This is a genomic window from Nitratireductor rhodophyticola (genome assembly GCF_019891355.1).
GTDB lineage: Bacteria > Pseudomonadota > Alphaproteobacteria > Rhizobiales > Rhizobiaceae > Nitratireductor > Nitratireductor rhodophyticola.
This window is the reverse complement of record NZ_JAHSSF010000004.1, coordinates 277238-331827: the sequence shown is the minus strand read 5'-3', so window position 1 is coordinate 331827 and position 54590 is coordinate 277238. Positions and strand designations below refer to the sequence as shown.

Below are 54590 nucleotides of genomic sequence, written 5' to 3'. Positions count from 1 at the left end.
TCTGGCTTGCCGGTTACATGGCCTATGAGGCCGGTTATCTGCTGGAGCCGAAGCTCAGACCGCTCCTGCCGGAGGGACGGCGTGGCCCACTCCTTTGCTTCGGCGTCTTCGATCCTCCGGAGGATCGCCCGGTTTCCAGACCGGCGGTGGCGGATGCTGCGCTCGTCGATGCGAAACCGGCATGGAACAGCTCCGACTATGAACGCCGTTTTGAACGTCTGCACGGGCATCTGCGGGCAGGCGACTGCTACCAGGCGAATTTGACCTTCCCCATCCAGGCCAGGTGGCACGGGGAGCCTGCGGGGCTGTTCGATGCGCTCGGCGCACGCCAGCCCGTGCGGTATGGGGCGCTGGTCGAGCTCGGCTGGCCGGTGATCGTTTCCCGTTCGCCGGAACTGTTTTTCCAGGTTTCGCGGGACGGCTGGATCGAGACCCTGCCGATGAAAGGTACGGTGCCGCGCGGTGCGACGCCCGAAGAGGATGCGGCACAGAAGGCGTTTTTGCGCAACGATCCGAAGAACCAGGCGGAAAACCGCATGATCGTCGATCTCCTGCGCAACGACATTTCCCGCATCAGCGAGGTGGGAACGCTGGAGGTGCCCGAGCTTTTCCATGTGGAAACCTATCCGACGGTTCATCAGATGGTGAGCCGGGTCCGCGCGAGGATCAGACCAGCGACGGGTCTGCGTGAAATCTTCGCGGCGCTCTTTCCCTGCGGTTCGGTGACGGGGGCACCGAAAATCCGCGCCATGGAGATCCTGCGGGAACTGGAGACTGGCCCCCGCGAAGCCTATTGCGGTGCGATCGGCTGGGCGGCGCCCGACGGTACGATGCGGTTCAACGTGGCGATCCGTACGGTTTCGCTCTTTGCCGACGGGGAAGCAATCTACAATGTGGGTGGTGGCGTGGTGTTCGATTCCACAGCCGATGGCGAATATGAGGAAGCGCTGCTCAAGGCGCGCTTTGCGATGACCTAAAAGGGGGACCGGTGATGTTTATCGTTTCGTTGCGCTATGTGGTGCCGATCGAGGATGTCGAGCCGCATATGGAAGGGCATATGGCCTGGCTCGAGAAATACTACGCGAGTGGGACATTCATTGCTTCAGGGCGCAAGGTGCCGAGGACGGGCGGTGTCATTCTCGCGCGCGGCGACCGCGAAGCCCTCGAAGCCTGTTTGTCGGAAGACCCTTTTGCAGTGCATGGCATCGCCGAAGTCGAGATCACCGAATGTGCCATTTCACGCACGATGGAAGGGCTTGGCGCGCTTAAGGAATAGCCAGGGACAGGACCGGAACCGCATTTGCGCTTTATTGTGACACGCTTCTGTGTTTTGGAGGCTCAATCGTTCTGTTTTGGAGAGGCGTGTAATGGCTGACAGGAAATGGCCCATCCATGGTGAAATCACCGGCCCGGTCGTGATGATCGGCTTCGGCTCAATCGGGCGCGGAACGCTGCCGTTGATCGAGCGCCATTTCAGGTTCGACAAATCGCGCATGGTCGTGGTGGATCCGAACGATGCGGATCGCAAGCTGCTCGACGAACGGGGCATCCGTTATGTGCAGGCGCATGTCACGAAGGACAATTACAAGGACCTGCTCAAGCCACTCCTGACAGAAGGTGAAGGGCAGGGCTTTTGCGTAAACCTTTCGGTCGACACGTCATCGCTCGACCTGATGAAACTGTGCCGCAAGCTTGGCGTGCTCTATATCGACACGGTGGTGGAGCCCTGGCTCGGCTTCTATTTCGATGACAAGGCCGACAATGCCTCGCGCACCAATTATGCGCTGCGCGAGACGGTGCGTCGGGAAAAGGCCAAGAATCCGGGCGGCACCACAGCCGTTTCCACCTGCGGCGCCAACCCCGGCATGGTGTCCTGGTTCGTCAAGCAGGCGCTGGTGAACCTGGCGACCGACCTGGGGCTCGACTTCGATGAGCCGGGTGTCGAGGACCGCGAAGGCTGGGCAAAGCTGATGAAGAAGTGCGGTGTGAAGGGCATTCACATTGCCGAACGCGATACGCAGCGGACCAAGAAGCCGAAGCCCATGAACGTGTTCTGGAACACCTGGTCGGTGGAAGGTTTTATCGCCGAGGGGTTACAGCCGGCCGAACTCGGCTGGGGCACGCATGAGACATGGAAGCCCCGGAACGCGCGCAAGCAGAAGAAGGGCAACAAGGCGGCGATCTTTCTGGAGCAGCCGGGTGCCAACACGCGGGTGCGAAGCTGGTGCCCGACGCCGGGGCCGCAGTATGGCTTCCTTGTCACCCACAATGAGTCGATCTCCATCGCAGATTTCTTCACTGTGCGTGACGGGAAGGGCAAGGTCGTCTACCGGCCGACCTGTCACTACGCCTATCATCCCTGCAACGATGCAGTGCTTTCGCTGCACGAAATGTTCGGCGCCGAAGGCAAGGCGCAGCCCGAGCAGCACGTTCTTGACGAGAACGAGCTGGTGGACGGGATGGATGAACTCGGCGTGCTGCTCTACGGGCACAGGAAGAATGCTTACTGGTTCGGTTCGCAGCTCACGCTGGAAGAAGCGCGCGAACTGGCGCCTTATCAGAACGCTACGGGTCTTCAGGTGACCTCCGCCGTGCTTGCGGGAATGGTTTGGGCGCTGGAGAATCCCGAAGCGGGTATCGTCGAGGCCGATGAGGTGGACTATCGCCGCTGTCTTGATATCCAGTTGCCTTATCTGGGACCTGTAAAAGGCTACTATACGGACTGGACGCCACTTGAGGGCAGGCCGGGGCTTTTCCCCGAGGACATTGACGAATCCGATCCGTGGCAGTTCCGCAACATTCTCGTGCGTTGAGCGGGGATGCGCGCGCTGCGCTTGCAATGATGTCAAAATCGGGCAATTGAAATGGGTATCGCCCGGCCCTGAAGGGGGCGGGCCGTTTCCAAGGCGGTGCGCTGTCGGTGCAGTACCGTAGGCGCAACAGGAGGCCAGAACCATGAAGACAGGCAAAATTCTGACGCTCGCAACGCTCGTTTCGGCACTCGCAGTGGCCGGCTGCCAGACGGGTATGCCCGAACCAATTGTTGCTTCCGCCCCTGCGGGTGTTGAAGGAAATTGGATTGGTGCGGAGGGATTGGTTTCATCGTTCAACAACGGAGCCTTTCAAACGAAGGCGACCGACACAGGGGAAGTGATAGCTACCGGCAGCTACACGGAAAAAGCCGGTAATTTGGTTGAAATCAATGTGCAGTCGCGCGTGCGCGCCCCACAACTGGTGAACTGCTTGAAAGCCACATATCAGGGCAATGCGGTCGTGCAACTGAACTGCTCGTCCGAAACTGGTTCCCAGTTCGTCCTACGTCGGGGCTGAATACCGCAATTTCTCTAGACATGACCTTGGTCGGTCTTGCTCCCTGGGTGTGATTGTTGCGATAACATGCTCAAAACCCTTTGGGAGGAGCCATGTCACCGCATTTCGACGCGCTGGAAATTCGTGATCCGGCGGAGCGTGAGCGTGACCTGTTTTCGGTCCTGCCGCATTTTTTGAGCGGCGCCGTGGCCAAGGCGGAGGGGCTGGCGGCATGGCTTTCCGGGTACGATCTCTCCAAAATTGTTGATCGTGCGGCGCTTGAGCGGCTGCCGGTCCTGCGCAAACCGGAGCTCCTGGAACTGCAGCAGGCGAAGCCGCCCTTCGGCGGTTTTGTTGATCCAGACGCGCTCGAGGGAGCGCGTGTTTTCATGTCACCGGGACCGATCTGGGAAATTCAGGGGGCGGGCGCCGATCCCTGGCAGGCGGCACGCGCCTTTTTTGCTGCCGGCGTGCGGCCCGGGGCGCGTGTTCACAACGCGTTTGCCTATCATATGACGCCGGGCGGTTTCGTGCTCGACACGGGCGCGCGGGCGCTCGGATGCAGCGTGTTTCCTGCAGGCACCGGCAATACGGACATGCAGGTGGAGGCGGCTGAAGCATTTCGGCCGGATGTCTATGCCGGAACGCCGGATTTTCTGAAGATCATGCTCGAACGGGCGGATCGCGATGGCAGGGATCTGTCATCAATCCGGATCGGTCTGGTTTCGGGAGGGGCGCTGTTTCCCTCACTGCGTGAGGAATACCGCGCACGGGGCATAAACGTGCTGCAGTGTTACGCCACCGCCGAGTTTGGCGTGATCGCTTATGAATCGACCGGGCCTGACGGTGCACCGCTGCCGGGCATGGTGGTCAACGAAAACCTGATCGTCGAGATCGTGCGACCGGGCACCGACGATCCGGTGCCGGAGGGAGAGGTGGGTGAGGTTGTGGTGACCTCGCTTAACCCGGCTTATCCGCTGGTGCGGCTTGGAACCGGAGATTTATCCGCAGTGCTGCCGGAAAAGAGCCCGTGCGGCCGTACCAATATGCGTATCAGGGGCTGGATGGGACGTGCCGACCAGCGAACCAAGGTCAAGGGCATGTTTGTCGATCCCAAACAGATCGCGGAGTTGACGCGCAGACACGGCGAAATCGAACGCGCCCGGCTTGTGGTGACCCGCGATGGCGCAAGCGACGCCATGGCCCTGCATGTCGAGACAATCACCGGTACCGCTCCGGACACGACCGCGATCGAGACAACGCTGCGCGAAGTCACGAGGGTCGGCGGGCGCGTGGTGCTGGCTGAGCCGGGCAGCCTGCCGCGCGACGGCAAGGTGATCGCCGACGAGCGGGAATATTCAGACTAAAGCATAAGGGAGAAAAGCGGGCCGCAATTCGCGTCTCGCTTGATTTCACGTCACCCGTATCACAGGATATGGTTGCAATGTCGCTGGACGCTGGTGATCGTCCGCGCCGTGCCAGAAAAGAAACAGGCGGTGACAGGCCGCGATTGTTCGTCCGCAGCGTGATGCGGGCTGTGCAGAGTGGAGGAGACCCCATGCGACTTTTGATCGGTGCCGTCTCGGCGCTTTCCCTGACCGTGCTTGCAGGTCAGGCCCAAGCCCAATGCGACGATGGCGAAATGGTTATCAAGTTCAGCCACGTGGTTGCCGAAAAAGGCCATCCCAAGGGCGATGCGGCAACGCTTCTGGCGGAACGGGTGAATGACGAGATGAACGGAACCGCCTGTATGGAGGTGTTTCCGAACTCGACGCTTTATGACGACGACAAGGTGATGGAGGCCCTGCTTCTGGGCGACGTGCAGCTTGCCGCACCCTCGCTGGCGAAATTTGAGGCCTATACGCTCAAATATCGCCTGTTCGACCTTCCGTTCCTCTTTCCCACACTTGATGCGGTGAACAAGTTCACCACGTCGGATGATGGTCAGGGCCTGCTGACAGTGATGGAAGACGAAGGCTATACCGGCCTTGGTTTCTGGTCGTCGGGTCTCAAGCAGTTTTCTGCCGGCAAGCCTCTTATGGAGCCGCAGGATGCGGCGGGGCTGAAGTTCCGCGTGCAGACCTCTGACGTCGCCGTGGCCATGATCGAGGCAATGGGCGCATCGGCGCAGAAACTTGCTTTCAAGGAAGTTTACGGTGCACTGCAGACCGGTGTCGTGGATGGCCAGGAAAACAGCTGGTGCAACATCTACACCCAGAAATTCTTTGAGGTGCAGGACGGGATCACGGAGACCAACCACCAGCTTCTCGCCTATCTTCTCGTGACCTCGACAGAATGGCTGGAAGGTCTTGATCCGGCAGTGCGGGACCAGTTCGTCTCCATTGTTCAGGAAGTGACGGAGACAGCCAACGCCAATGTTGCCGACCAGGAAGGAACCTGCCGACAGAACATACTCGACGCCGGTGGCACGATCCGTGAACTGAGCGCCGAGCAGCGCGCGACCTGGGTCGAAACCATGAAGCCCGTCTGGGCGAAGTTCGAAGGTGATATCGGCAAGGAACTGATCGATTCAGCTGCCGCAAGCGGCTCCTGAAGTTTCAGTCTTTCCCGACGCGGCGTCTCCCCTCGTCGCGTCATGCAGGGCCGTCCGCTGCGTGCGGGCGGTCTTGTGGCAGGTGATCTTCGGGAGGGAAATCATGGTTCTGATATGGCCGGCGCTCGGGCTTGTGGCAATCGTGGCCGTCATGTTCCTCCTGGAACGGCGTTTTCCCGATGCGGTCGGGCGGTTTGAAGAAAACGTTCTTGCCATTCTTCTGGCAGCCATCACGTTCGTCTCTTTCACGCAGGTTGTCGCCCGATACGGTTTCAACAGCGGTTGGGGCGGTGCGCTGGAGTTTACGCGCATCCTGTTTGCCTGGATGATCCTGTTCGGGATGAGTTATGGCGTGAAGAACGGGATTCATCTGGGGGTCGATGCCTTTATCAGGCTGCTTCCTTCGCGGCTCTTCAAAGCGGTGGCGATCTTCGGTGCCGTCTGTGTTTTCCTCTACGCTTTCATTCTTCTCTATGCGGGCTGGATGACGCTGGTGGGCGCCGATGTGTCCACCAACTGGCGCCAGACCGGCGCCATCGGCTACTGGACGTTCATGTTTGATCGGGGCACCGGGCTCGACGACCTGCGGTATCCGCTGTGGATGCAGGAGGCGTTCGGTCTGCAGGATCGTGTGCAGCGCTGGGTGGCCTATCTCATGCTGCCCGTCGGCCTGGCACTCCTCGCGTTTCGCGCCCTGCAGGGTGTGGTGGGGATCGCCAGGGGTGAGCGCGACCTGATCATTGCCGGCCACGAGGCGGAGGACCTCGTTGCTGAAAACAAAGATGCCCTGAAGGAGTAGCGGCGATGGAACCAGCCATTCTCTTCGTCCTTGTTCTGCTCCTGCTGTTTCTTGGGGTGCCGGTGGCGGTGGCTCTCGGGCTCTCGTCGCTGATCATCATCGCCTTCTTCTCCAGCGATTCCATCTCTTCCGTCGCGCTGCAGCTCTTCACTGCCTCGCAGAACTACACGCTTCTGGCGATCCCGTTCTTCATTCTGGCTTCGGCCTTCATGTCGACGGGCGGCGTGGCGCGGCGCATCATCCGCTTCGCCATTGCTTCGGTGGGCCATTTTCGCGGCGGTCTGGCAATGGCGTCTGTGCTGGCCTGCATGATGTTTGCGGCCCTTTCCGGCTCATCGCCGGCAACGGTGGTTGCCATCGGCACCATCGCCATCGCGGGTATGCGGCAGGTGGGCTACTCCAAGGAATTCGCGGCCGGCATCATCGCCAATGCGGGCACCCTTGGCATTCTGATACCGCCATCCATCGTGATGGTTGTTTATTCGGCGGCGACGGACGTCTCGGTCGGGCGTATGTTTCTGGCCGGTGTGGTGCCCGGGATCGTCGCCGGACTGATGCTGATGGTTGCCATCTATGTGATGGCACGGGTGCGCAACCTGCCGGCGGAAGAGTGGAAAGGGTTTCACGAGATCGTCGCGGGTGGCAAGGAGGCCGGCTGGGGTCTGTTTCTGATCATCATCATTCTTGGCGGGATCTATGGCGGGGTGTTCACGCCCACGGAGGCGGCGGCCGTTGCCGCTGTCTACTCCTTCGCGGTGGCGCTGTTCGTCTACCGCGACATGGGGCCGATGAAGGATGAGCGGTGGGTGAAGGAGGACGACGGCAGGCGCGCGCGGGTGGGGTTTTCCGCCACAGTCTATGCGCTCGCGCTTTTCTTTGTCTGGATGATCCTCAGCTTCTTTCTGACCGCCGACTGGGAAGGGGTCACCTTTGAAGGGCGCACGCTTACGGGGCTCGCCCTGTCTCTGGTTGCCATGGTGGCTTACGCGCTGTGGCGCGGCGGGGACGGGCTGGCGGCGCTGCCGGGGCTGCTGGCTGCAAGCCTTCCGATCTGGCGGCGCAATCTGAGCCTGATGGGCCGGAATTTCCTGCGCGCCTTCTTCAATGAAGAAACGCGCAAGGTGACCGTGGATGCCGCACGCACCACGGTGATGCTGATGTTCATCATCGTCAACGCGCTGCTTTTCGCGCATGTGCTCACGGCCGAGCGCATTCCACAGGCGATCACCGGTCTGATGGTCGATGCGGGGTTCACCTGGTTTACCTTCCTGATTGCGGTGAACCTGCTTCTGCTCCTGGGCGGGCAGTTCATGGAGCCCTCGGGCCTGCTGCTGATCGTTGCGCCGGTGGTGTTTCCCATCGCCATGGAACTGGGCGTCGACCCGGTCCATCTTGGCATCATCATGGTGGTGAACATGGAAATCGGCATGATCACGCCGCCGATCGGGCTCAATCTGTTCGTGACGAGCGGCATAACCGGCATGAGCCTGATCCAGGTGGTGCGCGCGGCGGCGCCGTTCGTACTGGTTCTGTTTATCTTCCTGATACTGGTTACCTATATGCCGATTATGTCAACATGGCTGCCATACAGCCTTATGGGGCCTGAGATCGTGACGAGATAGATGCCTTTTGAGGCTTTTCGTTAAGTAAACGTTAACGATTTGGTGGTTAGGCTTTCGATTGTCGGATCGGCTTTCCTCCTCCCAAGCACGGTTCGAAACGGGGCGGCCGACCAGTGGCCGCCTCGTCCGTTTCTGGCATCCTTCTCCAATCATTTCTCTGGCGCAGGTCTGCATGCGGTGCTGGGCCTTTTTGGGCATGTGCGGCCGTGCTTTGCAGAGCGGTAGACAAGGCTGGAGAACACCCCTATGCAGACCGACCTCAAAAACTGGACAGCCCGACCGCGCCCGGTGCGCCAGGTTCTGGAGGGGCGCACAGTTCTGCTTGAGCCACTCGATCCTGCGCGCCACGGCGATGGTCTTTATGCCGTTTCCAGCGTTGCCGACGCGGGAGAGCGGTTTCGCTGGCTGGCCGAATATCCGCCGGAAAGCAGGCAGGCGTTCACAGCGTGGCTTGAGAAGGCGGCCACAAGTGCGGACCCGTTCTTCTATGCCGTGATCGACAGGGAGACGGGGCAGGTTGGCGGCCGGCAGGCGCTGATGCGCATCGACCCCGCAAATGGTGTTATCGAGGCGGGAAGCATCTATTGGGGGCCGGGGATTTCGCGCACCGTACGGGCAACCGAGGCGCTTTATCTCTTCGCCTGCCACATTTTCGACGATCTGGGTTATCGGCGCTTCGAGTGGAAGTGCAACAATGCCAACCTGCCATCGCGCAGGGCAGCAGAGCGGTTCGGCTTCACGTATGAAGGTGTTTTTCGCCAGCATATGGTGGTGAAGGGAGAGAGCCGTGACACTGCCTGGTTCTCGATACTCGACAGCGAATGGCCTGCGGTAAAAAGTGCATTTGACGCATGGCTTGATCTAGCCAATTTCGATAAGGAAGGCCATCAAAAGAAACGGCTGGAAGCTTTCAGGGAGTAACCCTGAAGTGCGGCGAACGGACAGGCAGGATCACTTGTCGGAAAATCGCAAGGCGGCGATCGCAGCCGCGCTCATCCTCATCGGCTTTGGTCTTGTGGCCTATCTGATGCCACGCATCATGCTGGCAATCGGCGCGTACTCGCCCTGGGTCGCCGGTGGGTTCGCGGTTTTGTTCGTGCTGGCGTTCTTCATGGTCTTCTGGTTGCGCGCCCGCGCTCAGCGGAAGCGCAACTGATACGGCCTTCCCGGGTCAGGCCGCAAGGCTTGCGGCAAGGAGGGTGAGGCCCAGAACCATGACAAGGGCAGCGCCGCCAATCTCTATCGCGTTGTGAAGCCGGTTGCTCGCGCGGTTGCCGCCTGACAGCGCCACCGCCCAGTTCTTTGCCGTAACCGCAAGGGTTGCCAGAACCGAAACGGTGATCGCCGTTCCGATCGACATGGCGACCACCGACAGAATGCCGCCCAGCCAGAGGCTGTTGAGAAACGCAAAGGTGAGCACGATCAGTGCGCCGGAGCAGGGACGTATGCCCACGGCGGCGATGGCAGAGCCTGCGGTTTTCCAGTCAAAACGCTCACCCGTCAGCAGGGCGGGATCCGGCGCATGTGCGTGACCGCAGCTGGGGCAGACCTCGCCGGGACCGTGATCATGCGAATGCTCGTGCGCGTGCCCGTGATGATGGTCATGTCCACATGCGTGTTCATCCGGGTGGTGATGGTCGTGATCGCAGGTGGAATGGTCGTGATGATCGCCACAATGCGCATGCCTGTGATGATGTGTGTGGTCATGGACATGCGCTGCCGAAAGGCTGTGCATGGGTTGCGGTGCGGGGGCGCTGGTGCGGATAAGGCCCGAGGTTTTGCGCCACAGGAGCCAGGCGCCGAAAGCGGCGATCAGGCCGAAGCTGACGGTTTCCAGAAACCAGGCGGCGTCGGTCATGGAGATCGAGGTGCCACGTAGCGCAAGGAACACGACACTCATAAGGACGATGGCGGTCAGCCCCTGCAGAAGAGCGGAAGCGAAGGAAAGGATGACGCCGCGGCGCAGCGCCACCTCATTGGCCAGCATGTAGGAAGAGATGACGGCCTTGCCGTGTCCCGGCCCGGCTGCGTGGAAAACGCCATAGGCGAAGGAGAGACCGATCAGAACCCAGAGCCTGCTGCCATCTTCGCGCATCGCCTTCAGCGCGCCGGTCAGCGTGCGGTAAAAGGCCTGCTGCTGGGTGTTGATCCATTGCAGGGTGCCGGCAAAAGGGCCGGTCGGGGTGATGGCCGGTTCGGCCGCGCCGATGCCGAGCGAGCTTTGCGCCATTGCCGCGCCCGCGGCCAGAAGAGTGATCGCTGCGGCGGCAATGACGACACGGCGGGATGGGAGCATGGGTCAGCTATCCTTGCTGCAGGTTAACTCCAGGCGAGTCGCAAAAATCTTGCTCATGTCATTGCCGGTCGGATCGTTGAAGAAAGCGTCCGTCAGGGTCTGCTGGTTCTGGGCGATCGCTTCATCGGGGTCCGGACGGACAACGCTGCTGGTACAGCCTGCCGGGAGGTTGTTGACGGTCATGTAGCTGTCTTCGATAAAGTCGATGGCTGTGTAGAATGTGGGGTCGTAGACGCCGAAGGCGATCTCGCCTGTGAGGGGGAGAGTCGTTTCGGGCTTCGATTCGAACAGGATGATGAGCTGATTGTCGACAAAATCGGCAATGAGCCGCTCGGGTGCCTGCATGGGCACATCCTTGCCATCCCGGGTGACAAGCTGGAAGTAGTTAAAGTCGGCAAGCGACCCGTGAACCACGCTCGCCACCTCGTCCAGCTCTGCCTGATCGAGTGCGAGGTCCTGATTCTTGTCGAACTCGACGAGAACCGTGCTGGAGAACAGGTCGTCGAAGCGCCAGACATGGTGCAGGGAGGCAACATTTCCATTGCCATCCGCGTTCACGTCAAGCCTGGCTTCGGCGAAGACGTGGGGGTGGGCGAAGGCAGACGCCGCAAAAGACAGAGCAAAAAGGGCGGTCCCCGCTCTGAGCATGAAATTTGTCCGAATCGCCATGTGCAATCGTCCCGCTCCCATCTGGCTTGTGCTGTCTTCTACACGAACCGGGCGGAAATTGGACGATGTGTTATTTGTTTGGATAATTTTCTTTCAGCCATTGCGCGAGATAGTCCACCAGGGCGCGGACCTTTGCAGGCAGGTATCGGCGGTGTGGGTAGATGGCGTAAATCCCGGCGCCATCGAAACTGTTTTCCTCAAGCAGAGACACGAGACGGCCGGCGCTGATTTCAGGGTCCGCGATGAAGTCGGGCAGGATCGCAAAGCCAAGGCCCGATAGCGCCGCAGCGCGGGCTGCCATGGGGCTGTTCACCTCCAGGCGCCCGGTCACGGGGACATTGACGGTGGTTCCGTCATCCAGCCTGAAGGGCCAGTTCTGGCGGTAACGGCTGTTTGTGTCGACGATGCAGGGCAGGTGGGTGAGATCCTGTGGGCTTCTGGGCTCTCCGTGAAGGGAGATCAGATCGGGTGAGGCGCAAAGCGCCACGCGGAAGGGGGCCAGACGTTTGGCGATGAGCGAAGAGTCGGCCAGCTTGGTGATGCGAATGGCGAGATCGAACCCTTCCTCGACGAGATCCACGAAACGGTCGTCAAGATTGATCTCGAGCGTGACATCGGGGTGCGCCCTGGCAAAATCGATCAGGGATTGGCCGATTGGAGCGTCCGCGAATGTGCGGGGTGCGGAAAGCTTGATCCTGCCGCGCACATCTCCAGAGGAATCGCGCACCGCTTCGGCAAGGTCCTCAACGTCGCGCAAGAGCTCGACGGCCCGGGCGAAATAGGTGTGACCGGCCTCCGTCAGGGACAATTGCCTTGTGGTGCGGTTGAGCAGGAGCGCGCCGAGTTCATCTTCCAGTTCGCGGACATATTTCGACAGAAGCGCCTTCGACTTTCCCACTTTGCGGGCGGCGGCGGAAAAGCCCTCCGCTTCGACAACATCGACGAATGCGCGCATACGGCTGAGTGTATCCAAGGGAGTTTCCTTCAGCTTCCGGAGAGGATATCGGCGGCAAGGCGGATGAGCTGCCGGTCACTGCCGGCGGGTCCGAGAAGCGAGATGCCGAAGGGGGCATCATGCACCTGGCCGAGGGGGATTGTGATCTGCGGCCAGCCAAGCAGGCCGGCGATGGCGGTGAGTTTGAGTGCAAGACCGCGGTAGCGGTCGAGCTCTTCGAGTGTCGCGCTTTTCAGTGGTGCGACGGTCGGCTGGGTCGGCATGACCAGCACCATGTCGCGGTCGAAGAGCGCGGCGAAATCCTGCTGGAAGCGCCGGCGTTCCGCGCGGGCCTCGGCAACGGTTGCAGCACTGATGCGGCTTCCAAACTCAAAACGTTCCCTGACACCGGGGCCAAGTTCCGGTTTTGCACTGCGGATAAAATCGCCATGCACCTCCCAGGCCTCAAAAGCCTGGATGATGCGGAAGCATTCAAAAAGCTCTTCCAGGGAACCAGGCAGCGCAAGGAAGGCGGCCTCCCGGTCGAAATGATGCACGACCGTCGAAAGCATTGTGCCGTAGACGGCGCGCTCCTTCTCTCCGAACAGAAGCGCTTCGAATTCCGAGATCCGAACGGGGCGTGCGAGGTGATCGTCGTACGGGTCGTTGCCGAGCAGCACTTCGCCGACACGGGCATAGGTTGCAGCGTCGCGTGCGAACCAGCCAAACGTGTCGAATGAAGGGGCAAGCGGCATGGCGCCGTCGAGCGGAATGCGCCCATGGGTGCTGCGGAGACCGATCAGGCCGCAGTAGGAGGCTGGCGCGCGGATTGAACCATTGGTGTCGGAGCCTGCGGCGATGTCGGCCAGCCCGCCGGCGACGGCAGCCGCCGAACCGGAAGACGAACCGCCTGTGAAACGCTGGGGCGCGGCGCGATTGACCGGCGCCGGGTAATGGGCGTTCTGTCCGATCATGGAGAAGGTCAGTTCGTCTGTCTGGGTCTTGCCGATGAACCGGGCGCCTGCATCGAGAAGACGCTGGATCGGCGGTGCGGTGCCGGGGGCGCAGGGATGGATTTCGGCCCGACGTGGATTGCCGCCACCGGTCGGATAGCCGGCAACGTCGAAAATGTCCTTCACGCCGAGCGTCAGGCCTGCCAGCGGGCCCTCGCCAGATGATGGAGGAGGGGCGTCCGGATAGTCGAGGAAAGCGTTCAGCGTATCGCGCATCTTCATCATCTTCGTTTTCCTCGTCGGCCCCAGAGCGCCAAAGGTCGGCATTCGCGCTCTTTTTTTCAAGCGCACAAAATTTTTCATTGATTGTGACAGTCGTTGCGACTATATCCGCGCTGCCCAAAGTCGCACGTGCCTGTGGGTGTCCGCCGGACCTCGAATATGGCGAGGAAACCGGTACGGTACCTGGACCTAACCGCTCCAGTCGGTCTGATGGCCAACCATCAAACCGAGGACATCTTGAAGCAACGACGGTGCGGGCCTTTCTGGTGTCTGCCGGCTGTCCAAAAGCCGGGGTTACTGAAGAGGCACACCTTCATTGCCGGCAGTGCGGTTGGGGTCTCCCATCCAAAGCTGAGGCAGACAAAGCGCATCTTCGCCGCGAGGCGGGAATGCATCGTAGCGCGTTGTCGCATGAACTGGTTCCGGTGCTCTCCACCTGCCGGCTCCCGTGTGCGCATGCCGCGCCCTTTGTCCACCGCGGAAGCGAGGTTCGCTTTTGCAGTTTCGAAGCTTCGGTAACGCGGCCCGGAAGCCGCAATTGGAGAGACATATGGCCACCCAGCGCATTCTCGACTTCCTCGCCACCCGACGTCCCGACGGTCCCTGCCTCGTCGTCGACCTCGATGTGGTGCGTGACAATTACTGCGCCTTCGAAAAGGCACTGCCCGATTCCCGGATCTACTATGCTGTGAAAGCCAATCCTGCGCCGGAAATCCTGCGCCTTCTCGCTCAGCTCGGCTCCAGCTTCGACACCGCTTCCGTGGCGGAAATCGAGATGGCGCTGAATGCGGGCGCGACCGCAGATCGCATCTCCTACGGGAATACGATCAAGAAGGAGCGCGACATCGCGCGCGCCTACGAGCTTGGCATTCGCCTGTTTGCCGTCGACTGCGAGGAAGAGGTGGAGAAGATCGCGCGTGTTGCTCCCGGTTCACGCGTGTTCTGCCGCGTCCTGACGGATGGTGCCGGCGCTGAATGGCCGCTCTCGCGCAAATTCGGCTGTGTTCCGGCCATGGCGGTCGATGTTCTGCGCCATGCCCGTACGCTCGGCCTCGATCCTTATGGCGTTTCCTTCCATGTCGGCTCGCAGCAAACCGACCTCGATGCATGGGATCGTGCGCTGGCGGATGCCCGTGGTGTCTTCGGTGCGCTGGCGGATGAGGGCATCGTGCTGCGCATGGTCAACATGGGCGGCGGCTTCCCAACGCGGTATCTTCGTGACGTGCCTGCCGCACAGGCATACGGTCAGGCGATCTTCTCGGCGCTTCGCAAGCATTTTGGCAACCGAATTCCCGAGACCATCATCGAGCCGGGCCGCGGCATGGTGGGCAATGCCGGCGTCATCAAGTCGGAAGTCGTCCTGATCTCCAAGAAGGCCGATAACGACAATGTGCGCTGGGTTTATCTCGACATCGGCAAGTTCGGCGGTCTGGCCGAGACCATGGACGAGGCGATCCGCTACCCGCTCGTGACGCGTCACGATGGCAGCGAAACGGCACCATGCGTGCTGGCCGGTCCGACCTGCGATTCCGCCGACGTGATGTATGAGAAGACCCCGTACCCGCTGCCGCTGTCGCTGACCATTGGCGATGAAGTGCTGATCGAGGGTACGGGCGCCTACACCACGACCTACGCATCGGTGGCCTTCAACGGATTTGAGCCGCTTCGATCCTATGTGATCTGACAGGTGAAACGGGTTGCCCGCGCAAACCTGCGCGGGCCGGATTTCTCGGATTTCGGGATCGAGGCCATGAACCAGGCTGTTGTCGGTGGCGCACCAGCGCACGCCTTTTCTATTCTTTGTGAAACCGCGCGGGACGTGGCTGAGCGCGAGGCTCTGCTCGACCGTGTCATGGGACCCAAGCGCAGGCTGAAATCATCGGAGAAGCTGCGCCGTGGCCGTCTGCCGGCCGAGGGGCTGGCCTTCGTGGCGCGTGACGAGGCAGGATATCTGATCGGCTCTGTCCGGCTTTGGAACGTGCGCCTGGGCGCAGAGGGGGCAAACGCACTCCTTCTCGGGCCGCTTGCGGTGGAAACTGCGCTTGCGGGACGTGGCGTCGGGGCTGCGCTGATGCGCCATGCAATCGCCGAGGCGCGTCGACTGGAGCACACAGCGATCCTTCTGGTTGGCGATGCTGCTTATTACGAGCGGTTTGGCTTCTCATCCGATCTGACGGGTGCGCTTGCCATGCCCGGGCCCTATGAGACGGATCGGTTTCTGGCGCTCGAACTCCGGCCCGGTGTGCTCGCAAACGCATCCGGAACGCTCTGTGCCAGCGGTCGCACCGGGATCACCCGGAATCTGGTTGCGTAAAGTGAAAGGGCGGACCGCTCTCGTATCGCGATCCGCCCGAAAATGCCTGTCCCGGGGTGCATAAACGCCCCGTTTGTCCAGCGCCGGTTACAGAACCTGGCTGAGCTGCATGGCGACCGACATATCGCCGTCGACCTTGAGCTTGCCCTGCATGAAGGCTGCGGTTGGATCGAGATCGCCTGCGATCATCGCTTCAAGATCGTCTTTCGACAGGCTGATAACGCAATCGGCGTCACTGTCTTCGGTGGAAACCGTGTTTCCGTCGATGACGACGACGCCGTCATTGCCGCAGTCGAATTTCACTGACCGGTCGAAACCCGAGTCTGCCACGCGTGCCTTCACTTTCTCGGCGATTGCGTCCATCCCCATGCATATTCTCCCTGTAAACGCATCTACGCTGTGTTGTCGTGCAATTGGCTTCACCCGTGCGAGGCACGCGTTGCCGATGGCCGACACTAGACGCTAGTTGACGTTTACGTCAACGTCTTTGTTGACCTTAGCGACGCGGGATCGGCGTTCTTTTCTTGCCGGCAAGCAGACGGTCGAGAAGTGCGATCAGAGCGTCTCGGTTCTCTTCTCCACCCAGTCTTTCAATGATCCGCTTCTCGTGCTGTGTCCACAGCTTGGATATCTCGGCGATAAAATCCGAACCCTTCGCGGTGAGGTGAAGCGAGTGCGAGCGGCGGTCAATGTCGCCCTTGCGGCGCTCGGCGAGGCCCCGGGTTTCCAGGCAATCCATAAGTGCAACGAAATTCGCGCGTTTGATGCCGAGCTGCTCCGCCACTTCGGTCTGTTTTTGACCGGGGTTGGTGGCGATCAGGGATAGCACCGCAAATTCCGTCGGCCGCAGCTTTACGCAGGCGAACGATTTCTGAAAATCCTGAAAAACGGCAAGCTGCGCGCGGCGCAGCTTGTACCCGATGGCTGTCGCCAGAAGCGGTAAGCAGTGGCTGTTTGCATTTGTATCAAAGACATTAAGGTAATCTTTGTCCGGTGTCCGGGCGGAAATATCGACCGAGGGCTGGGTCATCGTCACTGTAAATCTCCAAACTATACTCTTTCGGCCCGCGCAAATCGCAGCGTCGAAACAGCGCTCCGCGTCTCTACCGAAAAATGGTGAGATAAAAGCAGTAGCGAAAGACTGTTTGCATACGTTGGCCGTATAAGGCAACGCCTTATATCCACATTAAACAAATCGATTTTGGACAGGAATGAGGCGCGGAGATACAAAAGTTCGCAGAAAGCAGGTTTTATTCGCCTTCTATTTCCTAATATAATCTTTATGAGAGATATTTTTTCAAATATCCAAATTTATATTTTTAGACATATGTAAACGATTCTCGCGCCTGACCATTTTGCTCGGTTTATGGTTGGGGCAGGGCGTAAACCCGATGGGCAACGAGGGCCAGGGGGATGAAAGCGGAGGCGTGAGAGCCTGAAACCCGGATCGGTTCCCCACTTCGTGTAAGCGTTGACCGGCCCTAAAACGCCGGACCGAAAGAGTGAACCCTGCGTTCAAGCCGACCCTGCGGCCATATTGATAGGCCGCGACGCTAGAGCATCGGACCGAAAAGTGGAATCCGGTTTTCGGGTTATTCCGATGCTCCATTTATAGTTTAGATCGTCCTTTGTGCGTCCGCATGGACGCACGGCGACCTAGTGAGCGTTCTTCTGCGGTAGGGGTGCCGCGTTGGCTGGCCCAAGGCGGCTGCGCGCGGTCTTGTCACGGATCTCGGCCTTCGAGAGATAGTCGGCCTGTTCGATGAAAACTTCGTGGATGAGCTTTTCGCCCACGCGTTTGTTGATGCTCTCGCGCAGGCCATCGCGGAAGGCGGCGACATCGAACCCATCCTCGCTGGCGTAGTCGATCGTGGGGTTCGCATAGAGATGGGAGTAGATTTCATCCACCAGCATCGTTTCCACCGGGATGCTCAAGGCGGGCAGCTTCTTGGAATCGACCGAGTAGGAGAGGCGGGTCAGAAAGTAGCCGTCCACCGCCCCGGCCTTGATGACCGGCACCGATATGACATCGGTGCTCACATAGTCGAGACCGCCGAAGAATGCAGGCGGCGGCTCGGCACTGATCCTGGCCTGTGAGAACTGGAACGAATAAAGCATCGTTCCAACCGTCACGGCGCAGATCCAGAGGGCGGCGAAGACGAACTTGATCATGCTGGCGAGGCCTGCCCGAATTCCTGCTGAGAGTAGGTGCCGTCCGTCTGGGCGCGCTGGATGGCGTCCTGGAGCAGATCGGCGACCTCATTCACCGCGCCCATATGCGCGCGGATGGTGGCTTCATTGTCGGCGAGCTTGTCGCGCAGGCGGATAAGGGCGTCGCGGTGCGCATTGGCAAGACCGGCCTCGTTGGCTCCTTTGAGCGCGCGGGTGAGCTCGTAGAGGTGGCGGCTCTTGCGCGCGTTGGAAGCCTTGAGGTCGAAGGCAGGATCATTGCGGATCGCAGCCGTCTCGGCATCGATGGTCTCCTCAATGCGGCGCATGATCGCCAGGGCGCTTGCGCCGCCGTGCTGGCTCATAGCCAGAGAGGCATTCTCGGAATGGGCTGCGGAGGTCATATCATACATGGTTTCGTTCCGTTTCTGAACTTCAGCTCTCTTCGTCGCGGCTGGACGACGGTGCAGTGTTTACGCCCAGCGTTTTCGCGGCGTGCCGCTCGATTTCCTCGACCATGGCGGTGGACAGAAGTGTTCGTCTGCCTATCGCTTCCTGTTCGGGCGTCTGAGAGACGGCGCCCACGGGCACTGGCTTTTCGTTTTCAACCGTGTAGTCGCGCAGGACATTGCGGGCGATGCCGATGCCACCCTTTTCAGCCAGCGTCTCGCTTAGCTGCTGCGCCAGCATTGAGCGCCACATTTCGCCGGCAAGGCCCTCACCGTAAACGGCGGAGGTTTCCTCGGGCAGAAGCGATTGCATGAAGTTCTGCAGCACCATCGCCTCGAACTTCTTTTCGACGTCAGAGGGCGCGTTCACGCTGACCTTCGTGGTGCCGACGGGCTGGTTGTCGAACACTGCCGAGAAGCTGGCGGTCGCACCCGACTTTGCCTGGAGCCGCTCTCTGGCGGCTGCGGCTTTGGCGGGGTCGGCGGCGCGCGCCACGTTCAGGACAATGTCGCCGGGAGGCGATATCGCCAAGGCGTCCTCCATCGTTCGTGTCTGTGAGGGACATATTCCCAGAACAAGCTTGTGGGAGGCTTAAGCCCCGTTTGTGCCGCGGCGTTCGATGAACTCCAGACGCTCCTTGTCGGCGGCGCTGCGTTCTTCGAGATCAGCGGCTTCGCGGTAGGCGCGGGCGAGCGCGTTGCTGCGTGCATCCGCCTGCATGATGCTTTGGGCCTCCTGCCGGGCGCGGTCGGCACTAATACGGCTGCGCTCAAGCGCGCTGGCGACACGGCGGTGGTAGAGCTCGGGGAACAATGCGGTCATGGCGGTGCCGCTGTCGAGCGTTTCGGTGATGGTTCTTGCCTCGTCCCGGGCGGCAGCGGCTTCGGCTATGTGCGCGGCGTGCTGTGCCTGATGGAAATCCTTGAGGCGTTGCATCACCAGAACCAGTTTCTGCAGGCGTTTCTGGCGGGGTGTCGGCATCGCTAGCGCCCTTCGAAGATCGGGAAGAAGCCCTCGGCAAAGAGCCCGAGGAGCGAGGGAATGGCGAAGTAGAGAAGAATGATGCCACCGGCGATCACGAAAGGCAGGGAGATGAAGTAGATCGGAATCTGCGGCGTGAGCTTGTTGATGAAGCCGATGGCAAGGTTCACCAGGATGGCATAGGCCAGGAACGGGCTGCCAAGCCGGATCATCACGAAGAATGCGTCGGAAAGCGTGTCTGTTATATCGGTCAGTGCCGCCTGCGGATCGAACAGGCTTTCGATCGGGGCAAGCTCGTAGGAGACCACAAGTGCGCGAATGATCTGATGGTGGAAATCGAGAACGAAAAGCAGCATCAGGGCTGACAGCGAAATGAGTGCGGTCAGGGGCGGCTGTGCTTCCGCCTCCTCGATGGCCGTACCGCCTGCCGCCATGCCGAAGCCGGAAAACATCGCCATGGACGTGCCGATGAACTGAAGCGACAGCACGTAGAGACGCGCAATGAGGCCGATCAGCGCTCCAATAGCCAGTTCGGAGGCAATGAGCAGGAACAATGGACCGGGCTCGCTGGAAACATGCGGCGTGATCAGGTCCCACAGATGTGCGAGCATGGCGAGTGTTGCCGCCACCGCTACGAACAGGCGCACCTGCATCGGCACGCGCACGCTCGACAACCCCGGCATGAACAGGAAGCATCCGCCGATGCGGCAAAAGGCGAGAAATGCTGCCAGAAGCGGGGTTTCGAGCATGGCGTCAGGCCACCGCCGCGGTCACTTTCAGGAGGCGGGCGACGCGCATCAGGAAATGGAACCCAATACGCTGAGTTCGACGCCCTTTGCCATCTCCACATGGCTGAGGACCGGAAGCGTCGGGAAAAGCCGTTCGGTGATCATGCGTACATAGGGGCGCGCCTCCGGCGCGGTGACAAGCACAAAGCGTTCGCCGGCATCGAGATGCTTGCGGATGGCGGTGCTCGCTTCCTGACCAAACTCCTCGAGCTGACGCGGGTCGATGTCGAACTCGCGGATTTCGCCTTTGGCATCGCGCTTGAGTGCCTGGTGAAAGGCGAGGTCCCAGCGGCCGCCGAGCCGCAGCACCTTGAGGGTATTGCCCTCGGTCAGATCGCCGCAGATCTGCTGTGCCATGCGAATGCGCACATGCTCCACGATCTGCTCTGTGCGGCGGATATGCGGCGCGATCTCGGCTATGGCCTCGATGATGAGGTGCAGGTTGCGGATCGACACGCGCTCGGCCAGGAGCAGCTTCAGCACCGCCTGCAGGCCCGGATAGGTGATGTGCGAGGAGCAGATTTCGTCGGCAAGCTTGCGGTATTCGGGGTCGAGCCGCTCAATGAGCGCCTTCATGTCCTTGTAGGAGAGGAGCTGCGGTAGGTTGTTGCGGATCACTTCGCTCAGATGGGTGAGCAGCACAGACATGTTGTCGGCGAAGGCGTAGCGCTCGCGTTTCAGGTCGTCAGCGAACATTTCCGGCACCGAGAAGGCGCGCATGCCAAAGGCGGGTTCCTTGACCTCCTCGCCGGGGATGTCGGGCATGCGGTTGTTGCCGACCAGAACGAGCAGTTCTCCCACGCGCATCTGGTATTCGGTAACCACCGTGCCATGGATCTTGATGCGGTAGCTCTTTGGCGGGATCGAATAATCGTCGGTCAGCCGTACCTCGGGCACCACGAATCCGTATTGCGCGGCGAATTTCTTGCGCATCTTGCCCATGCGGTAGGCGAGTTCCTGATGCGATGCCAGAAGCCGCGTCGAAAGCTGTTTGCCGATGAGAAGCTCGATCTCTGCGGTTTTCAGCGATGATTTGACGGAGTTGCGCTCTTCCTCTTCCTGAGAAAGCTGCTCCTGTCTCTGTGCCTCGTTGTGCTTCTCCTGCCTTTGGCGCGCCCGCCGTGGCAGCGCATAGCCGATCCCGGCCATGGCGCCGGCCAATGCCACAAAGGGCAGGAAGGGGAGGCCGGGTACAAGGCCGAGCACGGTCAGGAGCATCGCGGCAACAAAGAGCGCGCGCGGATAGGCGCTGAGCTGCCCGAACACGGCCTGGTCGGCGGAACCGCGCGTGCCGCCCTTGGAGACAAGCAGGCCGGCCGCCAGTGAGACGATGAGAGCCGGGATCTGCGAGACAAGGCCGTCGCCCACGGAAAGCTTGGTGAAGACATCCGCCGCTTCGCCAATGCTCATGTCGTGGCGTGCGTAACCGATGGCGATGCCGCCGACGATGTTGATGGCGGTGATGATGAGGCCGGCGATGGCGTCGCCGCGCACGAATTTGGATGCACCGTCCATGGCGCCGAAGAAGGAGCTTTCCTCTTCGAGTTCGGCGCGCCGGCGCTGGGCTTCCTTGTCATCGATCGTACCGGCAGAAAGATCGGCATCGATGGACATCTGCTTGCCGGGAATGGCGTCGAGGGTGAAGCGGGCGCCGACCTCGGCGATACGCGTCGATCCCTTGGTGATGACGACGAAATTCACCACCACCAGAATCATGAAGACGATCAGGCCGATGACGAAATCGCCGCTCATCACCATGCGCGAGAAACCGCCGATCACGTAGCCTGCCGCATTCGCTCCCTCATGTCCTTCCGACAGGATCACGCGGGTCGTGGCGATGTTGAGCGAGAGGCGCAGCATCGTCGCAATGAGCAGGATTGTGGGGAAAGACGAGAAATCCAATGGCCTCTGAATCCACAGTGCGACCATCAGGATCAGCACCGAAAGCGCGATGGAGAATGCGAGGCCGACGTCGATCAGAAAGGCCGGGATGGGCAGGAAGAGCACCGCCAGAATGATGACAATTCCAACGGCAAAGCCGATGTCGCGGCCGTGTTTTCTGGTCTCTGCGCCCGTGATTGCTTCGCTCAACGCCATGCCGGTCTTCCCACTCGATTCAGGACGCGTTTGCACGCCCGCGCGCTGACGCTAGCGCGTCAAGCTTGCGCGAAAGAGGAGAGTGGCGCGGGAAGAGGTCAGAAGCCGCCTTCGATGCGCTGAAAGATGACGTTGCTGAAACCGGAAATCTGCGAGGCGACGAAGGGCGCCGAGAGGGCAACCGCAACGAGGATCGCCACGATCTTGGGAACGAAGGTGAGGGTGATTTCCTGCACCTGTGTCAGCGCCTGCACAAGCGCGATGCCGACGCCGACCACCATGGCGACGATGACCGCGGGGCTGGAGGCCACCAGGACGGTCCAGATCGCATACTGGACGATATCGAGGGCGTCGGCTTCGTTCATTGTCTAACGGATTATGACGCCGGGTCCGACGGGGATCTTGTCGCCGCTTTCCAGAATGGCCATGACACCATCGCTGTAAAGACGGACTTCGGCGACCTTGCCGGTCGTTTCGCCATCGGCGGACGTGATTTCGCGGCCAACCAGGCTGCCGGCCTGCGCAAGCGCGGACGCCTGCAGAATCTGGTCAAGCTTGGCATTGGCCTGCACCGACTGCTCCACCTGCGAGAACGTGGCGAGCTGCGCCACATAATCGGTGGATTCCATCGGGCTCGTGGGATCCTGGTTTTTCATCTCGGCCACCAGCAGGCGAAGGAACGCCTGATAGTCCACCGTCTGCGGTGCGGCAACCTGCTGCGTACCGTTGCCGTAGGTCTGTGCGCCCGATGCTGCTTCAACGTTCATGGCTTATTCTCCTGCAACGGCGGCGACCGGCTGGCTCTCCGCCGATCCTGTTTTCTGGATCATGATTTCGTCTTCGACGGGATAGAGCGCACGAATTTCCTTCAGCGCGTCATAAACCTGGCCGTTGGCCACAAGCTCCTCGACATGCTTCAGCCCGGCACGAATGCGCTCACTGGTGAAGCTGTTGAGGAGTCTGGGCAGGAGCTGGCTGAAGAGACGGCGCGCGTCGTCTGCATTGTCCGGCGTGATCAGCATGATCTGTACCGTGAAATACAGCTGCCGCAGCGGCGTCCGTGCGTCTTCCGCCTGAAGAACATGGTTCTCAAGCAGGAACTGGACATTGTTCAGAAATTCCAGCGTGACTTTTCGATCGGTCTTGATGACCGCGCCGTTGACGTAGATCTTCTCGTTCGCCTTGAGTGATATTTTTAACGTGCTCATTGCTGAATGCCGTCGCGGATGATCTGCGACACCTCGATAAGGCCATCAAGGTTCTGCGATCTTCCCTGACGCACTTCTTCTCCTTCCCGCAGCAGCCATAAGCCGATGGAAATAAGATTGGCCCTGAGTTCTTTGGGAAGCTCGTTTTCCGGATTGCCGAGATCGTCGATGAAGGCAGTCCAGACGCGGATCATGAAATGGATTGCCTCGACGGCTTCCTGCGAGTTCACACCCTTTTCGCGCGCAGCCTGGAGAAGATCGATTGAACGGCTTAGAACCTGTTCCTCCCGATCTCGGGCGTCGGCGAGCGAGTCTGTCTGAACTTCGCTGTAGGAAAACTGGTACATGTGCTTCCCGTTCGTTTGATTCCGGCTGTCTGTTATCGCAGATAGTTCAATAGGCTGAGTTGCTGGAGCCGGGCTGTCAGTGCGTATGAGGCATCGAGCTGCGCTCTCAGATCGTTGACCCGTGTCGCTGCCTCGTAAGGATCGATGCCTTCGCTGTCCTTGATGAGGGTCTTGAACAGATCGACCTGGGATGAAATGCGCGCGCTCGCGTCCGAGACGCGGTTTTCGACGATGCCGGCCTCGGCCTGCGCACCGGCGATGTCAGCGATCGCTTCCCCCACCAGCGTGAGCGACCGGTCGTACAGGACGTTGCGGGCCTCCTCGCCGAGCGGTCCGCTGAGCAGATCGGAGATCGTGGCCGCGACCATGGCCAGTTTGCGTATACCGGTTTCATTTGCCGTGAGCGAGGTTTCGGCGGTCTCGTTCAGGGCGATGCGGCTGGTGATTTTCTGGTTGGATGCGCTCGACCAGTTGGTCTCCCATCCCGCTCCGATGAACTGAGACTCCACATAATTTGTCAGGAAGTCATCCATGTCGGCCGCGCTGATGCTCGCGGCCGCAGGATCGTTCTGTGTGAAACCGAACTTTGCCACGAATGCCGCATCGAATGCGGCCTTGGCCGGGGAGGCCGGGTCGTGAAAGTCTGCCACAGGCTTCACGTCCGTGTTGATGCCCGCAAACAGATACTCGCCGTTCAGATTGCTGTTGAGTATGCCGGTCATCGTCTTGAGCACGCGTTCGGCTTCACCCCGCGACACGGAAACCTGGTCGATGTCCGATTTCGCCGCGGTCAGCGAGGCAAGCAGACTTTGCCCCATATCGCCAAGCTGGGTCATCGCGTTCTGCGTTGCCGAAAGACGATTTGCTGCGATTGCGTTGGCGTCGATCAGCCCGTTCAGACGATCGATGTTGCGGTTCATCGACAGGTTGCGGCCAGCGTGTGCGCCAAGGGCGATACCAACGTCCGAGTGGCGTCCGGTCTGCGATTCCTTCAGGCTCTCGGCAAGCTCGGCCTGCATGCGCATGGTCTGGTAGCGCAGCGTCTGCGACATGGCCAGCGACGAGATGAAGGAGGTTTTCATGTTCGGTCTCTCTACCGGGTTGCCTGCAGCAAGGTGGACAGCATTTCGTCGATCACCGAGATCAGCCGCGCCGATGCCTCATAGGCGTTTTCGAGATCGAGCAGCAGTGCCATTTCGTTGTCGACATTCACGCCGGTTGCGTTGGAGAGTGCGGTGGCCGTGCGCACGGCGAGCGCTTCCTTGCCTTCCGCACCGCTTGCAGCCTGTTTGCGGTTTGCTTCCAGCCAGCTGACGGAATCGAACGAAAAGGCCGTTACGCTGCGGTTCGTGTCGAGACCGGCCAGCGGGTCGAACGTCATGGGTTCGTCAAGGCGTTCGGAGTAGCGCAGGAGCAGATCCGAGAATGAAGCCGCGCCGGTTGTGTTGTGCAGATAGGCTGCGCCATTGGCACCGCCATCCCTTAACAGTGACGGGTCGCCGCCTGCGTTTTTGTCGAACGCAGCGTTCACGCGGATCGCACCGGCCAGGCCGTCGATCAGGGTGCCCGCCGGCGGGATGCCGGGCCCGCCGGCCCAGCTGAACAGGCCGGCCATATCCGGGAGTGTGCCGCTCGGATCGGTCTCCGCAAATGCCGTGATCAGGCCGCGTGCAACCTCGTCGAGCTGGCGCTGCATCTGCAGCGCGGTCTCGTCGCGCAACTGAAGGGAGGCTGCGATGGAGCCCTTTGCGCTGGTGTTGCCACCAACACCCGGCACCAGGGGCACGCCGTCGACATAGACCGAATTGCCGGTCGTTCCCGGACCATAGCTCGTGTTCGGGGTGAATGTGACGGGCCGGGGAATTGTCTCGAACAGCGTTGCTCCGTCCGCGGTGACAATCACCATGTCGTTTCCGGAGCGCGTCGTGGTCGAGATGGCCACATATTCCGAAATCTTCTTGAGGAGTGCATCCCGGCGATCCAGCGCATCCGAAACGTCGCGCCCGGAGCGTGTACCGTTCACGACCTCCGTATTGACGGTCTCGAACTCGCCCAGGAGATAGTTGAGGTCATCCACGGCCGTTGCGATGTCACGATCGGCATCGGCTCTGAAGTTTTGCACCGCGCCCGCACCATCATTGAGCGAACGCACCACCTGATGTGCCGCCTGCACCGCGCTTTCGGCGAGTGTTGCGTTGGAGGGGGTGCCTGCATAGAGCTGCAGCGCCTCCTGCAACTTGCTGATGGCGGTAGCCGGCGCGTTCGCGTCCTCCACGCCATTGACTGTCAGGCGCATCGTATCGAGCCCGCCGGACATGGCCTTCTGGCCCTGCCATGCGGAAATTGCGAAGAGATTTTGCCGGAAGAGAACTTCATCGGCGGCGCGTCGGATCTGGACGACGCGCGCGCCGGGAGCCATGCTGGACAGAAGCGCGCTGCGATGCGCGTAGTCCGGGTTGCTGGCTTCCGAAACGTTGCGAGAGACGACCGAGGTCTGGCGCGAGGTGTTGAAAAGCGCCGTCTGCGCGATGTTCAGTGCAGATGTCAGTGACATTTACGTTCTTCCACTCCCCCGTTCCGGAAACCCACGCTTATCGCTTCAGATTGACCAGGAGTTCCATCAGCTCGGAACCGGTCTGGAATGACTTGGAATTGGCCGTGTAGTTGCGCTGGGCCTCGATCATGTCCGTGAGCTCTGTGGCGATGTCCACATTGGATCGCTCCACCGCGCCCGGCGTTACCTTTCCAAGACCGCCGCTTCCCGAGAAGCCCAGTTGCACGCCGCCCGAGTCTGCACTTTCGGAAAAGACGTTGCCGGTGATGACCTTCAACTGGTCCGGGCTCTGCACGGTCGCGAGTGGAATGCGGTAGAGTGCACGCCTGGATCCGTCCGCATATTGTGCGAAGATTGTGCCGTCCTCCGAAATCTCGACGCTGTCGATGGCGTAGGGTGCGCTTCCGTCCACCTTGCCGGTGACCGAGAAGTCCGTGTCGAGCTGCGTCATGTCCGACATATCAATCGTCAGCGTGTCGCCGCCTGGTACGGTCAGGGAGATGTCCGTCGGGCTGCCGCCGGCGAGTTTGCCGTTGGTCGGGTCGAAGGTGAGTGTGGTCGTGGCCAGCGGCGGGTTGGCATAGGGGAACGACGTGTCGGGTGCGGCATCCGCGCGGTCGTAGACGGTGACTTCCCAGGTGTCCGCGCCGGTCTTTGTCATGTAGACGTCGAGCAGCTGTTTGCCGCCGAGATTGTCGTAGGCCACGAGCGAGGTCTTGTGCGTGTACTGTGCCGTGGCGGCGTTGGCGGAAGGCAGATCCGCTGCCGCGACAACGTCCGAGCTCGATGGCAGGTTGGCTGTGAGTGTGCCATTGCGCGATGGCGTCGCCACCAGTTCCGACTGCGCGATCGTCACGGTTTCAAGACCCGCATACCCGTTTGCGGTGACAGCGGGAACGCCATTGGCGTAGCTGTACCCCATGAGCTTGTAGCCAGCGGCATTGACGAGTTCACCGTCGGCGTTCGGCACAAAAGAGCCGGCACGGGTGAGGAATGGCTGGCCGTTGGTGCCCTGGACGACGAAGAAGCCGTTGCCTTCGATGGCAAGGTCCGTTCCCGACGTTGTGTATTGCAGCGGGCCGGACTTGGAAATTTCATAGCGGATCGATGTGGTGACACCGCCCGAATTGTATGAGCCGCCAGAGGACGGCAGGACAAGCGAGGAAAATTCGGCCTTCGCGCGCTTGTAGCCATTGGTGCTGGAATTGGCGATGTTGTCGGCAACGGTGGACAACCGGTTGGATTGTGCCGCCATGCCGGAAACGCCGGTACGCATCATGCCGTAAAGGCCCATCGGAAGTCTCCTCGTAGTCTGCGCCGATCACGGCCAAGGTAGGAGACGTGACTTGCGTGAAACTGGTGGTGGCGTGTTCTGAGGGAAAAAACGCTGGCGGATTATGTATCCGCCAGCCGGTAGCCGAGGTAGCGTTTGGAATCGATCGGGTCGAAACCGAGTTTTTCGCGCAGTTTCTTGCGCAGTTTGCTGATGTGGCTTTCGACCACATTCTCTTCGACGTCCTCGTCGAAGATGCCATAGATGGCATTGAAGATCTGGGTTTTGGTGACCCGGCGCGTCGGATTGCTCGCCAGATATTCCAGGATACGGCGTTCGCGGCGCGGCAGGGGGAGCGGTTGCCCCTCGATTTCCGGATCGCGTCCGTCGAAGTAGATGCGCATGGCACCGATTTCGGTAAATGTCGCGGCTTCCTGCTGGGCCCGGCGACGGATCGCCGTGATGCGGGCCAGAATTTCGCGGATGTGCACCGGTTTGCGCACGACATCGTCGACACCCCACTCGAACAGGCGCAGTGTGTCATCGAGCGAGTTGCGTTCGCTGAGCGCGATCAGCGGTGCTGCCGAACGTTCGCGAATGCGCTGGGCGCGAATGTCGCCCTCTTCGCACTGGCCGAGCAGGAAAGCACTGACGGCCTTCAGTTCTTCGTCGGCGACAGTCTCGACCCATTCGCCGAATTCATCCGGTGCGAAGCCCGCGCTCGCAACCCCCTCACGATTGAAAAGTGAGTGATAACCTTCAGTCACCAGCTCACGCTCGTCTATCACGACAATCAACGGCCCGCCCTCCGAATCAACTTATGTGTCAAGTGGTAACTGGTCGGGCGAATCGCACACAACCATGAATTCTCAGGAGTCAATATTGGGGAGTCGGTCTGTGGGCGTTTTTCAGTTCACAGAAATCAATGAATTCAATTAATGGTTGCAAAAACGACGTGCCTCGGGTGTCCACGCACCGAAGCCCGTTGTCACCATGTTGGTGATTACCCGACAGACATAGCGCTTCTGCGCCGGATCGTTGTCGGGACCGGCATGATAGCGTGCCACGGCCATTGACCAGGAGCCGTGGCGCTGTTTCAACTGAACCAGGAAACGGGCCGCGTAGTCGACATTCTGACGCGGGTCCAGCATGGACCCTAGATTCCGGAATTGATCGCCATGGTAGTGGTGGTTGATCTGCATGCAGCCAAGGTCAATGAGTTTCTTGCCCTCGCCGCGTGCCCGCTCGAAGGTGCGGATCGCTTCACCCGCGCTGCGGGCGAAGACGGCCTTGCCTTCAATGTTGAGGGCGTAAGGCTGCAGACTTCCCTTCACGCCGGTCTCCGTGAGCCCGACGGCGTAGAGGATACCGGGCGGAACCTGATAGCGTTCCGCCGCGCGGAGAATCTCGCCCTCGCAGGCGTTGCCGGCCGCCTGCGCGTCTCCTGCGAGCATGAAGAGGCTAAATATAAAGGCCGTTCTGCGCCGCATCGGCGGTATCCTGCGCCTGTCTTCCGTCGCGGCCGGCCTGCTCACGGGGCGCGCGTTCCCCGCCGGCCCCGCGTGAGGGGTCCCCTTCGCCCCGGCCGTCGCTCATGGACTGGAATGCTCCATCGCGCGCGTTGCCGCCGGTTGCAGTGTTGCTTTGACTGCCGGGTGCGGACTGCTGCACCGTGACCCGGTCAATATCGTAGCCGAGCGAGCGCAGCGCCTTGACGATGGAATCGCTGTCGGTGCTGAGACGATGGCGCGCTTCGGTGTTTTCCACCTGCAGGTCCACGGTCAGTTGCTCTCCAACGATGCGCAGCCGTGCTGTCACCATCCCGAGTTCGGCCGGCTGGAGCTGAATCTTCAACGTCTGTACCATGCGCCCGGCCTCGCCCTGCTGACCGGTTTGCAGATGCGCGGCTTCGCTGGTGCCGGCGCGCGGGGCAAGAGGTGTCTGCTCGCTGCTGGCCACAGGTGCGGGTGCGCGCTGGATGGAAACCACGCGGATTTCAGGTTGCTGCTGCTGCTGGGCGTTGTCACGCAGCAACCCATCGCTACCGTTGCCGCCAGCGACACGCTGCGTCGTCTCGGGTTTTCCAGAATGGCCAGGTTGCTGCTCGACGGCTCCTGCGGCCGGCTTTTCGGCTGCAGGGGCATTTGCTTTCACTGCCGCCTGTGCGGCTTCGGGGAGGGGGCGTTCAGGCCTGCCTGGGGCTACCGTAGCCGTGCGCTCCCGGGCCCGCTCATTTGCCTGGGGTGATGGCTGCCCGGCTGCGGCGTGAGGTGCAGCTGCAGCATGTTCTGAGACTGGAGGGGCAGCGTTTGGCGTTCCGTTTGTCTGCGCTGTCCTGCTTTCATTGTTGCGCGCCTGTTGGCCGTCCTCCTCAACCGCTTCAGGATCTGCAGCCACGGGTGTTGGTCTGTCGCCGGCTTCAGGGGAGGCGGTGCGCATCTGATCGGAGGGCTGGTCTTCCGGAAGCGAAATTTCAATGCTGTCGGCCGGCTGCTCTCCGTCGCGCGGGGCCTCCTCCTGCCCACCCATCCGATGCGGCAGGGTCCAGCGTATCGGATGCCAGCCCGTTTCTTCGTCTCCGGCTTTTCTCTCCGGGACACCTTTTGCTTTCTGGCTTTCCTGAAGGGCTTCCTCGAACGCGAGGGAACCAGCCTCGCCGGTGGCGCGCTTCTGCAAACCTGTGTCCGGTGTTTGCGGGGTAGCCGGCAAACTCCGGCTGATGGCGGCGTTCATTGCGCGGTTTCCTCTTCAAGCAGTGCATCGATATCTTCGAGCTTGCTGCGCATTTCTTTCAGGTAGCCATCGGCTTCCTCGTTCACCGGATCGCCGGGGAATACGAGGTTGTCGGTGCCCGGCGGTGCGGGCGCGGTGGCGTTTTGTTCGTTCTCGACGATGTCGTTGTTCTCCAGCGCCGCCTCTTGGGGAGGACCTGCCTCCGCAGGCGTCGGCTCGGAGGGCGGGGTTACCGCAGACGTGTGGCGGGGTTCATCCAGCACTGCCTTTGCAATGGCGGTCGCTGCGTCGAGCAGTTCCCGGTCGGCACTGGAGAGCCGGTCGCGCTCGATGCCGTTGAGCGCGGCAAGAACATCGTCGACATTATCCGAACTGACGGAAGCCATATTCGCGTAGAGAACGGCCCGTGGGTCGCTGTCACCGTCTGCGCCCTCGCTATGGGCCATGGCCTTTTGTGAGGCGAAGGCAAGGAGCCGCTCATAACCCTCAATGGCACTCTTGCGTGCGAGCCGCAGGTAGACGATTCGTGCCTGCTCGCTGGACATCTGCGCCGTAACGTCATCGACCATACCCGGGTCGACGGTATCGTGCAGTTCCACGACGGCGGCCACGAAGGTGTCGACAAACTGCGTCGCATAGGGCGAGCGCAGGAAACGCCGGACATATTGTTCGGACGCGCGGGCAAGCCGCTCTGTATCCCCGAGGGCGGCAGCCAGGGGGATGCTTCTGCGCAGGGCGGCCTCCTCTATCAGGGTGCCCGGACTGAGAAGCCTGGCTTCGTCAAGCATCCTGACCGCGAAAAGAGGATTGTCCCTTGCCGTCACCGTCGCGCTGACGAGGGCGACAGGTGGCCCCACTTCCGGCGGGAGGCTCTTGGGATCGATGTCCTGGAGAACGGACCGGGCAGCGGCGAAATCGCCGAGCGCATAGCGCACGATCGCATTGCCGAGCCGACTTTCATCTGCATTCAGCGAAAGCTTCGAGAACAGGAGCTCCAGCGTCTTGGGATTGCCGCCGCTGAGACCATAGATGAGCAGCGCCTGCAGGTTCCGCGGGTCGGAAAAATCGTCCGGTGCGGCTTTGCGCATGCGGTTGTCGATGATGCCCAGAAGTTTCTGCTGCATGGGCAGGGCTGCATGATCGCCGTCTGCAATCCGGTCCTGAACCCGCTGGAGCGAGCGGACCATCTGATAGGGCTGCATGGAAGCCGCCTCGGCACCGGCATCGAGAAACAAGCCGGTCACCAGAATGGCGGCAAGTCTCGCAACCGCCTTCATCGCGGCACTTCCAGAAGAATTTCGATGCGGCGGTTTGCGCTGGCATAGGGATCTTCCGGCACCTTCAGCTTGCGGTCGGCGAAGCCAGCCACCTGCTCGATGCGCATTTCATCCAGCCCGCCACGCACGAGCATGTAGTAGGCGGCCTGCGCGCGTGCGCTGGACAGGCGCCAGTTGTCATAAGTCTCGCTGCGGAAGGGGCGTCCGTCGGTGTGACCGCGCACGCTGACCTTTCCGGCCTGCTCGCTCAATGTCTGGCCGATTTTGTCCATGGCGAGAACGAGTTCACGCTGAGGCACTGCCGATCCCACTGGGAACATGCCATTTTCAAGGTCGTCGGTGATGGACACTAGAACGCCCTCATCCGTTGCGACGACCGAAATCGAGCTTTCCAGCGGGGTGCCCGCAAACTGCGCGGCGAGCTGGGCGCGGATCTGCTCGGCCAGCCGCTCGCCGCGATTTACGGCCTCCTCGGAGGCGGGCTGCGGCATTGCCTCCTGAGTGTTCGCCATTTCCGGTTCGGCCGGAGGCGCTTCCTCCTGTGGTGTGGGCTCTTCCCGTTCAGCCGGTTTCACGGGCTCCACTTCAGGAACGGGTTCCAGTGCGATGGCCGTTCCCGCGTCAGTCTCCGGGGCCTCCCGGGACACGGCGGGTGGCGCATTCTCGCCATTGGTCGGGAGATCGGTATCGCTTCCTGCGGGGTTTTCACGCGCATTGTCAGGGTCGCCCTGAACGCCAATCTGTGGCCGTGCGACCTGCTGTGACCAGAAATCCGGGGCGAACGGATCGCGATAGGATTCACCACCGGAGGCGCCTGAGGACGGGCCCGCGGTCTGCGCGCCGCCATCGCCCCTGTTCGACACATTCTGCATCGTGTCGGTGTTGGAAGCGATTTCTGCGAGAACGGCATAGGGATCGGAGAACAGATTCTCGTCTGAAAGCTGTTGCGTATCCGAGCGACCGACGGCGTTTTCGAAGCTCATTGGTCCGGATGTCTGATCCTGGTTCTGCGATGGAGCACCGGGAGCATCGTCCTCGACATCATTTGGCGCGCTGTCGACCGGGTCACCATCAACATCCTCAAGCCCCTTGCTGCTTGTGTTGCGGTCGATGAGCTGCACGGGGTTGAAGTAGCTCGCAAGCGCGGTTTTCGTATCGTCGTCGGTTGCGTTGATCAGCCACATAACCAGAAAGAAGCACATCATGGCGGTCATGAAATCCGCGAATGCGATCTTCCATGCACCGCCGTGATGGCCCTCGTCTTCGCCGCCGCCGCCGCGACGAACGATAATGATCTCGGATGCCCGATCCTCGTTTTCGGCCACGCTCATGAGATCAATCCTGCAAGTGCTTCCGACCACTCGGTGAGCCGGGTTTCAAAAAGCTCTTCATCAACCGAGATGCTGATGTCGAAGCCGGGCGCTTCCGTGAAATCCACATGACGGGCCTCTTCGCCGAGCCCCGCCTTTAGGCTGTCCCACAACACCGGTGAGCCGCTCACGCGGATGCGCAGCGTCTCGCGGTCGTCGATGGCGCTGCGTATCACGCGTTCAAGTTCGGCAATCGATCGCTTCTGCAGGTCATCCGTAAGAACACTGCCCAGGATTCGTGCCGTGGCCTGTGCGGTCAGGGCGACGAGCTGATCCTCCAGAACGGCAAAACGGGTGTTGATCGTCTGCCCTGCAGCCTCACCGAGTTGCCTGTGCAACGCTTCCATTTCTTCGGCGTGTCGCTGGCGCTCCTGTTCGAGCGCCTGGGCATGCTCGTGCGTGAGCCTCTCTGCCAGCGCGGCTTCCGCCGCCGCGATCCGTTCGTCAACCTGTGTCTGCAGGGGCCGAACGGCTTCTTCCGCTGGCGGCTTCCCGACCTCGAGAAGCGCATCGAAATGGCTGGGTGCCGCATCGTGCGGGAGTGCGGGCGGGGAAGGGGTGCCGAAATCCGGCAGAACGTCGATCAGCGACAGAGCGGGGGGCATCAGCCGGCCTCCGCCTCAGCGCGCGCCCATTTGCGCAAGATGTGTGCGGTGCGCTCTTCATTGAGGTCGACCATCCGCGCCAGCCGTTCCTGCGGCGCGGGACGTATCTTGAGACGGTGTGTCCCATAGGTGTCGTCTTCCTCGAACTCGGGGTCGGAATAAGCACCGTCCATGAGGCGGGCCTGTTCTTCCTCGTGATTGGGTAAGGCGCGCTGCGTGTCATCGGAAACTGGTCCCTGAGCGATCGCGGGGCGCATGAGGTTGGTGCCGATCGGCTTCAGACCGAACCAGGTGACAAGGAAAGCCACGAGAATGAAAGCGGCAGCGTTTATCAGCGTGCCCGTGTGCTGCCCAACGGCATCGAGAATGCCGGGCTCTGGCATCGGTGTGCCGTCGAGACCGTCGATGAACTCCACCGAGGAGACGTTGATCACGTCGCCGCGGGTTTCGTTGAAGCCAGTGGCGGAAGCAACGACATTCTGGATCTCGGCAATGCGTTCACCGATCTGCTCGGGTGTTGCATTGGGCCCGAGGATCTCCATGATCCGAGCCTGATTGACGACCACGGCGATCGACATCTTGTCGACGCTATACCCGTTGCTCGTGGTGGCGATGCGCTTGGTGTTCAGCTCGTAATTGGTGGTTTCCTCCCGGCGTTCGCTTTCTTCGGAGGACTTTGGCCCGGCAGTTGCAGCGGTGTCGTCCTCGGGAAGGTTTTGTGCCACGGAGGTCGGCTGAATGGCCGTCTCGCGATTGGCGCTGTCGCTGGAGCGAACCACCTGGACCGACCGCTCGATCCGTGAGTTCGGATCGTAGATGACCTCCTCGATCTGGCGGGCGTCGGTGTTGACGTCGGCCTTGACGCTGGCACGGAAGTTGTCGGGTCCGAGGTAGGGAGCCAATGCGCGGCGGATGTTCTGCTCGATCTGGTTTTCGACCGTGCGTTCCACGCCGATAGAGCGCTGTGCGGTGCTGTTGGACGGATCGTCGCCGGCGGCCAGCAGCGTGCCTGTGGAATCGAGCACGGTCACCTTTTCCGCGTCGAGGCCGGGCACGGCTGCCGAGACGAGATAGCGGATGGAAGAAGCTGCATTGGTGGCGTCTAGACTGGATGCGCGAATGACGACGGACGCCGAAGGCTGGCGTTCCTCGGTGCGGAACGTGCCGCGTTCCTGCATGACGATCTGGACCCGTGCAGCCTTGATGCCGGCGAGCGACTGGATGGTGCGGGCAATCTCGCCTTCCAGCGCCCGAACGCGCGTGACCTGCTGCATGAAGGTGGTCAGGCCCAGAGAGCCGACATTGTCGAAGAGTTCGTAGCCTGCGTTGGTGCTGCTCGGCAGTCCCTTTTCGGCCAGAAGCATGCGCGCCTGGGCTGTCTTGCCGGCAGGAACGAGAACCGCCGTGCCGTCAGAAATCACGTCGAAGCCGATGCCGGCTTCACCCAGCACGAGGCCGATCTGATTGACGTCGGACCGCTCGAGCCCGACATAGAGCGTTTCGTAAGCGGGCCTGTTGAGATAGGCCGCGCCGGCAACGATGACGGCCATGACCAGTGCCAGCATGCCGCCCAGAAGGGCGAGCCGGCGGGGGCCGAGGCTTTTCAGGTTTTCAACGACGGTCTGAATCTGCTCAGGCAACGCCCAATGCTCCCATGCGAATTATGACCAGAAGACTAGACGCCGAAGCTTGTGCGAAAATGAAATGAGGCCGCAATGCGGCCCCATTCGATACATGGCTGTTGTGAACGCTGGCTCTACTGGAACAGGGCCAGAATGCTCTGCGCGTTCTGATTGGCGATGGCCAGGGCCTGAATGCCGAGCTGCTGCTGCACCTGGAGTGCCTGTAGCCGCGTCGATTCCTCGTTCATGTCAGCGTCGACGAGCTGTCCGACACCGCGCTCGATGGAATCCATCAAATTGGAAACGAAGTCCTTCTGCAGATCGAGGCGGGTCTTTGCGGCACCGAGATCGGCAGCGGCGTTTGACATGCTCGACAGGGCCGTCTCCACATCCGTCAGATAGCCGTCGATATCGGCATCCGCGCCGTTGGTGACGATGTCGATCAGCATGATGTCGTCAGCCAGACCGCCCGGCAGACCGCCGGCGGCGAATAGCTTCACGCTGGCAATGTCGATCTGGATCGTGCCGACCGTGACCGTGCCGGCTGAAGAGCGGTTGTAGGCGGAGACGACTTCCATATTGCCTGTATCGTCCGTTGCCAGAATGTTGGTGCCTGCATAGCTTGCGCCGGTGGCCGCGCTCTTGATGTGGTCAAGCAGGATTTCAATTTCGGCCTGGATCTTGCCCTGGTTTTCCGCGCTTGCGCCGCGTGCCGTCACCAGTTTGGATTTGATCGCGTCGACCGCTTCCAGAACATTGTTCATGGCTGTGTAGGAGGTGTCGATCTTGCCGGCGCCAAGGCCGAGCGCGTCCTGCACGGCGGATAATGCCTTGTTGTCGGAACGCATGGTGGTCGCGATGGACCAATAGGCCGCATTGTCGCTCGCTTCAGCGACGCGGTAGCCGGTGGAGATCCGCCCCTGAACGACGTCCATGGACTTGTTGGTCGCTTTCAGGCTCTGCAATGCCACCATTGCAGAAGTGTTGGTCATGATGCTGGCCACGTGATCACCCCTTTGTTCAGCCGCCCCTGATGGCACCGCGTGATGGCGCCGGGTATGGTTAACAATAGGTAGAAGCACATGGTTAACAGCCGATTAACGGACGTTAACTGTTATTGACAGGATCAAAAAAAGACGGGCCGCTCGTGTGAGCGGCCCGTCCATTGTGAAAGGATGCCGGCGCTCGCGCGCCGGGATCAACCTTTTAGCGGAACAGCGACAGGATGTTCTGCGAGTTGGAGTTGGCGATCGACAGCGCCTGAATGCCCAGCTGCTGCTGAACCTGCAGGGCCGACAGACGGGCCGACTCTTCGTTCATGTCCGCATCGACCAGCTGGCCAACGCCACGCTCGATGGCGTCGGAGAGCTTGCCAACGAAGTCTTTCTGCAGGTCGACACGCGACTTGGCAGCACCGAGCTCGGCAGCCTGATCGGCGAGGGCGGCGAGGGCCGTCTCGACGGTGCCAAGTGCGGTGTCGACTGCCGCGTCGGCAACCTGGCCGCCCGAAGCATCGAACAGTGCTGCTGCAACGACGTTCGCCGCGCTACCAGCGGTGCCGGCTGCGTCGAGCACCAGAACGTCGGCGCCCGTCAGCGTGACTTCGTCGATGGAGACGGTCGTGCCGGTACGGTTGTAGGACGCGACGATGTTTACATCGGCGTTGTCCTGGATGATGTTGGAACCGGCATAGTTGGAGTTGCCGACAACCGAGGTGATGTGCTCCTGGAGCGCGTTGATTTCGCCCTGGATCTTCTGCTGGTCTTCCTGCGAAGCACCGCGTGCCGTGACAAGCTTCTGCTTGATCTTGTCGACGGTGTCGATGACTTCATTGATACCCGTGTAGGCCGTGTCGACTTTACCGGCACCGAGACCCAGAGCATCCTGAACGCTGGACAGGGCCTTGTTGTCGGACTTCATCGAAGTCGCGATCGACCAGTAAGCTGCGTTGTCGGCAGCTTCGCCCACGCGCAGGCCCGTCGAAATGCGGGACTGGGTGGTAGCCATGTTCTTGGAGATGTTGTTGAGGGTCTGCAGCGCCGTCATTGCCGACGCGTTGGTCATAAGACTTGCCATGGGATAAACGCCCCTGAAATACAAAACATACGAGGGACATACCGGGCTCACCGGTATGACGGAGCGGCATCATGCCCTTGATCCCGTTGGAAGATCTGTCCGCCATGCTTGAGGGCATTTATCGCGGGAAAGTCCTACCAAAAGGATAATGGGCCGGCTTAATTTTGCAGGGACGGGATTTTCTTCCGGATAGACGCGGTCAACCTTATACGAAGGAGCGAACAAGGCTGCCGACGAGCAGGTTCCAGCCGTCGATCAGGACGAAGAACAATATCTTGAACGGGAGAGACACGACCGTCGGTGGCAGCATCATCATGCCCATCGACATGGTGATGGTCGCGACGATGAGATCAATGACGAGGAAGGGCAGCACGATCAGGAAGCCGATCTCGAAGCCGCGCCTGATTTCCGAAATCATGAACGCGGGCACAAGCACCCGCAGATCCGCTGTTTCCACCGTTACATCGATGTCGATGTTGCCGCGTTCGGCTGCGAGATCGGCAAAGAGAGCGAAATCCTTCTCGCGGACATTGTTGACCATGAAACCGCGGAACGGCTCGGCGATACGCTGCACCGCATCCTCTTCGCTGATTTCATTGTTCATCAGCGGGCGTATTCCTTCCGCCCAGGCACGGTCGAAGGTCGGGGCCATGACATAGAAGGTCATGAACAATGACAGGCTGATCAGGATCAGGTTGGCCGGCGTGGTCGGCAGACCCATGCCCGCGCGCAGGATCGAGAAGGCGATCACGAAGCGGGTAAAGCTCGTGACCATGATCAGGATGCCCGGCGCAACGGAAAGAACCGTCAACAGACCGAATAGCTGGATGATCGTGCCGACGGTCGAGCCATCGGCACCCGTCAGTGCGCCAAGGTCGATGGATTGGGCTGCCGCAGCGGATGGAAACAGCGCGCTGGCGACCAGTAAAGCAAGGCGTCTCATTCGAACAGCAGGGCCCTGAACAGGATTTGTTTGACAGCGCCTTCGCTGCGGATGCTGGCGCGCTCTGCAAGATCAGAACGCAGATGCTGGAGACCGCTGGCCGTTTCCACCTGACGCAGTTTCACCGTGCGCAGATAGGCGAACAGGTCCTGATGGATGGCGGCTGCGACCACGGGATCGGGTTCGCCTTCAAAGACGAGGGAGAGCTCGGCCCGGACCCAGATCTCGCTTGGCTCGGCCAGATTGGTGGTGATCGGCTCCATCATGAAAATACCGGGTTGCGTGTGCGCCGCAACGTCCTCTTCCCCGGCGTGTTCGGCAACGGTTGTTTCGGTCGCGGCGGCGGCAGCTTCCTCGGGGCCGCCCGATCTGCTCTGCAGATAGCCGCCGGCGAACCATGCAGCCCCCGCGGCAAGCGCCGACATGACCAGCAGCATCGCCAGCTGAACGACGAGTGAAGGCCCTTTTTTCTCTGGTGGTTGCTGTTCAAGCAGCGCCATGCGTCTTCAGGCTCCGGCGTCGGGTTAGAATGGAAGCACCTGGTCGAGGAACTGCTGGCCGTAGGGTGGCTGCTGAACCTCGCTGATCCGTCCGCGTCCACCGTAGGAGATGCGCGCCTCGGCAATGCGCTCGTAGGAGATCATGTTCTGCGGGTCGATGTCGCTCGGCCGCACGATACCCTCGATGGTGAGAATGCGCAGCTCCGCGTTGACGCGCACTTCCTGAGTGCCGCGAATGCGCAGGTTTCCGTTGGAAAGGACCTGTGTGACCACGGCCGCCACAAGAAGACGAATGTTTTCCGAGCGTTCAGTCTGTCCGCCCCCTGCGGTCGACGTCCCGGAGCCGATCTTGCCTTCTGCAGCGGCGGAAGAGCCCGCGCCGCCGACCGAATAGGAACCGGAAAGGCCAAGACTGCGCGCCGCATCGCGGGAGCGCTCGGATTCGTTCTTGAAACGCGCCTTGTCGTTGATCGAGATTTCGACCGTCAGAATGTCGCCGACATTGAGCGCGCGCGGATCGGTGAAGAGCCGGCTCTGTTTGTCGTCCCAAAGAGAATAGCGCGTGAGCGCCGGGGCGGGGCGTTTTGGATAGTTGTAGGCAGCCATCACTTCCGGATCGATTGTGGCACCGACCTGAGTCATGGCCGGTTCCTTTCCGATTTCCTTCAGCGACTGCGAACAGCCGGCGACGAAGGCCAGCGGGAGGAGAAATACGGGCCGGAACGTCATGTCGGGTCCTCCGGACGCGCGGCGCTGGCGATGATGGTCGTCAGTGTCGCTGCGGATTTGCTGTTCATTTCATTGAGGATGATGCCGGCCGTGCGCGGTTCGAGCTTCATCAGGATGGCGGCGGCGAGTTCGACACGGACTTCCGCAAGGCGCTCGGCGGCAGCGTCGGGCCGCATGGAGGCGTAGATCTCCACAATGCCGGCCTCTGCCTGCGCCAGGAAGACGTTGCGGCGCTGAAGCCAGCCTTCATAGTCGGCGCGCTTCTGCTCAAGCGCGGCAATGCGTTCGTCCACTTCGCCCCTGAGCTTCTTCAGTTCCATGGCCTGGAGCGCATAGCGGCGGTCCCGCGCGGCGTCGGCAATATTGGCGCAGAAACGTTCCACCTCGTCCGGTTTCATGCTGGCAGGATTGTCTGCCGCCAGCGCATGGAGCGGCGCGATCTGTGTGGCGAAAACGAGACCGGCGAACGCGGCGGAGGCGGTTTTCTTCAATTGGGTCCGGCGTGACATGCGGCGCACCTATTGCAGCACGAGTTCGGCCTGAAGCGCACCGGCGGACTTGATGCCCTGCAGGATGGCAATGATGCCATCGGGCTTCACGCCCAGCCGATTGAGGCCGGAAACGAGGGTTTGCAGATTGGGACCGTCCAGCAGGGCCACATTGGCATCGGGCTGGTCGGCTTCGATTTCGGTAAAGGGTTCGATCGCAGTCTCACCGCGCGAGAATGGCTCTGGCTGGACCACGCGCGGTGTCTCTGTGATGCGAACGGTGAGCGTGCCGTGGCTTATGGCAACGCGGGAGATGCGGACGTCATTGCCGATGACCACGGTGCCGGTGCGTTCGTCGACCACAACGCGGGCCGGGCCGTCGGACTCCACCATCAGGTTTTCGATTTCGGCGTAGAAGCGGGCGTAAGAGATGCCCTTCGGCCGGCGGATGCGGATCGTGCGGGCATCCTCTTCCTGGGCGAGCCGGGCACCGAAACGCGAGCCGGTATAGGTGTTGATCGCATCCGCAACGCGCACGGCTGTTGAGAAATCCGCATTGCGCAACTGCAGGACGAGGCTTGCGCTGTCGGACATGGACGCCTCGACCTTGCGCTCGATGATGGCGCCATTGGGCACGCGGCCCGAGGTCGGCACGCCCTGCGTCAGTGTTTCTGCCTGTCCCTGGGCGCTGAAACCGGAAACGATGACGGACCCCTGCGCCACGGCGTAAATCTCGCCATCGGCGGCGCGAAGGGGCGTCATCACCAGCGTGCCGCCGGCGAGCGATGTCGCGTCACCCAGCGAGGAGACGCTGACGTCGATCCGTGCGCCCGACTGCACGAAGGGCGGGAGGTTTGCGGTGACGATGACGGCGGCAACGTTTTTTGCGCGGGCGCGACCGCCTTCCGACGCGATGCCGAGATTTTCAAGCATCGCGCGCATGGACTGTTCGGTGAAGGGCGAGTTGCGCAGGCTGTCGCCGCTGCCCTGCAGACCGATCACCAGGCCGTAGCCGACAAGCTGGTTGTCGCGTGCGGCCTGCAGCATCGCAATGTCCTTGATGCGCGATGCGGCGCCAGCCGGCAGGGCCAGCGTCAGCGCCATCAGGACTGAAAGGAAAAGGCGAGACATCATATGGCACCGACCTGAACGCTTCCGTCAGCCAGCACCACACCCATGAAAGTGCGGCCGCTCTCGATGTTGCGCAACCGGATCATGTCGCCGGCAGCACCCGCCTGAAGCGGAACCGCGCGCAGGGAAATGACGAGGGGGCCTTCGCTGAAGGTCACGGTGACGGGGCTGCCTGTTTCCACCAGATAGGCATCGCGCACATAGCTGATGGGGATGAGACGGCCCGGGAGCAGCGTGCGCCGGGCGACCTTGCCGTCAATGTCTTCCAGCATCCGGGCAATCGCCGTGTTGCCGCGTGGCGGGCGACGCAGAACCACCTCGTCGAGCGCGTCGACGGAGATGGTTTCTCCGGGATAGATGACGCGGGTGGACACCACCGCCTGCTCCAGCGCCGCAGCCGGAAGGCCGGTCGCAACAAAGCTGGCCAGTGCGAGGATGAGCGCGGAGAGGAGGGTGTGCCGCTTCATGCGAACCTACCGGATCGACTGGGTGACGGTTGCAGCCATTTCATCGGCCGCGCGGATGACCTTCGAGTTCATCTCGTAAGCGCGCTGCGCGGAGATCAGCTCTGTGATTTCTTTTACGGGGTCCACATTGGAGCCCTCGAGATAGCCCTGCTCGATGACGGCGAAGCCCGGATCGCCCGGCACGCCCTGAATGGCGGCACCGGAAGCGGGAGTCTCACGGAACAGATTGTCGCCAATCGGATCGAGGCCGGCTTCATTGGCGAAGTTGGCAAGCGTGAGCTGGCCCAGATCCTGAAGCTCTGCCTGCCCGTCGATCCGCGCAAAAACCTGTCCGGTCTTGTTGATCACAACCTCCACGGCATCTTCGGGTATCACGATTGCCGGGTTCACGTTGTAGCCCTGGGTGGTGACGAGCTGGCCTGTTGCATTGGTGTTGAAGGAGCCGGCGCGCGTATAGAGCGGCTCGCCATCAGTGCCTTCGATCTCGAACCAGCCCTTGCCGACCAGCGCGACATCCAGCTTGTTGCCGGTGTTGTTCATCGGCCCCTGGATATGCAGGTTGCGCACAGCCGCGGCCTTGACGCCGAGGCCCACATTTGCACCCTCCGGCACGATGGCCTGGTTGGCGCGGCTGGGAACGCCCTGCATGCGCTCGGTCTGATAGAGCAGATCCGAGAACTCGGCGCGGGCACGCTTGAAGCCGGTCGTGTTGATGTTGGCGATGTTGTTGGCGATGACTTCAAGATTGAGCTGCTGGGCGCTCATGCCGGTGGCGGCGATCGACAGGGCTTTCATGAATCAGGCTCCTCAGATGGCCATGCGGCTGATGTCGAGATAGGCGGTGACGAGCTTGTCGCGGACGGCGATCGCCGCCTGCAGCGCCTGCTCGGCACTCATGACGGCATCCACCACTTCGCGGGTTTCGGCTTCGCCCTGAAGTGCCTTCAGCGAGACGCCCTCGGCGTGGTTGAGCCTTGCCATGGTGTTGGCGGCTGCTTCGCCCAGCATGGCGCTGAAGGCTTCTCCGGTTTCGGAGGCGGGGGCCTGGCGTGCCGGCTGGACACCGGTGGCTTCCGTCAGTGTCGAAGGGGCAATGCTGCCGACTGGAGGAATCATGACTGGCTCCGCATCAAATCAATGGTCATGGAAATGAGTTCGCGCGCCTGCTTGATGACCTGCAGGTTCGCTTCGTAGCCGCGATTGGCCTCGCGCATGTCGGCCATCTCGATCAGCACGTTCACATTCGGCATCTTGACGTAGCCGCGCTCGTCTGCCGCCTCGTGGCCGGGGTTGAACTCAAGGGTGAACTCGGTGGGATCGCGGGCGACCGATCCGACCTCGACGACGCTGCCGCCGATATTGCGGTCGAGCTCGGCGACGAAGCTGATCGTCTTGCGGCGATAGGGATCTCCGCCCGGAATGTCGCTGGTGGACTTGGCGTTCGCCAGGTTTTCCGAAACCACCTGCATGCGCTCGGACTGTGCCTGCAGGCCGGATGCGGCGACTTTCAGGGATGCGGAAAGCGGGTCCACGGATTATCCTCTCGACGTGTTCATGAGCATGCGGTGAAAGGCCTTGACGATGGCCGTGTTGAGCTCGAACGAGCGACGAACCTCACCTGCATTGGCCAGTTCGTCTTCCATTTTCACCGTGTTCTCCGAGGGCAGGACGGCCGGGTCCTCGGTGCTGCCGACGGCGAAGGAAGCGTTGGTCGCGCCAAATTGCAGATGGTTCGGATTGGTGCTCTTCAAAGCCACCCGCGAGCCGTTCAGAACATTTTCGAACGGCTCGACCTCAAGCGCCTTGTAGCCGGGCGTGTTGATGTTGGCGACATTGCTCGCCACCGTCGTCTGACGGACGGAAAGCCATTTCGCCTGCTGGGTGGCGAGATCGAACAGGTTGACGGGCTGCATCAGGCAGGTCTCTCGGTCTATGCAAACATCCTGAACGGCACTTTAGGCAGCCAGTCTTGTGCGGGCCTTACGTCCCGTCTTCGGCAGACAGCTTGATCACCAGTTCGCGCGTCGTGATCATTTCCCACTGCCCGTTTTTCCAAACGATCTGGGCGACGCGGCTGCCATCCGGCAGGCGTGAACCGCGCTGGACCAGCCAGTAGCCGTCTTCATCTTCGATCATGGCGCGCCCCCCGACCGCGTGTACCAGGCGGAAGCCCGGCTCATCGCCGGGGAAAGGTTGATCCTCAAGCACCCCGGTCGGTGTGCGGTCGACCGTGCCGGTGGAGGTGTAGTCGACCTGTGGCAGCGGGATCATCTGGGAGGGAATGCGTGCGCCGACCAATGCCGGCAGAGCCTCGCGTGAAGGTCCCTGCGGGGAGGGGCGGCCGGCAAATGTCATGGGGCGAACGCCAAACTGTTCCTGATTGAAGAAGATATACCAGGGAAACATGGCGCAGACGGCGGCAAGCCCGATGCCGCCGAGCATGATCATCCAGTCACTCCGGCTGCTGCTCGGCTTGTGCAGGGCGCTCGCTTTTTGAAGGCGACGTGGAAGAAATGCGGATCGTCGGGAAGGCGGAGGAGCCTCGACAATGGGTGCGGCGGTCGGGTTCGGCTCGGTTCGCCGCCCGTCCGGCAGTTCAAGACTGGCCAGTTTCAGCGTCATTGTACCGGTTCTCCGGCTTTCAGTTTCATCGCCAGATCCGTGAAGGGATCAGTCGAACGTGGATCGTTCGGCGACTGGGTGAGGGCATCGTAGATCAGCGGTATCTGACGCACGGCCTGATCCAGCTCGGCATCGTTTCCGGGCTGGTACGCGCCGAGCAGGCGAATGTCGCGTGTGTCCTCAAAACGGGCGATCATGGAGCGTAGCCGGGTTACGAGGCGTTTTTCGTCGGGTTTCCAGGCGCGATCGGCAAGGCGCGAGATAGAGGCCAGCGGATTGACGGGTGGAAAGCGTCCCTGTTCTGCAATGGCGCGGTCGAGCACGACATGACCGTCGAGAATGCCCCGTACGGCGTCGGCGACGGGATCGTTGTGATCGTCGCCATCGACAAGGACGGACAGTATTGCGGTAATGGAGCCGCGGCCGGTTTCGCCAGGCCCGGCGCGTTCGAGCAGGCGCGGCAGTTCCGTGAACACCGAGGCAGGATAGCCGCGCGCCACGGGTGGCTCGCCGGCGCCGATTGAGACCTCGCGCAGGGCATGGGCAAAGCGCGTGATGGAATCGAGAATGAGCAGCACCTTGTCACCGCGATCGCGAAAGTATTCCGCGACGCTCATGGCTGTATCCGGCGCGCGCCGGCGCATCATGGCGCTTTCGTCGCTGGTGGCGACCACAGCCACCGATTTGGCCATGCCCTGCGGTCCGATCGTGTCTTCTAGGAATTCACGGACTTCACGCCCGCGTTCTCCCACCAGCGCGATCACCACCGTATCGAATGCATCCGCGTTGGCCAGCATGGATAGAAGCGTAGACTTGCCGACACCGGAACCGGCGAAAACGCCGAGCCGCTGCCCATGGCAAAGCGGGGTGAAGATGTCGATGACCCGAACGCCCGTCCGGAACGCTTCCGAAACTCGCTGCCGCTGCATGGCCGGCGGCGTGACGGGGGCGAAGCCGGAGGCCGGAGGTCCGCCAGCGGGAGCGGGTTTCCCATCGGCGGGCCGGCCAAGCGCGTCCACGACCCTGCCGCGCCAGGAGGGGGCGGGCGCGAGATCGAGTTGTCCACGGTTGAACACAGCTTCGCCCAGACCGACGGAACCGGCCTCTTCGTATGGCGCGACGAGAACACCGTCCTGCGTGATGCGCACCACTTCGCCCGCGCCGGCAATGCCGCCTTTGCGATTGCGCCGCGATACCAGATCACCGAGCCGTGCCGTTTCAGACAGGCCGCGCACGCCATAATGCGTGGGAGAAACTTCGCTGACGCGCCCGCCATGCCGGACGAGAAAACGCTCATCGCCCGCGATGCGCCGATAGGCTTCTTCCAGTGCCGTGAGCACGGTTTCCCTCGGCGGCGGGGCTGGCACTGCGGGTTCTGTCACGGCTTCACTCATGCGCCCAGCAGTTTGATGGCATCTTTCAGCGCGGTGTCGCTATCGCTCATCAGCGCCGAGACGTGTTCAAAGGTGCGCTGCACCTCAATGAGGTTCATCATTTCGAGAACCGGGTTGACGTTGGCTTCTTCCACGAAACCCTGCGCCACGCCCGCATCCGGCTGGTCGATCACCGGTTGCGGATCATTGGCAACGAAGCCGGAGTTGCCGAACCGCGCATAGTCCTGCGAGGGGGCGAAGGCGTAGAGGCCGATGGCGCCGACCAGCTGGCCATTCTGGCGCAGCGTGCCATCGGCGCTTGCCTCAGGCGGACCGGCAAGGGGATCGAGCAGCAGCGGCGCGCCGCCGGCGTCGAGCACCGGGTGCCCGTCTATGCTGACCAGTTCGCCGGTCTCGCGCATGGTGAAGCGGCCATCCCTCGTGACAACTGTGCCGGCCGGCGTCTCGAGCGCGAACCAGGCATCGCCCTGTACTGCGAAGTCGAAAGGGTTTTTCGTTTCGCGCAGGCCGCCCGCATGGATGGCAATGCTGGGTGTGCCGGGTGCGGCAAACGAGACAGAATCCGGGCCGTCGCCATTGACCATGTCGCGGAAGTTTACCGATGTGGCGCGATAGCCGACCGTACCGGCATTCGCGACGTTGTCGGCCAGTGTTCCAAGGCGCTTTTCAAGCGCCACCTGGGAGGACAGGGCGACGTAGAGTCCGGTCTGCATGGGGTCTCTTACCTCTTCAGCTGCGCAATGGTGAAAAGCATGTCGGTGGAGATGCCGAACTCCGCCGGCTGACTGAACAGCGCGGCGATGGAGGTCTGCTGGGAGCTGGTCGGGTTTTCAAGCTCCCACATGGTGGTGAAGCGCTTCAGAAAGTCCTCCAGCTTCTCCGGATCCCGAAAATCCGCGATGTCGATGCGTTCCCTGATCATCTCGACCTGCTTGTCGATGTCGGCCTGGGCCAGCGCTGCGGGGAAACCCAGCGCAGTGCGCACCACCTGGGCAATGGCCTTGTCAGCGAGCAGTTCGTAGTAGGAGCGGAATTCGGGGGCCTTGCGCTGGAAATAGAGCGCCAGCCGCACGCCCTCGTTTTCCCTGCCTGCGTCTTCTTCGAGCGTCTGGCGCACATAGCGTTCGACGGCGAGGTTGTTTGCGATGTTGTAGGTGGTCGCGTCTTCGCCGTAGCGGGCGAAATTGAAGGCTTCCGCGAGTGCCCTGTAGCGCTTGTCTTCGGTCTGGTTTGCGGGGCTTTCGGGATCATCGATGCCGCCCTCCAGAACCGAACGCAGGAATTTGAGGTCGATCACTTCGTCCACCTCGAACCCATGCGCCATGAGCGCGAAGGTCAGCATGTCCTGGTCGCCCATCAGATCATCGACGGATTTGATGTCGGGAATTTTCGCCAGATAGTTGTTGATGCTGCCGATCAGTGCGGGATCGTTCGGTGCCGTGCCGTTCTTGATGGCGCGTGTGAGATATTTGTCGACCGTTCCCTTCTGCGCCGGATTGTAGTTGGTGGTGTCGGCGCCACCGGCCGCAAAATTATAGGTGCGGGCAAATTCGACATAGCGCTTGTCGGTCAGTTTGTTGGCGAAACTGTCGGGGTCGCTGATGCCCTCCTCCAGAACCTTCACCATGAACGCCTTGGCGTAGGCCATGTCGTCCAGCCCGTGTGCTTTCATGGCATAGCGGAAGAGGCGGTCGTCATTGACGAACTCCTCAATGGAGGTCACCCGGCCGATGTTCTCCTGATAATATTCGGTCTCGCGCTGCACCATGGGCTGCGACTGCACGCGCTCCAGCGACCGGGACAGGTCTCGGTTGATGAGGTTGTAGCTCGTGAACGTGTTGATCAAGGCGCACCCTCCGCCATCTTCGGTTGCGCAACCCTAGTTCGCCTATCTTGCGCGAGGCTTTCGCGCAGACTTTCGGCATTCAAGCCTCACGCAAGCCACGGCGGATACACAGGAGGAGAGGCCTATAAAAGATGGCGGTATAGATGGGTATTCTTGTTGGACTGGTGGTAACGCTCGGCTGCGTGATCGGCGGCTATATGGCAATGGGCGGGCATGTGGACGTGCTTTTCCAGCCGTGGGAATTCGTGATCATCTGCGGCGCGGCATTCGGCACGTTTCTGGTCGCTAACCCCATGTCGACCGTGAAAGACGCCGGCAAGGCCTGTGTCGAGGCATTCAAGGGCGCGGTTCCGAAGGAAACCGAATATCTCGAGACGCTCGGTGTCCTGCACAGCCTGATGCGGGAATTGCGAACCAAGTCGCGCAGCGAGGTTGAAGCCCATATCGACAACCCGGAAGAATCCGCGATCTTTCAGACCTATCCGACGATCCTGAAAAACAAGGATCTTACCAATTTCATCTGCGATTACTGCCGTATCATCATTATCGGCAATGCCCGGCCCTTCGAGATCGAGGCGCTGATGGATGAGGAAATCCAGACCATCCGCCGCGACAAGCTGAAATCATACAATGCACTTGTCGCCGTCTCCGAGGGATTGCCGGCGCTCGGCATCGTGGCTGCCGTGTTAGGCGTCATCAAGGCCATGGGCGCGATCAACGAGTCGCCCGAGATACTGGGTGGCCTGGTCGGCGCCGCGCTTGTGGGTACGTTCCTCGGCATCTTCATGTCGTATGCCGTGGTCGGCCCGATCGCGACCAAGATCAAGATCGTGCGCGAAAAGAAGAACCGGCTCTACGTCATCGTGAAGCAGACGCTGCTTGCCTACATGAACGGCTCGCTGCCGCAGGTGGCGCTTGAGTTCGGCCGCAAGACCATTTCCGCTTATGACCGGCCGACGATCGATGCGGTCGAGCAGAGCACCATGAATGCCGGTGGCGAAAAGCAGGCCGCGTGATGCAGCAGGATCAACGGAGTAACAGCCGATCATGGCGCTGACGGAAGACCCAGAACTGATGCGTGCGCTTGTCGTGGAGCGGCTGGTGGGCGCTACCGGAGATCCGCGAAAGGTGGTCGAGGCGGCGCGCTCCTGTGCGACACGAGCCCTGCCGCGCGTGATGGAAAGCCTGGAAGAAAAGCTGCCGACACCGATTGCGGTGGATCTGGTTGATGTGGAGATCGTGCGGCTTGCGGAGCTGAAGCCCCAGCCCGATTGCTGCGATGCGCTGGTGGTCGTTTCCGGAGAAGTTTCCGGAGACGCGCTGACCATGCGGCTCGACCCCACGGCCATATCCCTGCTCGTCGGTGCGATGTTCGGCGGCAATCCCGAGCTGCCGGCGGTTCCGGTCGAGCGCCCGCCTTCTGCCATCGAGCGCGATGTCGCGGCCCATGCTTTCGAGCTCTTCGCAAAGGCGCTGAACGGAAAAGGCGCTCGTTCTCTTGGCCTGCGGTTGCAAATGCCCACGGTGCTGGCGGGTGCGGATTTTCGCCGCTTCGTCGTGCGTGACGGTCCGGGTGTGCGGATACGGTTTGCCGTCGGCGGGGAAGAGCAGGGCGGCCTTTTGACCGCATGGATGCCGCAACGGCTGCTGCTTGAAACGCGCGACGCCGAGGCGGACGACAAGCGCCAGCAGAATGCGAAGGCGGCCGACTGGCACAACCGGTTCAGCGATGAGGTCATGCGCTCGAATGTGCGCCTCAAAGCGACCATTCCGCTGATGCGCATGGCGCTTGGACAACTCGCATCGCTTCACGAAGGTCAGGTGATCGAGTTTGGCGACGGCGCGCAGCCTGAGGCGCGGCTCGCCGTGCGCGACAAGACGGTGTTCACCTGTGACTTCGGAAAGGCCGGACATCACTACACGGTGCGGATCAAACAGCCCTTCGACGCCCGCAAGGATGTCGTCGAGGGACTTCTGGCGCAATGATGTGCCGGATAGGCGGTGAAGGAGAATGACGATGACGAATGCCGAGCCTGAGCCGCAGGAAAACGGCGAGGAAGAGCTCAACAAGGCGATTGAGGAACTCAAGGACGTTCTTCACGAGGATAGCCCCGGTGCGCGTGAAAGGGTCGATTCCTTTTCGGGAAATCCAGACCTGGTCATGAGCATCCCGGTTGAGGTCCAGATTGTACTGGGCAGTGCCGAGATGCCGGTATCGCAGCTCATGGCCCTGAAAAAGGGTTCGACGGTATCGCTCAACCGGCGTGTCGGCGAACCGGTGGAGATCGTGGTGAACGGCCGGCGCATCGCGCGCGGCGAGATTACGCTGGTCGATGACGATCCGTCACGCTTCGGTGTGAAACTGACTGAAATCGCCGGCAAGGCATCTGCTGAGTAACGCGGATAACGGATTGCAGATAGAAAGGTCGGATCGGTCATGACTGAAGCTCTGGCTCTGACACAGGCACAGAAGGCAGCCACCATTCTCGTGGCCATGGGCAAGCCCTCGGCGGGGCGGCTCTTGAAGTTCTTCAAGCAGGACGAACTCAAGGCGCTCATGGAAGGGGCACGCCTGCTGCGGACAATTCCGCAGGCGGAACTGGAGAAGGTGGTCAGCGAATTTGAGAGCGAGTTCACTGAAGGGGCCGGACTGCTCGATTCTGCGGACAGCATCGACACGATCCTCAATGAAACCCTTTCCGAAGAAGAGATGAACCTTCTCATGGGGCGCAATGCGCCGGTCGCCAGCGAGGCAGAGGAGGTCTGGGCGGAACTTGAGAAGCTGCCGGCTGAAGAATTGATCGAACTGACTTCGGCGGAACACCCGCAGGTTATCGCGGCCATTCTAAGCGGTATCTCTTCGTCCATCGCGGCCAAGGTTCTGGTGAGCCTGGACAAGAACCTGCGGACCTCCGTCGTCAGCCGCATGGCCGCAACGGGTGAAATGCCGGTGCAGGCGAAGAAGCTTATTGAAAACCGGATGAGTGACCTTTTGCGCAACATGCGCGCGGGCAAGGATTCCGCTGTCGGGCTCGCACGTGTCGCATCGCTGCTGAACGAACTCGACAAGGATCAGGCGGACGAGGTCATTCACGATCTGGAGCTGACAGGCACAAGCGACGTGAAGGCGATCCGCTCGCAGCTTTTCAGCTTCGAGGAGATCGTGCTGCTCGACCAGAAGGCGCGTGTTGCGCTGTTCGACGGTCTGTCGAGCGAGCTTGTCACGCTGGCACTTCGAAACGCGCCGGAGAATACCGTGGAGGCTGTCCTCTCGGCACTGGGCCAGCGCACGCGCCGCATGATCGAAGCCGAGCTCAGCACCGGTTCGGAGGACGTGCAGGAGGCCGACATCATGCAGGCCCGCAGACGCATCTCCGCGAGTGCGGTTCAGCTCGCGCAGCAGGGTAGTTTTGTCCTGCCCAGCATGCAGCAGCAGGAAGCCGCCTGACGGTTTCGGAAGGAGAAGCCCGGCGCGCGATCCCGTGGGGCCGGGCGACTACATCTTCAATCGTCTGAGCGAAGGTCCTGATGGCGGAAGGTGCCGACAAGGAAAGCAAGACAGAAGAGGCAACGGAAAAGAAGATCCGTGACTCTATCGACAAGGGCCAATTGCCCTTTTCAAAAGAGGCGCCGGTTTTTGCATCCTTTCTTGCCATTCTGACATTCACAATCTTCTTCGCGCAGGACAGCGCGGTGCGGCTTGGCAGCTTCCTGTCCATCTTTCTTGAGCGGGCGGATGGCTGGTCGCTTGAAACACGCTCCGATGCGATGGCGATTTACCAGCTCGTTTTCATGGAGATCGCAAAGGTTGTCGGCATCGTCATGCTTCTGCTCGTGACGGCTGGCGTTGCCGCATCCGTCCTGCAGAACACGCCGCGCTTTGTGCTCGACCGGATCAAGCCGAAACTTTCGCGTATCTCGCTGAAAGAGGGCTGGAGCCGGATTTTTGGTGCCAAAGGCTTCGTCGAATTCGCAAAATCAGTGGGCAAGATCATCGTGGCAGGTGGTTTTCTGGTTCTGGCGATGCGCGAGGCCGAGACCCGCCTCCTCGCCGGCATGATCACCAATCCGGTGGAATTCACTTCCGTCATTCGCGACATCGCGGTTCAGAGCCTTGTGGTCGTGACCCTGGTGGTGGCGGTCATCGCAGTCGCGGATCTTTTCTGGTCGCGTCATCAGTGGCGGGTGGACCTGCGCATGACGAGGCAGGAGGTGAAGGACGAGCACAAGCAGACTGAAGGTGACCCGATCGTCAAGGCGCGGCTGCGATCGCTTGCGCGCGACCGCGCCCGCCAGCGCATGATGTCGGCCGTGCCGCAGGCGACGCTCGTGATCGCCAACCCGACCCATTTCGCCATTGCGCTCCGCTATCGACGGGATGAAGATGCAGCGCCCGTTGTCGTGGCAAAGGGGCAGGATCTCATTGCGCTCAGGATCAGGGAGATCGCCACGGAGCACAACATTCCTGTCTTCGAGGAACCGGTGCTCGCGCGCTCCATGTACAAACAAGTTTCGGTTGATAATTTGATTCCGTCACAGTTCTACAAGGCCGTGGCGGAGCTGATCCGCCGCATCTACAGAACCGGTGAAAGACCGTAGTCAGCAGGGATACACTATGGACAAGCAGCCGCATTCGCCTGCTCGAGAAATTATCGTTGCCAACGCCATTCGCGCGGTGGCCAACGAGTTGCGTCTTATCGACGTGGCCGACTACATCGCTTTCATTCGGCTGGAGAGCCTGGCGAGCGTCGCGGATATCGTGGAGTCGGCTGCGGAACTGTATTTCATGCCGGGCACATTGCGGCTTGGCCATGGCTGCGACGCGCATGTGACATGGGGGGGAAGCCCTCGCATATCGCTTGACCTTGAGCTTCGCCCGCAGGGGGCGACGGTTTATTTCACGCTGGAGCTGAGTGCCGACAATGCCGGCGTGGAGGTCAATTATGTGGCCTTCGACAACCCCTCGGACGACCCGGAAGCGAACTCGCGCTATCTCGCCGAGACCCTGCAGGCTTCGCGCATCGTGCGCACGGAAAGACCGTTGATCAACGGATAGCAGCGCGGCCCCTGGTCGGTTGCCGCCTCGTGTCCCTTGAAGTGATACTGACAGGTCCCGAACCTAATCGATGAGGCCTTTGCGTAGCGCCTTGGCAACCGCGTGGACGCGATTGACCGCGTTCAGTTTCTGGGTGGTGTTTGCCAGATATTGATTGGCGGTGTGCACCGAAAGCCCCAGCCGCTTTGCAATTTCATCGCTGGTCAGGCCGTTCGCGGTGAGTTTCAGGCACTGGAGTTCACGCCTCGATATGGCCGGGCCGCTGGTTCCGCCGGGAAGCGGATCGTGCTCCAGAAACCGGGTGAAAAGGGCGTGACACCGGCTATGGAGATCGAGCAATGCATCGCGCTCCAGGCAGATTTCTCCGCCGAGAAAGAAGATGGCGCCATGATGTCGCTGGTCCGTCGCAAGCGGCAGTACCAGGCCACTTTCCTCCTCAAGCGGTGGAATCTCCTCCCAATGCACTCCAAAAGTCTCTTCCGGCATGGCGATGCCCCAGAGAAGCGGATGGAACGTTTCGGACAGCTTGTCCACGAAGCGCTTGCTTAATCGGCCGGCGAGTTCGAGGGCTTCAGTGTGGTTCTGCGTGCCCGTCTGCTCGAGACAGGGGGTCAGCCTTGGTTTCCCAAGACCATTGACCAGATAGAGATGAGATCGGGCGGCGCTGACGCTTTCGGTGAGCTCCTGCAGCCCGACTGCCATGTCCGAAAGCGTCATCGATCCACCGTTTTATATAAGGCCGTTGCGAATGGCCGTCGCAATTGCCATCGCGCGATTTTTCGCTGCCAGCTTGTGGATCGCGTGGGCGACGTAACTGTTCACAGTGTTCGATGACACGTTGATGATGAGTGAGACCTCATCGGCGGTTTTTCCTTCGGAAACCCAGTAAAGACATTCGCGTTCGCGCTCGGAAAGCGGCTCGCCGATCGGATTTGTTCTTGCCTTGTAACCGGAAAGCAGGTGGCACAGCCCCATCTGCAGGCGCTGGAGTTCTGTTGTGTCGAGTGCATCGGCCTCATCTGCCGAAATCAGGGCGACGTAGCGCTTCTTTCCCGAGGGGAGCTTGAGGAGGAACACTTCCTGTTGTTGGTGAAGCGAAAGGTGTGCAACCTCGTCACAGGCGACGAGTGCCGCAAGCGCAAGCGGGTGCCAGCCGCGCGGAGCTGCACCGGGAAATGTGGAAATGGGACTTTCGACAAGGCGCGTGATGGCATTGAGGCCCACATCCTCGATGGTGTCGAAACTCCAGTTGGAGACCAGGATGCTTGCCATTCCTGTGGCGCTGTCAGGCGCAGCCTCAGCGATCAGGTAGGAAATGTTTTTGCCGGAACGGCAATAACCGCGCGCGAGGCTGGAGACGTCGCGCCGCGATGCGGCTTTGTACTGCCGGGCACTGCGTTTCTCTTTCGTCTCAGTCGCCATTCGGTCTCACCGCAGATCCGCACCGCCGGATGGCCGGTGCTTTAGGGTTCGCGGATACGCAATACGAGGCCCGCTATTTGCCCGCTCCAAGTGAGATGATGGTGAAAAGGTCGAAACCGGTCACTTCAAAACGGGCAGCACAAGAGAGCAGATCCAGTGTGGATTTTTGGCTGCCCCCCAGTCACCCGCTTATGGTTAGGTAAGCTTTCGATTCGGGTCAAGAAATCCTCAAATCGGTTAAAATGTGTCAGATATGGAGGAGCGAGCGGCCCTCTTCGGTGAAAAGATGCATCTTTTCCGGGGCCGCGGCGATGCGCAGCCGGTCGCCCTTGGCGTATTTCTGGACACCGGCCACCTTCACCACCACCGCGTCATCCACATCTTTCACATTCATGTAAACATTTGTCACTTCTCCAAGGCGTTCGACGAAGTGCACGTCGCCCTCGAAGAGGAAGTCGTCCCCCTCCGCGATCCGCATATCTTCCGGGCGCACACCGAAATGGACCGGCGCCCCGGAGAGCGTTTCAGGCGAGGGGATTGGCACCACGGTTTCGCGCCCGGCAAGGCTGACAACCGTCTCACCGCCCGTCTTCGCGATTCGGGCGGGCTGGATGTTCATGGCGGGCGAGCCGATGAAGCGGGCGACGAACAGGTTGGCCGGCTTTTCGTAGAGCTCGATCGGGCCTCCCACCTGTTCGATGCGGCCTGCC

General features: G+C 61.1%; 63 protein-coding genes (2 of these 63 running past the window's edge). 18 read left to right on the top strand and 45 right to left on the bottom strand.

What is annotated here, in order from left to right:
- The 10 genes from KUG85_RS17085 to KUG85_RS17040 all read left to right on the top strand — a co-directional run.
- Window positions 1-977, top strand: the 3' portion of a protein-coding gene (locus tag KUG85_RS17085; RefSeq protein ID WP_223006173.1) for an aminodeoxychorismate synthase component I. It extends 154 nt beyond the left edge of the window; the window shows 977 of its 1131 coding nt (coding positions 155-1131); the start codon falls outside the window, past its left edge; its stop codon occupies window positions 975-977.
- 14 nt (window positions 978-991) lie between these two features.
- Window positions 992-1276 carry a YciI family protein gene (locus KUG85_RS17080; protein ID WP_223006172.1) on the top strand — a complete coding sequence of 95 codons (285 nt, stop codon included), beginning with the start codon at window positions 992-994 and terminating at the stop codon, window positions 1274-1276.
- Window positions 1277-1367: 91 nt separating this feature from the next.
- Complete coding sequence (locus tag KUG85_RS17075; RefSeq protein ID WP_065815755.1) at window positions 1368-2813, top strand: homospermidine synthase; 1446 nt, start codon at window positions 1368-1370, stop codon at window positions 2811-2813.
- Between the two features lie 142 nt (window positions 2814-2955).
- Window positions 2956-3330: a hypothetical protein gene (locus KUG85_RS17070; RefSeq protein WP_223006171.1), complete on the top strand. Its 375-nt coding sequence runs from the start codon at window positions 2956-2958 to the stop codon at window positions 3328-3330.
- Between the two features lie 92 nt (window positions 3331-3422).
- Complete coding sequence (locus KUG85_RS17065) at window positions 3423-4676, top strand: phenylacetate--CoA ligase family protein (RefSeq protein ID WP_223006170.1); 1254 nt, start codon at window positions 3423-3425, stop codon at window positions 4674-4676.
- A 191-nt stretch (window positions 4677-4867) separates the two neighbouring features.
- Window positions 4868-5863, top strand: coding sequence for a DctP family TRAP transporter solute-binding subunit (locus KUG85_RS17060; protein ID WP_007008589.1), 996 nt, complete (start codon window positions 4868-4870; stop codon window positions 5861-5863).
- A 103-nt stretch (window positions 5864-5966) separates the two neighbouring features.
- Complete coding sequence (locus KUG85_RS17055) at window positions 5967-6662, top strand: TRAP transporter small permease (RefSeq protein ID WP_171900066.1); 696 nt, start codon at window positions 5967-5969, stop codon at window positions 6660-6662.
- Between the two features lie 5 nt (window positions 6663-6667).
- Window positions 6668-8284, top strand: a complete 1617-nt coding sequence (locus KUG85_RS17050; RefSeq protein WP_223006169.1) for a TRAP transporter large permease — start codon at window positions 6668-6670, stop codon at window positions 8282-8284.
- 246 nt (window positions 8285-8530) lie between these two features.
- The gene (locus tag KUG85_RS17045) at window positions 8531-9205 is read left to right on the top strand and encodes a GNAT family N-acetyltransferase (protein ID WP_223006167.1); all 675 of its coding nucleotides are present in this window, start codon (window positions 8531-8533) and stop codon (window positions 9203-9205) included.
- A gap of 34 nt (window positions 9206-9239) precedes the next feature.
- Window positions 9240-9440 carry a hypothetical protein gene (locus KUG85_RS17040; protein WP_065815750.1) on the top strand — a complete coding sequence of 67 codons (201 nt, stop codon included), beginning with the start codon at window positions 9240-9242 and terminating at the stop codon, window positions 9438-9440.
- A gap of 15 nt (window positions 9441-9455) precedes the next feature.
- On the opposite strand, the gene KUG85_RS17035 is transcribed toward KUG85_RS17040, so the two are convergent.
- The 4 genes from KUG85_RS17035 to KUG85_RS17020 form a co-directional block, all read right to left on the bottom strand.
- A complete protein-coding gene (locus KUG85_RS17035) occupies window positions 9456-10580 on the bottom strand; it encodes a nickel/cobalt transporter (protein WP_223006166.1) in 1125 nt (374 codons plus the stop codon).
- Between the two features lie 3 nt (window positions 10581-10583).
- Window positions 10584-11249 (bottom strand): DUF1007 family protein, encoded by a 666-nt coding sequence (locus tag KUG85_RS17030; RefSeq protein ID WP_065815748.1) that lies wholly within the window; start codon window positions 11247-11249, stop codon window positions 10584-10586.
- A gap of 70 nt (window positions 11250-11319) precedes the next feature.
- A complete protein-coding gene (locus KUG85_RS17025; protein ID WP_223006165.1) occupies window positions 11320-12222 on the bottom strand; it encodes a LysR family transcriptional regulator in 903 nt (300 codons plus the stop codon).
- Between the two features lie 11 nt (window positions 12223-12233).
- Window positions 12234-13421: an amidase gene (locus tag KUG85_RS17020; RefSeq protein ID WP_223006164.1), complete on the bottom strand. Its 1188-nt coding sequence runs from the start codon at window positions 13419-13421 to the stop codon at window positions 12234-12236.
- Between the two features lie 547 nt (window positions 13422-13968).
- Between KUG85_RS17020 and odc2 the strand changes: the two genes are divergently transcribed.
- Entirely contained in the window at window positions 13969-15102 is a 1134-nt protein-coding gene (gene odc2 / locus KUG85_RS17015) for an ornithine/lysine decarboxylase (RefSeq protein WP_007008597.1), read from the top strand.
- A 66-nt stretch (window positions 15103-15168) separates the two neighbouring features.
- A complete protein-coding gene (locus KUG85_RS17010; protein ID WP_223006366.1) occupies window positions 15169-15732 on the top strand; it encodes a GNAT family N-acetyltransferase in 564 nt (187 codons plus the stop codon).
- A gap of 87 nt (window positions 15733-15819) precedes the next feature.
- Here KUG85_RS17010 and KUG85_RS17005 read toward each other — a convergent pair whose 3' ends face one another.
- The 38 genes from KUG85_RS17005 to KUG85_RS16820 form a co-directional block, all read right to left on the bottom strand.
- Window positions 15820-16101, bottom strand: a complete 282-nt coding sequence (locus KUG85_RS17005; protein ID WP_065815746.1) for an SCP2 sterol-binding domain-containing protein — start codon at window positions 16099-16101, stop codon at window positions 15820-15822.
- A 127-nt stretch (window positions 16102-16228) separates the two neighbouring features.
- The gene (locus KUG85_RS17000; RefSeq protein ID WP_065815745.1) at window positions 16229-16762 is read right to left on the bottom strand and encodes a MarR family winged helix-turn-helix transcriptional regulator; all 534 of its coding nucleotides are present in this window, start codon (window positions 16760-16762) and stop codon (window positions 16229-16231) included.
- A gap of 626 nt (window positions 16763-17388) precedes the next feature.
- On the bottom strand, window positions 17389-17904 hold the full coding sequence (locus KUG85_RS16995) for a hypothetical protein (RefSeq protein ID WP_223006163.1): 516 nt from the start codon (window positions 17902-17904) through the stop codon (window positions 17389-17391).
- Complete coding sequence (locus tag KUG85_RS16990; protein WP_374730097.1) at window positions 17901-18266, bottom strand: hypothetical protein; 366 nt, start codon at window positions 18264-18266, stop codon at window positions 17901-17903. Before KUG85_RS16990 ends, KUG85_RS16995 begins: the two co-directional genes overlap by 4 nt.
- 70 nt (window positions 18267-18336) lie before the next feature.
- The gene (locus tag KUG85_RS16985) at window positions 18337-18882 is read right to left on the bottom strand and encodes a rod-binding protein (RefSeq protein ID WP_025029080.1); all 546 of its coding nucleotides are present in this window, start codon (window positions 18880-18882) and stop codon (window positions 18337-18339) included.
- Between the two features lie 60 nt (window positions 18883-18942).
- A complete protein-coding gene (locus KUG85_RS16980) occupies window positions 18943-19332 on the bottom strand; it encodes a hypothetical protein (RefSeq protein ID WP_223006160.1) in 390 nt (129 codons plus the stop codon).
- Window positions 19333-19334: 2 nt separating this feature from the next.
- Window positions 19335-20081 (bottom strand): flagellar biosynthetic protein FliR, encoded by a 747-nt coding sequence (fliR, locus tag KUG85_RS16975; protein ID WP_007008605.1) that lies wholly within the window; start codon window positions 20079-20081, stop codon window positions 19335-19337.
- A 48-nt stretch (window positions 20082-20129) separates the two neighbouring features.
- On the bottom strand, window positions 20130-22217 hold the full coding sequence (gene flhA, locus KUG85_RS16970) for a flagellar biosynthesis protein FlhA (protein WP_007008606.1): 2088 nt from the start codon (window positions 22215-22217) through the stop codon (window positions 20130-20132).
- 98 nt (window positions 22218-22315) lie between these two features.
- A complete protein-coding gene (fliQ, locus tag KUG85_RS16965) occupies window positions 22316-22582 on the bottom strand; it encodes a flagellar biosynthesis protein FliQ (RefSeq protein ID WP_223006159.1) in 267 nt (88 codons plus the stop codon).
- A 3-nt stretch (window positions 22583-22585) separates the two neighbouring features.
- On the bottom strand, window positions 22586-22984 hold the full coding sequence (gene flgD, locus KUG85_RS16960) for a flagellar hook assembly protein FlgD (RefSeq protein WP_065815739.1): 399 nt from the start codon (window positions 22982-22984) through the stop codon (window positions 22586-22588).
- A 3-nt stretch (window positions 22985-22987) separates the two neighbouring features.
- Window positions 22988-23425 (bottom strand): flagellar biosynthesis repressor FlbT, encoded by a 438-nt coding sequence (gene flbT, locus KUG85_RS16955; RefSeq protein WP_065815738.1) that lies wholly within the window; start codon window positions 23423-23425, stop codon window positions 22988-22990.
- On the bottom strand, window positions 23422-23772 hold the full coding sequence (gene flaF, locus KUG85_RS16950) for a flagellar biosynthesis regulator FlaF (RefSeq protein ID WP_007008610.1): 351 nt from the start codon (window positions 23770-23772) through the stop codon (window positions 23422-23424). Before flaF ends, flbT begins: the two co-directional genes overlap by 4 nt.
- A 32-nt stretch (window positions 23773-23804) precedes the next feature.
- Entirely contained in the window at window positions 23805-24854 is a 1050-nt protein-coding gene (locus KUG85_RS16945) for a flagellar hook-associated family protein (protein WP_223006158.1), read from the bottom strand.
- Window positions 24855-24865: 11 nt separating this feature from the next.
- Window positions 24866-26326: a flagellar hook-associated protein FlgK gene (gene flgK, locus KUG85_RS16940; protein WP_025029084.1), complete on the bottom strand. Its 1461-nt coding sequence runs from the start codon at window positions 26324-26326 to the stop codon at window positions 24866-24868.
- Window positions 26327-26363: 37 nt separating this feature from the next.
- On the bottom strand, window positions 26364-27620 hold the full coding sequence (locus KUG85_RS16935) for a flagellar hook protein FlgE (protein ID WP_223006157.1): 1257 nt from the start codon (window positions 27618-27620) through the stop codon (window positions 26364-26366).
- A gap of 101 nt (window positions 27621-27721) precedes the next feature.
- Window positions 27722-28396: a response regulator transcription factor gene (locus KUG85_RS16930; RefSeq protein WP_065815734.1), complete on the bottom strand. Its 675-nt coding sequence runs from the start codon at window positions 28394-28396 to the stop codon at window positions 27722-27724.
- Between the two features lie 138 nt (window positions 28397-28534).
- Window positions 28535-29053 carry a transglycosylase SLT domain-containing protein gene (locus KUG85_RS16925; protein ID WP_407673693.1) on the bottom strand — a complete coding sequence of 173 codons (519 nt, stop codon included), beginning with the start codon at window positions 29051-29053 and terminating at the stop codon, window positions 28535-28537.
- 7 nt (window positions 29054-29060) lie between these two features.
- Entirely contained in the window at window positions 29061-30332 is a 1272-nt protein-coding gene (fliK, locus tag KUG85_RS16920; RefSeq protein ID WP_223006156.1) for a flagellar hook-length control protein FliK, read from the bottom strand.
- The gene (locus tag KUG85_RS16915) at window positions 30329-31609 is read right to left on the bottom strand and encodes a chemotaxis protein (protein WP_223006155.1); all 1281 of its coding nucleotides are present in this window, start codon (window positions 31607-31609) and stop codon (window positions 30329-30331) included. The genes fliK and KUG85_RS16915 overlap by 4 nt, the downstream gene beginning before the upstream one ends.
- Window positions 31606-32940 carry a MotB family protein gene (locus KUG85_RS16910; protein WP_223006154.1) on the bottom strand — a complete coding sequence of 445 codons (1335 nt, stop codon included), beginning with the start codon at window positions 32938-32940 and terminating at the stop codon, window positions 31606-31608. The genes KUG85_RS16915 and KUG85_RS16910 overlap by 4 nt, the downstream gene beginning before the upstream one ends.
- Window positions 32937-33584 (bottom strand): hypothetical protein, encoded by a 648-nt coding sequence (locus KUG85_RS16905; protein ID WP_223006153.1) that lies wholly within the window; start codon window positions 33582-33584, stop codon window positions 32937-32939. The genes KUG85_RS16910 and KUG85_RS16905 overlap by 4 nt, the downstream gene beginning before the upstream one ends.
- Entirely contained in the window at window positions 33584-35224 is a 1641-nt protein-coding gene (gene fliF / locus KUG85_RS16900) for a flagellar basal-body MS-ring/collar protein FliF (RefSeq protein ID WP_223006152.1), read from the bottom strand. The genes KUG85_RS16905 and fliF overlap by 1 nt, the downstream gene beginning before the upstream one ends.
- 116 nt (window positions 35225-35340) lie before the next feature.
- Window positions 35341-36210, bottom strand: a complete 870-nt coding sequence (locus tag KUG85_RS16895; protein ID WP_065815727.1) for a flagellin N-terminal helical domain-containing protein — start codon at window positions 36208-36210, stop codon at window positions 35341-35343.
- A gap of 202 nt (window positions 36211-36412) precedes the next feature.
- Window positions 36413-37282, bottom strand: a complete 870-nt coding sequence (locus KUG85_RS16890; RefSeq protein WP_007008624.1) for a flagellin N-terminal helical domain-containing protein — start codon at window positions 37280-37282, stop codon at window positions 36413-36415.
- Window positions 37283-37487: 205 nt separating this feature from the next.
- Complete coding sequence (gene fliP, locus KUG85_RS16885) at window positions 37488-38225, bottom strand: flagellar type III secretion system pore protein FliP (RefSeq protein ID WP_223006151.1); 738 nt, start codon at window positions 38223-38225, stop codon at window positions 37488-37490.
- The gene (locus KUG85_RS16880) at window positions 38222-38725 is read right to left on the bottom strand and encodes a flagellar basal body-associated FliL family protein (RefSeq protein ID WP_065815725.1); all 504 of its coding nucleotides are present in this window, start codon (window positions 38723-38725) and stop codon (window positions 38222-38224) included. The genes fliP and KUG85_RS16880 overlap by 4 nt, the downstream gene beginning before the upstream one ends.
- Before the next feature lie 24 nt (window positions 38726-38749).
- Entirely contained in the window at window positions 38750-39454 is a 705-nt protein-coding gene (gene flgH / locus KUG85_RS16875; RefSeq protein WP_065815724.1) for a flagellar basal body L-ring protein FlgH, read from the bottom strand.
- Entirely contained in the window at window positions 39451-39963 is a 513-nt protein-coding gene (locus KUG85_RS16870) for a MotE family protein (RefSeq protein WP_025029092.1), read from the bottom strand. The genes flgH and KUG85_RS16870 overlap by 4 nt, the downstream gene beginning before the upstream one ends.
- 9 nt (window positions 39964-39972) lie before the next feature.
- Window positions 39973-41076: a flagellar basal body P-ring protein FlgI gene (locus KUG85_RS16865; protein WP_025029093.1), complete on the bottom strand. Its 1104-nt coding sequence runs from the start codon at window positions 41074-41076 to the stop codon at window positions 39973-39975.
- On the bottom strand, window positions 41073-41540 hold the full coding sequence (gene flgA, locus KUG85_RS16860) for a flagellar basal body P-ring formation chaperone FlgA (protein ID WP_065815722.1): 468 nt from the start codon (window positions 41538-41540) through the stop codon (window positions 41073-41075). Before flgA ends, KUG85_RS16865 begins: the two co-directional genes overlap by 4 nt.
- A 6-nt stretch (window positions 41541-41546) precedes the next feature.
- A complete protein-coding gene (flgG, locus tag KUG85_RS16855; protein ID WP_007008631.1) occupies window positions 41547-42335 on the bottom strand; it encodes a flagellar basal-body rod protein FlgG in 789 nt (262 codons plus the stop codon).
- Between the two features lie 12 nt (window positions 42336-42347).
- A complete protein-coding gene (locus KUG85_RS16850) occupies window positions 42348-42656 on the bottom strand; it encodes a flagellar hook-basal body complex protein FliE (RefSeq protein ID WP_223006150.1) in 309 nt (102 codons plus the stop codon).
- Entirely contained in the window at window positions 42653-43072 is a 420-nt protein-coding gene (gene flgC, locus KUG85_RS16845; RefSeq protein WP_007008633.1) for a flagellar basal body rod protein FlgC, read from the bottom strand. Before flgC ends, KUG85_RS16850 begins: the two co-directional genes overlap by 4 nt.
- A 3-nt stretch (window positions 43073-43075) precedes the next feature.
- A complete protein-coding gene (flgB, locus tag KUG85_RS16840; protein WP_223006149.1) occupies window positions 43076-43453 on the bottom strand; it encodes a flagellar basal body rod protein FlgB in 378 nt (125 codons plus the stop codon).
- Between the two features lie 67 nt (window positions 43454-43520).
- Entirely contained in the window at window positions 43521-44162 is a 642-nt protein-coding gene (locus tag KUG85_RS16835) for a hypothetical protein (RefSeq protein WP_065815719.1), read from the bottom strand.
- Window positions 44159-45556, bottom strand: coding sequence for a flagellar protein export ATPase FliI (gene fliI, locus KUG85_RS16830; protein WP_065815718.1), 1398 nt, complete (start codon window positions 45554-45556; stop codon window positions 44159-44161). The genes KUG85_RS16835 and fliI overlap by 4 nt, the downstream gene beginning before the upstream one ends.
- Window positions 45553-46269, bottom strand: a complete 717-nt coding sequence (flgF, locus tag KUG85_RS16825) for a flagellar basal-body rod protein FlgF (protein WP_065815717.1) — start codon at window positions 46267-46269, stop codon at window positions 45553-45555. Before flgF ends, fliI begins: the two co-directional genes overlap by 4 nt.
- An 8-nt stretch (window positions 46270-46277) precedes the next feature.
- Window positions 46278-47402: a DUF1217 domain-containing protein gene (locus KUG85_RS16820; RefSeq protein WP_065815716.1), complete on the bottom strand. Its 1125-nt coding sequence runs from the start codon at window positions 47400-47402 to the stop codon at window positions 46278-46280.
- Between the two features lie 143 nt (window positions 47403-47545).
- On the opposite strand from KUG85_RS16820, the gene motA reads away from it, so the two are divergent.
- The 6 genes from motA (at window position 47546) to KUG85_RS16790 (ending at window position 52458) form a co-directional block, all read left to right on the top strand.
- Window positions 47546-48418: a flagellar motor stator protein MotA gene (gene motA, locus KUG85_RS16815; RefSeq protein WP_065815715.1), complete on the top strand. Its 873-nt coding sequence runs from the start codon at window positions 47546-47548 to the stop codon at window positions 48416-48418.
- Between the two features lie 31 nt (window positions 48419-48449).
- Window positions 48450-49388 (top strand): FliM/FliN family flagellar motor switch protein, encoded by a 939-nt coding sequence (locus KUG85_RS16810; RefSeq protein ID WP_223006148.1) that lies wholly within the window; start codon window positions 48450-48452, stop codon window positions 49386-49388.
- A 25-nt stretch (window positions 49389-49413) separates the two neighbouring features.
- Entirely contained in the window at window positions 49414-49800 is a 387-nt protein-coding gene (gene fliN / locus KUG85_RS16805) for a flagellar motor switch protein FliN (RefSeq protein ID WP_065815713.1), read from the top strand.
- Between the two features lie 39 nt (window positions 49801-49839).
- The gene (locus tag KUG85_RS16800; RefSeq protein ID WP_223006147.1) at window positions 49840-50850 is read left to right on the top strand and encodes a FliG C-terminal domain-containing protein; all 1011 of its coding nucleotides are present in this window, start codon (window positions 49840-49842) and stop codon (window positions 50848-50850) included.
- Between the two features lie 80 nt (window positions 50851-50930).
- Window positions 50931-52001: a flagellar biosynthesis protein FlhB gene (gene flhB / locus KUG85_RS16795; RefSeq protein ID WP_065815711.1), complete on the top strand. Its 1071-nt coding sequence runs from the start codon at window positions 50931-50933 to the stop codon at window positions 51999-52001.
- 16 nt (window positions 52002-52017) lie between these two features.
- Window positions 52018-52458: a hypothetical protein gene (locus KUG85_RS16790; protein ID WP_025029097.1), complete on the top strand. Its 441-nt coding sequence runs from the start codon at window positions 52018-52020 to the stop codon at window positions 52456-52458.
- Window positions 52459-52521: 63 nt separating this feature from the next.
- On the opposite strand, the gene KUG85_RS21200 is transcribed toward KUG85_RS16790, so the two are convergent.
- The 3 genes from KUG85_RS21200 to KUG85_RS16775 all read right to left on the bottom strand — a co-directional run.
- On the bottom strand, window positions 52522-53175 hold the full coding sequence (locus KUG85_RS21200) for a helix-turn-helix transcriptional regulator (protein WP_223006146.1): 654 nt from the start codon (window positions 53173-53175) through the stop codon (window positions 52522-52524).
- 12 nt (window positions 53176-53187) lie between these two features.
- Window positions 53188-53880 carry a helix-turn-helix transcriptional regulator gene (locus tag KUG85_RS16780; protein ID WP_025029099.1) on the bottom strand — a complete coding sequence of 231 codons (693 nt, stop codon included), beginning with the start codon at window positions 53878-53880 and terminating at the stop codon, window positions 53188-53190.
- Between the two features lie 247 nt (window positions 53881-54127).
- On the bottom strand, window positions 54128-54590 hold the 3' portion of the coding sequence (locus tag KUG85_RS16775; protein ID WP_223006145.1) for an ABC transporter ATP-binding protein. The gene runs 626 nt beyond the window's last position; 463 of the gene's 1089 nt are visible here — the last part of the coding sequence; its start codon lies off the right edge, out of view; the stop codon is at window positions 54128-54130.

What these genes read in the sequence shown, in the direction of transcription:
- KUG85_RS17020 (WP_223006164.1), bottom strand. Translation starts at nt 13,421, where the DNA reads ATGATGAAGATGCGCGATACGCTGAACGCTTTCCTCGACTATCCGGAC.
- flbT (WP_065815738.1), bottom strand. Translation starts at nt 23,425, where the DNA reads ATGAGCACGTTAAAAATATCACTCAAGGCGAACGAGAAGATCTACGTC.
- flgB (WP_223006149.1), bottom strand. Translation starts at nt 43,453, where the DNA reads ATGCAGCCCGTCAACCTGTTCGATCTCGCCACCCAGCAGGCGAAATGG.
- fliK (WP_223006156.1), bottom strand. Translation starts at nt 30,332, where the DNA reads ATGAACGCCGCCATCAGCCGGAGTTTGCCGGCTACCCCGCAAACACCG.
- flgG (WP_007008631.1), bottom strand. Translation starts at nt 42,335, where the DNA reads ATGAAAGCCCTGTCGATCGCCGCCACCGGCATGAGCGCCCAGCAGCTC.
- KUG85_RS17030 (WP_065815748.1), bottom strand. Translation starts at nt 11,249, where the DNA reads ATGGCGATTCGGACAAATTTCATGCTCAGAGCGGGGACCGCCCTTTTT.
- flhB (WP_065815711.1), top strand. Translation starts at nt 50,931, where the DNA reads ATGGCGGAAGGTGCCGACAAGGAAAGCAAGACAGAAGAGGCAACGGAA.
- KUG85_RS16910 (WP_223006154.1), bottom strand. Translation starts at nt 32,940, where the DNA reads ATGAGCGTGGCCGAAAACGAGGATCGGGCATCCGAGATCATTATCGTT.
- KUG85_RS16780 (WP_025029099.1), bottom strand. Translation starts at nt 53,880, where the DNA reads ATGGCGACTGAGACGAAAGAGAAACGCAGTGCCCGGCAGTACAAAGCC.
- KUG85_RS16905 (WP_223006153.1), bottom strand. Translation starts at nt 33,584, where the DNA reads ATGCCCCCCGCTCTGTCGCTGATCGACGTTCTGCCGGATTTCGGCACC.
- KUG85_RS16835 (WP_065815719.1), bottom strand. Translation starts at nt 44,162, where the DNA reads ATGACGCTGAAACTGGCCAGTCTTGAACTGCCGGACGGGCGGCGAACC.
- fliR (WP_007008605.1), bottom strand. Translation starts at nt 20,081, where the DNA reads ATGCTCGAAACCCCGCTTCTGGCAGCATTTCTCGCCTTTTGCCGCATC.
- flgH (WP_065815724.1), bottom strand. Translation starts at nt 39,454, where the DNA reads ATGACGTTCCGGCCCGTATTTCTCCTCCCGCTGGCCTTCGTCGCCGGC.
- KUG85_RS16790 (WP_025029097.1), top strand. Translation starts at nt 52,018, where the DNA reads ATGGACAAGCAGCCGCATTCGCCTGCTCGAGAAATTATCGTTGCCAAC.
- KUG85_RS17050 (WP_223006169.1), top strand. Translation starts at nt 6,668, where the DNA reads ATGGAACCAGCCATTCTCTTCGTCCTTGTTCTGCTCCTGCTGTTTCTT.
- fliQ (WP_223006159.1), bottom strand. Translation starts at nt 22,582, where the DNA reads ATGAACGAAGCCGACGCCCTCGATATCGTCCAGTATGCGATCTGGACC.
- KUG85_RS16980 (WP_223006160.1), bottom strand. Translation starts at nt 19,332, where the DNA reads ATGCCGACACCCCGCCAGAAACGCCTGCAGAAACTGGTTCTGGTGATG.
- KUG85_RS16995 (WP_223006163.1), bottom strand. Translation starts at nt 17,904, where the DNA reads ATGATCAAGTTCGTCTTCGCCGCCCTCTGGATCTGCGCCGTGACGGTT.
- flgK (WP_025029084.1), bottom strand. Translation starts at nt 26,326, where the DNA reads ATGTCACTGACATCTGCACTGAACATCGCGCAGACGGCGCTTTTCAAC.
- KUG85_RS16925 (WP_407673693.1), bottom strand. Translation starts at nt 29,053, where the DNA reads ATGCTCGCAGGAGACGCGCAGGCGGCCGGCAACGCCTGCGAGGGCGAG.
- KUG85_RS16810 (WP_223006148.1), top strand. Translation starts at nt 48,450, where the DNA reads ATGGCGCTGACGGAAGACCCAGAACTGATGCGTGCGCTTGTCGTGGAG.
- flgF (WP_065815717.1), bottom strand. Translation starts at nt 46,269, where the DNA reads ATGCAGACCGGACTCTACGTCGCCCTGTCCTCCCAGGTGGCGCTTGAA.
- odc2 (WP_007008597.1), top strand. Translation starts at nt 13,969, where the DNA reads ATGGCCACCCAGCGCATTCTCGACTTCCTCGCCACCCGACGTCCCGAC.
- fliN (WP_065815713.1), top strand. Translation starts at nt 49,414, where the DNA reads ATGACGATGACGAATGCCGAGCCTGAGCCGCAGGAAAACGGCGAGGAA.
- KUG85_RS16865 (WP_025029093.1), bottom strand. Translation starts at nt 41,076, where the DNA reads ATGATGTCTCGCCTTTTCCTTTCAGTCCTGATGGCGCTGACGCTGGCC.
- flaF (WP_007008610.1), bottom strand. Translation starts at nt 23,772, where the DNA reads ATGTACCAGTTTTCCTACAGCGAAGTTCAGACAGACTCGCTCGCCGAC.
- KUG85_RS16915 (WP_223006155.1), bottom strand. Translation starts at nt 31,609, where the DNA reads ATGAAGGCGGTTGCGAGACTTGCCGCCATTCTGGTGACCGGCTTGTTT.
- KUG85_RS17000 (WP_065815745.1), bottom strand. Translation starts at nt 16,762, where the DNA reads ATGACCCAGCCCTCGGTCGATATTTCCGCCCGGACACCGGACAAAGAT.
- KUG85_RS17045 (WP_223006167.1), top strand. Translation starts at nt 8,531, where the DNA reads ATGCAGACCGACCTCAAAAACTGGACAGCCCGACCGCGCCCGGTGCGC.
- KUG85_RS16945 (WP_223006158.1), bottom strand. Translation starts at nt 24,854, where the DNA reads ATGAAAACCTCCTTCATCTCGTCGCTGGCCATGTCGCAGACGCTGCGC.
- KUG85_RS16990 (WP_374730097.1), bottom strand. Translation starts at nt 18,266, where the DNA reads ATGAGCCAGCACGGCGGCGCAAGCGCCCTGGCGATCATGCGCCGCATT.
- KUG85_RS17035 (WP_223006166.1), bottom strand. Translation starts at nt 10,580, where the DNA reads ATGCTCCCATCCCGCCGTGTCGTCATTGCCGCCGCAGCGATCACTCTT.
- KUG85_RS17010 (WP_223006366.1), top strand. Translation starts at nt 15,169, where the DNA reads ATGAACCAGGCTGTTGTCGGTGGCGCACCAGCGCACGCCTTTTCTATT.
- KUG85_RS21200 (WP_223006146.1), bottom strand. Translation starts at nt 53,175, where the DNA reads ATGACGCTTTCGGACATGGCAGTCGGGCTGCAGGAGCTCACCGAAAGC.
- KUG85_RS16890 (WP_007008624.1), bottom strand. Translation starts at nt 37,282, where the DNA reads ATGGCAAGTCTTATGACCAACGCGTCGGCAATGACGGCGCTGCAGACC.
- KUG85_RS17075 (WP_065815755.1), top strand. Translation starts at nt 1,368, where the DNA reads ATGGCTGACAGGAAATGGCCCATCCATGGTGAAATCACCGGCCCGGTC.
- KUG85_RS17070 (WP_223006171.1), top strand. Translation starts at nt 2,956, where the DNA reads ATGAAGACAGGCAAAATTCTGACGCTCGCAACGCTCGTTTCGGCACTC.
- KUG85_RS16935 (WP_223006157.1), bottom strand. Translation starts at nt 27,620, where the DNA reads ATGGGCCTTTACGGCATGATGCGTACCGGCGTTTCCGGCATGGCGGCA.
- fliP (WP_223006151.1), bottom strand. Translation starts at nt 38,225, where the DNA reads ATGAGACGCCTTGCTTTACTGGTCGCCAGCGCGCTGTTTCCATCCGCT.
- KUG85_RS16800 (WP_223006147.1), top strand. Translation starts at nt 49,840, where the DNA reads ATGACTGAAGCTCTGGCTCTGACACAGGCACAGAAGGCAGCCACCATT.
- KUG85_RS17080 (WP_223006172.1), top strand. Translation starts at nt 992, where the DNA reads ATGTTTATCGTTTCGTTGCGCTATGTGGTGCCGATCGAGGATGTCGAG.
- KUG85_RS16850 (WP_223006150.1), bottom strand. Translation starts at nt 42,656, where the DNA reads ATGATTCCTCCAGTCGGCAGCATTGCCCCTTCGACACTGACGGAAGCC.
- KUG85_RS17055 (WP_171900066.1), top strand. Translation starts at nt 5,967, where the DNA reads ATGGTTCTGATATGGCCGGCGCTCGGGCTTGTGGCAATCGTGGCCGTC.
- KUG85_RS16880 (WP_065815725.1), bottom strand. Translation starts at nt 38,725, where the DNA reads ATGGCGCTGCTTGAACAGCAACCACCAGAGAAAAAAGGGCCTTCACTC.
- fliI (WP_065815718.1), bottom strand. Translation starts at nt 45,556, where the DNA reads ATGAGTGAAGCCGTGACAGAACCCGCAGTGCCAGCCCCGCCGCCGAGG.
- flhA (WP_007008606.1), bottom strand. Translation starts at nt 22,217, where the DNA reads ATGGCGTTGAGCGAAGCAATCACGGGCGCAGAGACCAGAAAACACGGC.
- KUG85_RS17065 (WP_223006170.1), top strand. Translation starts at nt 3,423, where the DNA reads ATGTCACCGCATTTCGACGCGCTGGAAATTCGTGATCCGGCGGAGCGT.
- flgA (WP_065815722.1), bottom strand. Translation starts at nt 41,540, where the DNA reads ATGAAGCGGCACACCCTCCTCTCCGCGCTCATCCTCGCACTGGCCAGC.
- KUG85_RS16870 (WP_025029092.1), bottom strand. Translation starts at nt 39,963, where the DNA reads ATGTCACGCCGGACCCAATTGAAGAAAACCGCCTCCGCCGCGTTCGCC.
- KUG85_RS17005 (WP_065815746.1), bottom strand. Translation starts at nt 16,101, where the DNA reads ATGGGGATGGACGCAATCGCCGAGAAAGTGAAGGCACGCGTGGCAGAC.
- flgD (WP_065815739.1), bottom strand. Translation starts at nt 22,984, where the DNA reads ATGAACGTTGAAGCAGCATCGGGCGCACAGACCTACGGCAACGGTACG.
- KUG85_RS17060 (WP_007008589.1), top strand. Translation starts at nt 4,868, where the DNA reads ATGCGACTTTTGATCGGTGCCGTCTCGGCGCTTTCCCTGACCGTGCTT.
- motA (WP_065815715.1), top strand. Translation starts at nt 47,546, where the DNA reads ATGGGTATTCTTGTTGGACTGGTGGTAACGCTCGGCTGCGTGATCGGC.